Genomic DNA, 57,671 nt, shown 5'->3' on the forward strand with positions numbered 1-57,671 from the left:
AGGCGGATCGTGAGGCCGCCGCTCAGCTACTTGCCGAGCACCGCGCGCAGATCGAGGCCGCACGCAGCGAAGCGCAGAAGCTGATTGCCGACGGGCGCGTGGTCGGCGAGAAGATCCGCGCCGAGATGGTCGAGGAGACGCGTGGGCAGCAGCAGGACATGCTCGCGCGCGCGCGCCACGAGATCGAAAGCCAGAAGGTGCGCGCCATCGCCGAGCTGCGCCGTGAGGCGGTGGACCTGGCGATCGCTAGCGCGGGCAAGGTGATCGAGAGGAACCTCGACGACGAGTCGAATCGCAGCATCGTCGAGAGATTCCTCGCTTCCATTCCGTCGTCGCCGACGAGCCGCTGATGCGCGCCACGACGATCGCGAAGAACTATGCCGAGGCGCTGCTGGAGCTCGCGTGCCGCGCGGAGGATCCGGCGGGGTGGGGCAAGCTGATCCGCGACGTCGCGAACGGAGTGGAGCAGGACCTGACGCTGCGCCATTTCCTGGAGTCGCCGAAAGTCAGCGAAGCGCAGAAGAACGAGATTCTCTTCGAGGCACTTGGCGATCGCGTGCCGCGGCATTTTCTGAGGTTCCTGCAGACGCTGGTGCGGAAGCGCCGCCAGATGCTGATCCCGCAGATTGCGCATGAATACGATGACCTGCTCGACGTTCACGAGGGACGTGTTCACGCCAACATCACGGTCGCGCGTGAGGCGAGCGCGGTGGACGAGGCGCGGATCGCGGAGCAGCTATCGCGCGTGATCGGCAAGAAGGTGGTGCCGCGCATGAACGTGAATCCCGCGATACTCGGCGGCGTCGTCGTGCGCATCGGCGACACGGTGATGGACGGATCGGTGCGGAAGCGGCTCGCGCGGCTCAAGGTACGGATGCTGGCCTAGAGCAGAGCGTCCCGGCTCCGATTGCCTGCGACCGGCGGAGCGGGAGATATTAACGCATGACTGACGAGAAAAAATCCAGGAAGAGGCCGAAGCGGGCCATTCCTTCCGGGAGAGTGGATATCACGATCGTCCAGAAGCCCTGGGGACATGAGACGATCTGGGCCCACACCGACCGCTACGTGGGCAAGGTGCTGCACATCAGGGCGGGACACGCCCTTTCCGTCCAGTACCATGACCGGAAGGACGAGACCGTGCATCTGCTGAGCGGTGAGCTGGTCTATCGCGTGCAGATGGGGACAGAGCTGGAGGACATGCACCTCAGGGCCGGCGAGTCCTTCCGCATCACGCCCGGCACCATTCACCAGATGGAAGCTGTCACCGATTGCGATGTGCTCGAGGTATCCACGCCCGAGCTCGACGACGTCGTGCGGCTTTCCGACAGATACGGCAGAGAGGGAACGAGCGCGCCATGAAGGTGATCATTCCACTCGCGGGAAAGGGCACGCGTCTCCGTCCCCACACGCACGTAACGCCGAAGCCGATGATGCGAGTCGCCGGCAAGCCGGTGATGTCGTATGTACTCGACGAGCTGCGCGAGCTGGGCGGCATCGAAGAGATCATCTACATAACCGGCCATCTCAAGGAGAAAGTCGAGGATTTCGCGCGGAAGAGCCTCGACATTCCGTCGGTCTTCATCGAGCAGAAGGTTCAGGACGGAACTGCTGGCGCGATCGCGCTGGCGAGGGACCGGATCGACCAGCCGGTGTTGATTGTCTTCGTGGACACGATCTTCGACGCGGATCTGTCGGTCGTTAACACAACCGCTGCCGACGGAATAATCTGGACCAAGGAGGTCGAGGACTACCAGCGGTTCGGCGTGGTTGTGACCGACGAGGACGGCAACATGACGAAGATCGTCGAGAAGCCGAAGACGCCGATCTCGAAGCGTGCGAACATCGGCCTCTACTATATAAAGAACTGGAAGCTGCTGTTCGAGGGCATTGACCACGTGCTCGCGTCGCCGACGAACCAGGGTGAGTATTACCTCACCGATGCGTTCCAGTACATGGTAGACAAGGGCGCGAAGATTAAGGTGATTGACGTCGAAGGGTGGTACGACGCGGGCAAGATCGAGACTATGCTCGAGACCAACCGGACGATGCTGCTGAAGGGTCAGGCGCGAAGGCCGGCCAATTGCGGCGACTGCACGATCGTGGAGCCCGTTTACATCGAAGATGGCGTGACGCTCACCGGCTCGACGGTCGGACCGAATGTCTCGATCGGGACGGGAAGCACGATCGAGAATTCCCAGGTGAGCAACTCCATTATCGGCACGGGCGCCCGGATCAAAGGGTCGAAGATCACCCGGTCGCTTGTCGGTGATGAGGCGGTGCTCGATGGCGTGGTGGGCGAAGTCAGCGTTGGCGATCAATCCGAGGTGAGAATATCGCCCCCAGGCTGAGCAAGAACGTCGTCGCGCTCAGTGGGGTCAGCTTCCTCACTGACGTCGCGACGGAGATGATCTATCCGCTGCTGCCCGTATTTCTCAGCACGGTGCTGGGCGCGAACGCGAGCTTCATCGGAGCGATAGAGGGTGCGGCGGAATCAACGGCGGCGCTGCTCAAGCTTGCCAGCGGATGGTGGTCGGACAAGATAAAGAAGCGCAAGTCGCTGGTCGTCTGGGGCTATGGCATCGCGACTGTCGCGCGTCCGTTCACGGCGATGGCGCAGACGGCGACACAGGTGCTCGCGATTCGCCTGACCGACAGGATCGGGAAGGGAATAAGAAGCTCGCCGAGGGACGCGTTGCTGGCCGATTCGGCGGATGCGGACTCGCGCGGGCGGGCGTTCGGCTTTCACGCGGCGATGGACAATGCGGGCGCAGTGCTTGGACCACTCATCGCGTTCGCGCTGCTCCATTACTTCGATCTTTCGTTGCGGAGTGTGTTCTGGCTCGCGGCGATTCCCGGTGCGCTCGCGTTCATCGTTCTCGTGGTGGCCGTGAAGGAAGTCGCGCGCCAGGAGGCACCGGCGCCGGCCGGGTCAGCGCCGCATCTCTCGATATCGGAGAAGCTGGGCAAGCGGTTCTGGGCCTACCTCTTCGTCGTGCTGATCTTCACGCTCGGGAATTCCACCGACGCCTTTCTGCTCTTGCGATCGAATCAGCTCGGAGTCGCCGTGGCGCTGGCACCGATTCTGTGGGCGGTGTTGAATCTGGTGAAGGCGGCGCTCGGTACGTGGGGCGGATCGCTGTCGGATAAACTCGGCAGGAAACCGCTTATCGTTTCGGGATGGCTGCTGTACGCCGCTGTGTATTTCGGATTCGCGCGCGCAAGCCAGCAGTGGCATGCGTGGGCGCTGATCGCGACTTATGGCGTTTTCTACGCGCTGACCGAGGGGACCGAGAAAGCGCTCGTCGCCGACATTGTCCCGGAGGCGAGACGCGGAGCGGCGTTCGGGTGGTTCAATCTCGCTGTTGGGCTTGGCGCGCTGCCGGCATCGCTGATCTTCGGCGCGATCTGGGACAGAGCGGGCGCGCATAACGCATTTCTGTTCGGCGCTTCGCTGGCACTCGTCGCAGCAGTTGGAATGGCGATTGTTGCCCCTGGCCGCCGTCCGCAGAATCGCGTGGCGACCTGATTCATCAGCAGCACCTGCTTCCCGGCCTGGTGTAGCGTGTGTCCATCCGTTCTCGCATGAACTGATCGCGGGACATGATGGGCTCACGGTCCGGATGGCAGTGCGTCACATGGGCGACGTACCGCTCGTAGTCAGGCGCGCCAAGGATCGCGCGCATTACACGCGCGACCTCGGCGAGCCTGACTGCGAGCTGCGTCATCACGGCGCGTCTGGCTTGAGCGGGACACGCGACGGAAGATTCTCCTCGAAGATCCTGAAGATTCTTCCGTACTCGTCGGTCCACGAAGACGGCCTCACGAACGCGTGATCCTCGACGGGATATACCGCCAGCTCCCAGTCCTTCTTGCCCAGCTCTATCAGACGCTGCGTGAGACGGACGACATCCTGGAACAGCACGTTCGTATCCACCATTCCATGCAGGATCAGCAGCGGATCCTTGAGACCCTCGGCGAAATAGATCGGCGATGACCTGTGAAACGCTACCGTATCGGTCTGAGGGAAGTTGAGGATGTTCGAAGTGTAGCCGTGATTGTAATGGGCCCAGTCCGTCACGCTTCGGATCGCCGCCCCCACGCCGAAGTACTGCGGCTGCGTGAACAGCGCGAACAACGTGATGAATCCGCCGTAGCTCCCGCCGTAGATGCCGATCCGCTCCGGATCTATCTGATATTCCTTCGTCAGATACTTCGACGCATCCACCTGGTCGTGGAGATCGCGCCCGCCCATGTAGCGATAGATCGCGGTGCGCCAGTCACGGCCGTAACCAGCCGATCCGCGGTAATCCACGTCGAGTACGGTATATCCCTTCGACGCGAGGAACTGGTTGAACATGTACTCGCGCGGATACTCTGACCAGAAATGCCCGACGTTGTGCAGATAGCCCGCGCCGTGCACGAAGATCACGGCCGCACCGTTGGACTGGGTACCCATGTCCTTCGGCCTGTAGATGTGCGCCGGGACCATCACACCGTCGCTCGCCGGAATCATCACGATCTCCGGCGTGATCCAGTTGAACGACAGCCACTCGGCGCTCGGTGACACGGTAAGCTGCGACATCGCCGCGCCCGCCTTGTTCGACATCAGGAAGAGATCGGGCGGACGGTTCACATACGAGTGAACGTCGGCAAGCAGCGTTCCATCGGGTGATACGGTCACGCGGTGGCGGCCCGACTTCGTCGTGATCTGCTCGCGCGCGCCTCCGTTTACCGACATCCGGTAGAATTGCTCCTCGAAAGGCGATGGCTCGTTCGTCTGCAGATAGAATGTCCTGCCGTCGGGAGAGAGCTCGACGCTGAGGACTTCCCACTTGCCGCTCGTGAGCTGTCGGCGATCCGATCCATCGGCAGCGACAGTGTAGAGGTGCGCGTACCCGCTGGCTTCCGACACATGATAGAAGCGGCGGCCGCCGTCATACCATCCAGTGCAACCAAAGGCGCATGGCCCGTCGACCCACGCCGTGTCGCGCAGAGTCTCGAGCGTGGTGAGTTTTCCCGTCGGATCCACTGACTGCAGCACACGCACCTTGTTGTCCGAGGTGAACGCGTAGAAAGCGCCATGCCTGCCGTCGTGGCTCCAGCCAAGAGGCACAACGAACCCGTTGGCTGTATCGGTGGGATACGGCTTGAGCCATGTAAGACTGTCGGTGGTCAGGTTCAGAAGGCCGATGCGTCCCTTGTCCTGAACGTCTCCCACGTTGTCCCGACCGCGGATCTGCTCCGCGTAGCCGCTCTCGGTAACGAAGCGGGGAATGTCGTTTCCGCGCGCGCCCTGCGGCGGGACTCGCGTCGTGATGAGCAGGGACCCGGCGTCCGGCGCAGAAGAGAAGGAAGCCAGCTCTTCGCCGCGCTGGGTGTAATACGGCTTGATGCCGCGAGACTCGCGCTCCTTTCGCTCGGCTTTCACTATGCTGTCCGCGCGCACACGGTCGCGGATCGCCTCGAAGAGATCGCGCTGTTGCTGCTCGATGCGCCCGCGCTGTCCGGTCGCCTTTGCCGAATCGGCCGGTTCGGGACCCGCGCGCAAGTCGGTGAGCTGGCGGATCAGCCCACCATTCAGATCAATCGAGTACGCGTTGTTGTCGCGGATGAAATACACTTTCGTGCCGTCGGCCGAGAATTCGGGCTGGCGCTCGCGAGCATTGGTCTGGGTGAGGCGGCGCGTAGTGCCCCGCTGCATGTCGGTGATGTACAGGTCGCCGTTGTGCTCGACGGCCTGGTACCGGCCGTTCGACGATCGGTGGCCGCTCGTCGCGAGGGCGCCAGCCGAGTCAAACTGCGCGGGTGACACGCGCTCGGGCTTCGCTCCCGGAACCGCGCGAACGCGGAACCGCTTCGGCGTCTCGCGCCAGTCGGTGCCCGGCTTGAGCCAGGTGAAGTAGATCCACTTGTTGTCAGCGCTCCATCGAACGTCCTGCGGGACCGTGCCGTACAGCTCCGGGCCGCGCATGATGTTCCTTATGGAGAAATCGAAGGGTGCTGAGGTCTGCTGCGCTCCAAGAGGCGCAGCGATGAGAAGTGCTAACAGAATCTTTTGCATCAAATCAGTCTGGTGTCGGTTGTGGAAGGTAATGTGAACTTACTAACCCGCGGTTGCGTCAACAGCGAAGTCCCGCGTGTGGCTGAAGTTTACTTCCGTGCTTGTGGCGGGTACGCGTCCGGTCAGGATCCGAATCCACACTCTGGCGGACTCCACAAGAATCACCACGACCGCGATCATGAAAAACGCTGCGACAGCGGCATCGAGATGATCGTTGAACATCATTCGCCTCGCCGCTTCGAGCGAAGCGACACCCGGCGGCGTCGCTCCCGCCGCAACGAATCCCTCGAGCATGCGGGCATGAGAGAGAAATCCGAGCTTCGGATTGTCCGAGAAAATCTTGAGCCAGCCGCCGCTCAGCGTCACGACAGCGAGCCACGCCAACGGAAGAATCGTCATCCACGCGTAGCGCGCCTTCCCCATCTTGATGATCACCGTCGTGCCGACGCACAAAGCCACCGCTGCGAGGAGTTGATTCGATATCCCGAACAGCGGCCACAACGAGTTGATCCCACCGAGCGGATCCATCACCCCCTGATAGAGGAAATAGCCCCACATCATCACGAAGAGCGCGCTCGTTCCGACGACCGCGGGATACCATGACACGCGACCGATGGGGGCCCATACATGTGAGAGCAGGTCCTGGAGCATGAACCTTCCCACGCGCGTCCCTGCATCGAGCGTCGTGAGAATGAACAGCGCCTCGAACATGATCGCGAAGTGATACCAGAGCGCCATCGCTCCGCTTCCACCGAGCACCCTCGAGAAGAGATGCGCCATTCCCACCGCGAGACTCGGCGCGCCTCCCGTGCGCGAGAGAAGCGAGGTCTCACCAACCTGGCGCGCGAGGGTCTCGATCTCCGCCGGATTCAGCGTGAATCCCCACGCTCTGATCGCCTCAGCCGCGGTTTGCGCCGTTGTGCCGAGTACTCCGGCGGGGGCGTTGATGGCGAAGTAGATGCCCGGTGTGAGAACGCAGGCCGCGATGAGGGCCATCACGGCGACGAGTGACTCGACCAGCATCGCGCCATATCCGATCATCCGCGCGTCGGTCTCGCGGGCTATGAGCTTGGGTGTGGTCCCCGATGCGACGAGGGCGTGGAAGCCGGAGATCGCCCCGCACGCGATGGTTATGAAGACGAAAGGAAAGACTTTCCCCGCGAAGACCGGTCCCGTTCCATCGGTGAACTGTGTCAGCGCCGGCATCTGCAATGGCGGCAGCACGATGAGGATGCCAACCGCGAGCGCCACGACCACTCCGATCTTCACGAACGCCGATAGATAGTCTCGCGGGGCGAGGAGAAGCCAGACCGGGAGCACCGACGCGGCGAATCCATAGATCATGATCAGGATCGCCAGCGTCGGACCGGTGAGCGTGAACATCGGCGCGACCGCCGGATTCTCGGCGACCCATCTCCCCGCGTAGAGCGCGAAGATCAACAGAAACACGCCGATCGCGCTCGCCTCGAGAACGCGATGCGGGCGGATCCATCGCATGTATCCGCCCATGAGAAGCGCGATCGGAATCGTGAGCGCTATGGTCACCACTCCCCACGGGCTCGACTTGAGCGCGTTCACGATCACGAGCGCCAGCACCGATATCAGCACGATCATGATGCCGAGCACCGCCACGAGAGCAGTGTATCCGGCAACGGTCCCGATCTCGTCCTTGGCCATCTGGCCGAGTGTTTTGCCGTCGCGCCGCATCGAAGAGCAGAGGATGACGAAATCCTGCACCGCTCCGCCGAGCGCGACCCCGACGATGATCCAGAGCGCGCCGGGGAGGAATCCGAACTGCGCGGCGAGCGTCGGCCCGACCAGAGGACCGGGTCCCGCAATGGCGGCGAAGTGGTGACCGAAGACGATCCACTTGTTCGTCGGCGTGTAGTCGCGCCCGTCGTTGAGTCGCACGGCGGGAGTCGCCCGCTCGTCGTTCAGCTCAAAGACACGTGTCGCGATGATCCGGCTGTACACCCGGTACGCGATGTAGTAGGTGCAGATCGCGGCGGTGAGGAGCCATGCTGCGTTGACGGGCTCTCCGCGCTCGAGCGCCAGCCGCGCGAAGCTGGCCATGCCGAGGATGCCGATCAGGACCAGTATCAGCGTCTGAGTTATCCTGCGCATTCCGTAGGGCCCCGGAGGTTGGACGGTGAAATTGCGTATCGGTTATGTTTCCCGCAATCAGACCATGACCTCTCTCAAGCCGACCTCGCTCGCGCGCCTTGCGGCACTGGCCGCCATCGCGATTCTCCACGGATGCGCTTCCGCGCCGGCCGCATCGAATCAGGAGCCAGCCGCTCCGTCGAGCCCGCTCGCGGGCATGATCGGGCGACAACTGATCGTCCTGCCCGCGCAGTATCTCTCGACCCCTGGTCCGGGGGGAACATGGGAGATCGTGCGGGGTGGTCCGGTGCTGCTCCCGATACTCGACGAGGAGATCGCCGACGCGTTCAGGAAGCGTGGTGTAAAGAGCAACTGGACGTTCGCCGGCGACATCACCGCTTCGGCCGATCGCAACGGAGGTCTCGTCGCCGATCCGCGCGAGCTCGCATCGCAGGGGATCAGGAAGATCAAGGCCGGTGACACGCCTCTCCCCGAGCCGCTGGCCTCGCAGATCCGCGGGCTGGTCGCTCTCACGAGCGCGCGGTTCGTCGTGCTGCCGATCGAGGTGCACATGGACACGCGCAATGGCGAGCGAAAGGGCTCGCTGCGCGTGCTGTACGTAGATGCCCGCACTGCGCGCGTCCTCTGGGCCGATGACGTCAACAGCCTGGTGCAGCGCGATCCCAGGGTGGTGAGCGAGAGCGCCACGCCCTATGGATTCAGAATGCTGGCGCGCGAGCTGGCGTCGGGGTTTGCCGACATGGTGGTGGCTCAATAGGTGCGGACGGGAGAGCCGTGACCACGGTATTTCACGTGTCGGACCTGCACTTCGGGCGGCCCGCCGTTCCAGCGCAGATCGACGCGATCGAGCAGATCATTCAGGACGAGAAGTTCGACGTGGTCGCGATCTCGGGCGACCTGTCGCAGCGAGCGCGCGCCGGAGAATTCCAGCGCGCGGCGGTGTTCATCCGCGACGCGCAGAAGGTGAGCAGGACAATCACGGTCCCCGGCAACCACGACGTGAAGTGGTGGAAAGCTCCGCTCGGCGTTGGCTACCGTGACCGGATGTACGAGAACTACATGCAGTTCATCTCCAGCGACCTCGAGCCCGTGCTGCATGTTCCCGGCGCGACGTTCGTGGGGTTGAACACGTCGCATGGGGTGACCGCGCGCACGCTTACGTGGAACGTGCGCGATATCTCGATCATCGGAGATCTTCGGGCCGAGCAGTTCGACGTCGCCGAAGAGGCGTTCAGCGGCAGTGATGTGGCCGACGCGCGCGTGATAGTGATGCATCACAATCCGGTGAAAGGCGAGTTGTCGCAGCGTCACGGCCTCAAGCGGACGAAGAAGATACTCGGCAGGTTCGCGCAGATGGGGGTGGACCTCGTGCTTTGCGGTCATGATCATCAGGAGTTGGTCCACTACATCGAGCATACCAGGAAGGGGACCGTGATCTCGACCGCCGGGACAGTATCGAGCCGGTCGCGCGGCGGACGGCCGTCGTCGGTCAACGTGATCGGGATTGGTGACACCACCATAGAAGTGACGACGCACATCTGGTCGGACGAGAGCAAGACATTCGTGGCGGGCCCCCACCGTTGCTTCGAGCGCTCAAGCGCCTGATCGGCATCGGGACGCGCCAGCTCCAGCTTGCGCTCGAGCTGGAGACCCCGAAGCCTGAGCTCCGTGCACTGCCTTCCCCGCGAGGAAGGCGAAGAGCGTCGGACCGCACGCATCCGGCGGATGAGCAGCTCGTGCGCCAGCTGATGCAGCAGCACGCGGCTCTCAACGCGACCAGGTTCGGCGGAGCGCTGAGCACCGTCCCGATCCGCATCTCGCGGCGGATGAAGAGCCGGCTTGGCCGCTACACATGGCGCGGGCAGTCGGGACGCGATGCGGGGATCGTCATCAGCCGCCGCCACATCCGGCGACACGGGTGGGAAGAGGCGATACACACGCTGCTGCACGAGATGGTGCACCAGTGGCAGGACGAGAGCGGTCTCAAGGTGGACCACGGGCGCGAGTTCCGGAGGAAAGCCCGGGCGGTCGGCATCACTCCTCTGGCGAGACGTGGCGTAGCATAGGCCAGCCGGCCCCGGCTATCTTTCCCGGATGCCCACCAAAGACTTCTTCAACATTGACTTCGCGCTCTCCGAAGAGGAGCGCGCGATTCGCGACAGCGTTCGGCAGTTCGTGGAGGAGAAGGTCATTCCCGTCATCGGCAAGGCGTACGTGGAAGGCCGCTTTCCCAGCGAGATCGTTCCGCAGATGGCCGAGCTCGGCGTGTTCGGTGCGAATCTTCCGGAGGAATATGGTTGCGCGGGACTGAGCAATGTCGCTTACGGCCTGATCAACCAGGAGCTCGAGCGCGGCGATTCGGGTGTGCGATCGTTCGCGTCAGTGCAGGGTTCGCTGGTGATGTATCCCATCTACGAGTTCGGCAGTGAGGAGCAGAAGAGGCGCTATCTGCCGAAGATGGCGGCGGGCGAGATCATCGGCTGCTTCGGGCTGACCGAGCCGGACTATGGCTCGAACCCGTCGGGGATGATCACCCGCGCGCGAGAGCAGGCCGACGGAAGCTGGGTGATTAACGGCGCCAAGATGTGGATCACGAACGGATCTACGGCGCAGGTCGCGATCGTGTGGGCGAAGACCGGCGACTCGAAGGAGGACACGTCGATACGCGGATTCATTGTCCCGACTGATACTCCGGGATTCACCGCGAAGGATCAGAAGGGCAAGCTGTCATTGCGCGCATCCGATACGAGCGAGCTCGTACTGGCGGACGTGCGCGTGCCGGCGGACGCGATTCTCCCGAAGTCAGGCGGCATCAAGAGCCCGCTGATGTGTCTCACACAGGCGCGCTATGGAATTTCGTGGGGCGCCATCGGCGCGGCGATCGCGTGCTACGAAGAGGCGCTGTCGTACGCGGGGAACCGGGTGATGTTTGGCAAGCCGATTGCGGGGTTCCAGCTTCAGCAGGAGCGGCTGGCGAACATGGTGACGGAGATAGTGAAGGCGCAGCTTCTGTCGCTGCATCTCGGCCGCCTCAAGGACGCGGGCACATACACGCCGCAGCAGGTGTCGCTCGCCAAGCGGAACAACGTGAACATCGCGACCGACGTCGCGCGGGAAGCGCGCCGGCTTCTCGGTGCGAATGGCATACTCGCCGAGTACGCATCGATGCGGCATATGGCCAACCTCGAGAGCGTGTATACGTACGAGGGAACGCACGACATTCATACGCTGATCATCGGGCAGGCAGTTACAGGCTTGGCGGCGTTCGAATAGGGCGTCCCCCGGGCGAACTGGCAGGATCTGCGCGTCAGCGCGCCTGTCGCGTCGCGAACGTTCTGCGAAGGTAGATGAGCGACGGAATGAGCAGCACGGCGCCGGCAGCCAGCGCCCAGGCCACAATCACGAGCGTGATTCGCGGCGCGACGGTGTTCCGGATGGTCAGGCTCGGCGGCACCACATATGGAAACTGCGCAAGTGCCCACCCCCACAGGATGAGCGACACCTGCGCCGCAGCGGCCAGCCGGGCCACGGCGTAGCGCCGCCGCCACAATGCTCCGATGGCTGTGAGCGCCGCCACGCCCGTGGCGATCTGGAAGGGCAGGGCCCACGCCGAGCCCACGAGCCCGGCCCGCATCATTGGCGCTTCGCGGTGCGCGAAGGCGAGTGCGCCGAACGCGGCCACGAACACCGCCGCCGCCGCTGCGAGCGCGCGCCGCCGGAAGTCTTCGCGCAGCGCGTCGTCGCGCGTCTCGTAGGCGAGATAGACGGCGGCCAGCATCGCGAACAGCGCCAGCGCCAGCACGCCCACGGCAATCGGGAACGGCGACAACCAGGGCGCCACGTACACGTTCCGGAATGGCACCGCGCCAATCTGTGTCTGCGCGACGCCCACCGCGCCGGTGGATACGGCGCCGATCACGACGCCGAGCAGCAGCGGGGTGAGCGTGCTCGCCACGGCGAAGATGCGCCCCCAATTGCGGCGTTGCTCCGGCGTGCGGCTGCCGTAGCTGCGGAACACGAACGCCGAACCGCGCAGAACGATCCCCACCAGCATCAACGCCAGCGGGAGGTGCAGCACGGTGCCGAGCGTGGCGAACGCCGCCGGGAACGCCGTGAAGGTGAGCACGACGACGAGCACGAGCCACACGTGATTGGCTTCCCAGATGGGACCGATGGCGTGGGCGATGAAGTCGCGCTGCCGGTCGCGTCGCGGCCCCGTGACGAGCAGGTCCCACACGCCGCCGCCGAAATCGGCGCCCCCGGTGAGGACATATACGTTGAGCGCCACGACGATGATCCCAGCGAAAAACTCTGGTAGACCAAAGGCCGCGAACATGCCGGTCACGCGCCCGCCTCGAGCGGCTCGCGCGCATCGCCGCCCGCCGGCTCGCCGGCCGTGTCGCGCACCATGGCGGCGATCAACGCGACCACCACCGTGCCCAGCACGAGGTAGAGGAGCGTGAACACTGTGAGGGGCACGATGAGCCCGGGCATCGGCGTCACTGCGTCGGAGGTGCGAAGCAGTCCTTGCACCACCCACGGTTGGCGTCCGATTTCCGTGACCATCCACCCCACTTCGGTGGCGATGAACCCGAACGGCGCGACGACCACGAGCGCGCGCAACAGCCACGGCTGCTCGGCGATCTCGCGCTTGCGCCACCCCACCCACGCCGCCCACAACGCCACCAGCGCCATCGCCGTCCCGAGCGCAACCATGATCTGGAAGCTCACGTGCACCGGCGCCAGCGGCGGCCAGTCGGAGCGGGGGAACGCGGTGAGGCCCTTCACCTCGGCGTCCCACTCGTGGTACGCGAGCAGCGATAGTCCCCGCGGAATCTCAAGCGCAAAGCGCGTGGTCGCTCCCTGCGCGTCGGGCCAGCCGCCGATGCGAAGCGGCGCACCGCGCTCGGTGGCGAACTGCCCCTCGAGGGCGGCCAGCTTCACGGGCTGGGTTTCGGCGACGAGACGGGCGCTAATGTCGCCGGAGAGCGGCTGCAACAGGGCGGCCGGCGCGCCCACCCAGAGCGCCACGATGAGCGCCCTGCGGTGAAAGCCGCGCGCCGCGCCGCGCCGCAGCATCCACGCGTGCACCCCCGCCACGGCGAGGCCCGTGGACGCGTAGGCGGCGAGCACCATGTGCAGCGCCTGCGGGAACGCGGCCGGGCTCAGCATGCCGGCCACCGGATCCACCGCCACGATCGTTCCCCCGGCCATCGTCACGCCGGTGGGGGTGTTCATCCACGCGTTGACCATGAGCACGAACACGGCCGACGCGGCGCCACTCACCGCCACGACGATCCCGGCCAGCAAGTGGGCGCGCCGCGAGAGCCGGTCCCACCCGTAGAGATAGACGCCGAGGAAGATCGCCTCGGTGAAGAAGGCAAACCCTTCGAGCGAGAACGGGACGCCGACGATCGGGCCGGCGAACTTCATGAACCCCGGCCAGAGGAGTCCGAGCTCGAACGAGAGCACCGTGCCCGAGACGGCGCCCACGGCGAACAGAATCGCCACCCCCTTCGCCCACCGCCGCGCCAGCTCCAGGTATTCGCGCTCTCCGGTGCGGAGCCACCGCCATTCGGCCAGCACCATCATCAGGGGCATGGCGACTCCGATCTCGGCGAACACGATGTGGAAGCCGAGGGACATCGCCATCTGCGAGCGGGCCGCGAGCAGATCGGTCATGCTAAACGTTCACCTGTTGGCGGGTGCGGGACAACCTGGGGCGTGGCATCATCCACCACGCCGAAGATCTCGACGGCAGCTGGTGCAACAGGCGCTTCGCGCCGCATTTTGTTGGACCCGCTCGCAGCAGAGCTATTGCGTTATACATCGACGGAGTGAGCATGACCCGTAAGCTCGTGCCCAGTACAAGTCCTTATGCGCCAATTATTGGATTCTCGCGAGCCGTGCGCGTTGGAAACCATATCTCAATTGGTGGCACGGCCCCGATAGATGCGAACGGTAAGACGGTAGGCGTCGGCGATCCCGCGACACAGTTAGCGACGCGCTTCAAGGGTCTCCCAGACGTCCGCTATAGCGACGACCGCCATTGGATCAGTGGAAATATGGTTGTTTCGGAGTGGCTGCTGACGGGCACAAGGCCCGATGGAGTCCGGGTCAAAGTTCGTGGATGCGACCACTACGAGTTTCGAGACGGGAAGGTGGTTCGGAAGGACGCGTACTGGAAGATAGTTGAGAAGCCATGATGAGGTGAACGTTCTCGTTCACAATACCCAATCGCGGAGTACTCGCAGATGCGCATGATCCTCCGATCACTGACTGCTGTCGCCATCCTCGCCGGCCGCAACTAACTCGAGCGCAAACGGAGAAATGAATGAACAGAACGACGGCGCAATTCACGCGCCTGGCAATCCTGTTGCTTGCGACCGCGGTCGCCTGCAAATCCGCTGACAAGACATCCAACGCGTCGACCGATCAGGCAAGGGCTGACAGCGCGCACAAGGCGGCGGGAGTAACGACCGGCAGCGCTCAGCCTCAGCCCGAACTCAGCGCGGAAGCAAAGGTTGCGCTCGACAGCGGAAACGTGCTCTACCGCAGCGGGAGCGACCTCGATCGCAAGAAAGCGAGTGCCGACGCGAAAAGGGCGTACGCGGCCGCGCTCACGCAGTACCGGCTGGCCGCAGAAAGATCGCCGAAGCACGCCGCACCCTTCTTCGGCATTTACATGACCGCGCGCGCCCTCGGCAACATTGTGTTAGCCGATAGCGCGCTCGCGGGCATTCGCGAGCGCGGCGGGGAACTTCCGCCGGGCGCGATGCACTCCGGAGAACCAGCGCCGGCGCCGGCCGCCGCCAACGCCCCAGCGAAGGCCCCCTCGAAAGGCCTGTAAGGCTCGACTGCGGGCGTTGCCCGTGATGCGGTTCCTACCGCATCACGGGGAGGACCAGGTGGGACGCGCGATCCGCCGAGTGGAATACGCGCTGCGTCGTGCGATGAAAATCCGCGTCCTTCGCCTGGAAGATGTTCATGAATCTGCCTGGGTTCCGGTCGATCATCGGGAACCAGGTGCTCTGCACTTGTACCATGATGCGGTGACCTGCGCGGAACGTGTGGAACGCATCGTTCAGCGTGAACCTGACCGGCGTCGCGGCGCGTGGAACGAACGGCTTGAGGGCGGACATGCTCTCACGGAACTTCCCGCGCAGCACGTCGCCGCGCACCAGCATTTCGTAGCCCCCCAACGGCCGCGCCCAGCTCTCCGGGCCCGACGATACGCGCGTGCCCGATGACTTGAGGGTGTCCGGGAAAACATCGATCAGTTTGACGATCCAGTCGCTATCGGTGCCCGACGTGGATACCACGAAGTCCGCAACGATCGGCCCCGCGATGGTCATATCGCGAGTGAGGGGTGTGGTCTCGTACACCAGCACGTCGGGGCGCTCGGACGCAAAGCGCTGGTCTTCGTCCATAAACGCGGGGTTGTACCAGTGGATCGTCTCGGCTGTGTACGGAACCGGCTTCGCGGGATCGCTGACGTACTCGTCGAAGCTTGCGCCGGCAGGGGGCGCGGTGAACGCGAGCCGGCCGCCGGCTTGCAGATAGAGATTCGTGGTGGTCGTATTGGCTGGAGGCCACTTGTCGAGGAAGCGCCACCGATTGGTGCCCGTTTCGAACATCGCGGCTTCATAGGCACGGGGAGCGGGTCCGTTCCTGAGATAGTGATTGAAGAACGGCACTTCGAGGCTGTCGGTGAAGAAGTCATCGGTCTTCGATCCCCAGTCCATCACGCCGAGCGTGTCGCCGCTGCCGCGGTTCCACTGGCCGTGCGACCACGGCCCCATCACCAGCCGGTTGACGAGTCCGGGATTCTGCTTTTCAGCCGCGGCGTACGCGTTGAGCGCGCCCCACTGGTTCTCGGTGTCGAACCAGCCGCCGACCCAGAGCATCGCGGCCTTCAGGTTTTTCAGGTGCGGTCTCGCGCTTCGCGCGGCCCAGAACGAATCCCACTGCGGATGGCTCGACAGTGAATCCCAGAAGGCGACGCGATTGTGGAAGTAGCGCGGATTGACGTTCGAGAGCGCGCCGAGTTTCAGGAAGAACGCGTAACCGTCAGGCGTGCCGTGGTCGAAGCGCTGGTCCGGCGTGCTTTTGGGACTGGGGCGGGGCAAGCCGAATGCGCCGTAGAAGTCGAACGCGTGCGGGAGAAGCAGCGCGCCGTTGTGAAAGAAGTCGTCGCCGCTCATCCACTCGGTCACCGGCGCCTGCGGAGAAACCGCCTTGATCGCGGGGTGCGCTGAGATCGCGGCCATCGAGGAGTAGAACCCCGGGTACGACGTGCCGCGCACGCCGATGTTGCCGTTGTTGAAGGGCACATTGTGGATCAACCACTCGGCGGTGTCGTATGTGTCGGTGGACTCATCGATGTCGCGATTCGACTTGGGCGCGACGATGACGGGACGCACGTCGGCGAATTCGCCTTCGGACATGTAACGTCCGCGCACGTCCTGCCGGACGATGATGTACCCCTGGTGCATGTAGGCACGGACCTGATTGTCGACCGCCTGGGGGACGCTGTCGCGCCCGTACGGCGCCACGCTGTACGGCGTGCGCGTCAGGACGATGGGATGGCGCGTGGACGTGTCACGGGGCGTGAAGATGGATGTGAACAGCCGCACGCCATCGCGCATTGGGATGAGGACTTCGCTCTTGGTGAATGTGGCGCGGATGAAATCGGCGTCCTGAGCGCGCGCCGTGAACGGCAGCGCGAGCACGGCGAAGCCGAGGATGATGCGTTTCACAGGGGCTCCGGAAGTTGCGGGGTTGGCGGAATGTATGGTGCGCACTGCATCGCGAGGGAATATCAATCGCGGCGAGTGTGAGCTCAGCCAATGCGGCACCGAGGAGGGAGTGCGTGATGGTTTCCACGGTGGTAATGTTAATGTCTCGCGCAGCCTCCTGGCCGCATCCGGCACCAACACCTTCTGACTTGCTCCACCTCATGTCGACTCGTTATCACCCTCTCCCTCCGACGCTACGGGCCTCGCTACTCGCGGCAGCGCTCCTCATCACGCCGTCGCTTGTCACGGCTCAGGCCACTCGTCCGAGCGGCCCGATCCAGGAAGCATCGCGGCTCGACTCCCAGGGTGCGACGAAGGAAGCGCGCGTCATCTTCCAGAGCGTCATCGACACCGCGACCGTTCCCGCCACGAAGGCCGCGGCGCAGCGTGCCATGGCGATGTCGTACGCCTTCGACGGCGACTGCGCGAACACGGTGAAGTACGAACAGATGGTCATTGGCTACTGGCGGACGCGGGAAGAGGCCGAGCCGCAGAACGCCTTCTACCAGCAGGGCGAGATGGCGAACGAAGGAGCGCGCGTCTGCATCGACGTCGGCGAGCTTGACGTGGCCGAGAAGCTCTACCGCATGGGCAGCGAGCTGGGTCTCAGGGAGCCCGAACCGAAGACACATCCGAAGAGCCTGTGGGACTACCGTCTCGCGCACGCGCTCGCGCGTCTCGCGGCGCGCCGGGACAACGCCGCCGAGGCGAGCCGCCAGGTCGCGGAGGCGCGGAAGATTCTCGACGGCGACCCGAAGATGGCCGGCGCGCAGGAGCGCTTCTATCCGTATCTCGTCGGTTACGTCGCCCTCTACACCAACGACCTGAAGGGCGCCGAATCGGAGCTGACGAAAGCGCTCGGCATCCAAGGCAACCAGAACGATCCGTTCATGCACGTTCTGCTCGCCATGACGTACGAGAAGATGGGGCAGGCCGACAAGGCGAAGGCCCTCTACCAGAAGGCATACGACATTGCCACGGGGCACAATCCCCCGTCGGCATTCGCTCGGCCGTTCGCGAGGAAGAAGCTGGGGATATAGGGAGCCCACTGGGAGATCCGTCAGTGAATTCGGGACAATCTTCTGCACCGGAGGATCGCGCATGAAAACCATTTCCTTCTCGCTCAACGGAGTCCAGCGCAACCTGACCGTCGACGACACTCGCATGCTGCTCTGGGTGTTGCGCGACGACCTCGGCCTCACCGGTACGAAGTTCGGCTGCGGCGAATCGGTCTGCGGCGCGTGCACAGTGCTGATCAACAATGAAGCGATCCGCGCTTGCACTACGCCGATGAGTGCTGTTGACGGCACGCGCGTCGTCACGATCGAAGGGCTGGCGCACGATGAGCGCTTGCACCCCGTGCAAGAAGCGTTCGTGAAGCACGTTGGCTTCCAGTGCGGCTACTGCACAAGCGGGATGATCATGGGCGCGCACGCATTGCTCCTCAGGAACGCCAAGCCTACTCGCGCGCAGATCGTCAAGGAGATGGAACCGCACCTGTGCCGGTGCGGCGCACACGTTCGCATCGTGCAAGCCATTGAGAGTGCATCGGCCGCGATGGCGGGAGGTGCGCGATGAACCGCGAGAACGACGTGCCCGAAGTCCCCGAAGGCTGGGGATTCGTTCAGACGATGGACCGGCGTGAGTTCCTGAAGCTCACGAGCTACGGCCTGCTCGTGATGTGCGCGATTGACCCGCTCCTCGGCATGGCGGGTCCGATACCAGCGGAGGCTGCTCCGCAAGCGGCCCCCGACATCAACGCCTTCCTGCACATCGGAGCGGACGGCCGTGTCACGTGCCTCGTCGGAAAGGTCGAGCTGGGACAAGGCATAATGACAGCGCTCCCGCAGCTCGCGGCCGAAGAGTTGAGCGTGCCCTTGTCGTCGGTGGACATCGTGATGGGAGACACCGACATCTGCCCGACGGACGGGGGCACGTACGGGTCGCTCAGTGTTCGCATGTTCGGGCCAATACTGCGCGCTGCCGCAGCCGAGGCGCGGGCGGTGCTGGTGCAGATGGCGGCCGAACGACTGCAACTTCCGGTTGCCGACCTCGACGTGCGCGACGGCATCGTAGTGTCGAAGACCGACCGCGCGAAACACGTCAGCTATGGTGAGCTGACCGCGGGCAAGCGCATCGAGCGGCGCCTGGAAGGCCAGGCGGTGCTGAAAAAGGTTGGTGCGTTCACGATCATGGGCACATCAGCGCCGCGCCGCGACGCGCTGGAGAAGGTTACCGGCAAGGCGAAGTACGCCGGCGACATCGCGCCGAGCGGGGCGCTGCACGCGCGCATCCTGCGACCACCGTCGCACGGCGCGACATTCGTGCGCGCCGACACGTCAGCCGCAGAGGCGGCGCCTGGGGTGCGCGTCGTGCGCGACGGCGATTTGATTGCGGTCCTGCACGCGCATCGCGACGAGGCAACGCTGGCTCTCGCGTTGGTCAAAGCCACGTATTCGCCTTCGCCGTCCACTCTCACCCACGAAACGATCTTCGAGCATCTGCAGAAGGTGGCGCCTGAAGGGCGGGAAACAAGCTCGCGAGGGAGCCTCGCCGACGGAGAGAAATCGGCGTCGCAAGTTGTCGAACAGACGTACCTCAAAGGCTACGTAGCGCACGCACCGATGGAGACGCACTCGGCCGTGGCGGCGGTGGAGAACGGCAAGGTCACGGTATGGGCCGGCACGCAAACGCCATTCCCGCTCAAGACGCAAATCGCGCGCGCTCTCAATCTCGCGCCCGAAAAGGTGCGCGTCATCACGCCGTACGTTGGTGGCGGATTCGGCGGCAAGAGCGCGAGCATGCAGGGTGTCGAAGCCGCGCGTCTCGCGATGGCAACGGGAAAACCGGTACGCGTGGTGTGGGGACGCGAGGAAGAGTTCTTCTTCGACACGTTCGACCCTGCCGCGGTCTTCAAGATCCGCGCGGGGCTCGACACCGCGAAGAAAATCGTGTTCTGGGACAATGTGGTGATCGGCGCCGGGGAGCGCGGCTCGGCGCTGTTCTACGACGTCCCGAACCACCGCACTGTGGTCCGCAGCGGCTGGAACAGCAACACCGGCGGCATGCACCCGTTCGGCATCGGGCCGTGGCGGGCGCCGGGCGCCAATGCCAACGTCTTCGCGCGCGAGTCGCACATCGACGTGATGGCGGCGAAGGCCGGATTGGATCCTGTCGAATTCCGAATGCGGAACCTCACCGATGCGCGCATGCGCCGCGTGCTGGAAGCGGCCGCAAAACGATTCGGCTGGTCGCCGAAGCCGGCGCCGAGTGGGCGCGGCTTTGGCGTGGCGTGCGGCAACGACGCAGGCACATACGTGGCGACAATGGCCGAAGTGAAAGTGGACAGGGGCACCGGCAAGGTGCAGGTCGTGCGCGTCGTGTGCGCACAGGACATGGGTATCGTCGTGAATCCCGAGGGCGCCGCGCAACAGATGGAAGGTTGCATCACCATGGGGCTCGGCTACACCCTGGCCGAGGAGGTGCGATTCAAGGACGGCGTCGTGCTCGACACGAATTTCGATACGTATGAGATCCCGCGGTTCTCGGTGGTGCCGCGTATCGAGACGGTGATTCTGGATTCGCCGGACCTCGCGCCTCAGGGAGGGGGCGAGCCCGCGATCATCACGACGGGCGCGGTGGTGGCGAACGCGGTGTTCGATGCGGTCGGCGCGCGCGTGGTGCAGTTGCCGATGACGCCGGCGCGCGTGAAGGGCGCGATGAAGGGATAACAAAAAGCGGCCGGCGGGCTGTCACATCCTGGCTAAGCATGAGGCGCGCGCGCTTTTACGTATCTGACGATGGCGGCCAGCTGTCCATCACCATCGAGACCCGCTTCGGCCATGACGCACGCGCCCGGTCCACTCCCCGGGTAACGACCGTGTGAGAACGGATGCAGCGTCACCGATCTGCCGAGGTCGGAACGAATCCACCGATACATCGTGGGAAGGGTGAACCCGGTCAGTCCCATCGCGTGCATTGCGACGCTTTCCGGATAAATCTCGTCTCGCTCCTCCGGTGACAGCAGGTCGAAGAGCTCAGCGCTTGCCACGTAATAGACGTCCAGATCTATTCCCTTCGTTGCGAGAAGCGGCAGCGTCTGCTCCACGAACGCATATGCGACTCCCGATTCCTGGAGCACAACCGCTCCTTCGCTGCGACCGTTCGCGCTTCGCAGCTTGTACACTCCGCTGGCCGAATCCGACGCGGGGGCGAGGCCGAGCGCCTTCCTGTCGGGCACTGTTTCCGACGGCCGGCTGACGAAGGGGGCGATGATCGCGGGCGAGCTGCGCAGAGCGGCCGCCATGAGAGGCCATATCTCCTGCGAATCCCACGGTGTGAGGGTGATCATCGCTCCCCTAGGGAAATTCTCCTGGAGAAGCTGTAGCGGCTGGGGATCCGCGTGGGTGGGTCCGTCCTCGCCGGTCTTCAGGCCGGCGTGACCACACACGAGAATGAATGGACGATACGGACCGGGATCGAGTGTCTGCCGCGCCTGATTCCCTATCGCGTGCAGACGGGCGGCGATGTGCCCGAGCGGCGCGATGAACGCAGCGTACGACGAGCCGACTCCGATGTGATGCCCGAACGCGGAGATGCCGGAGAGAACGCCGCTCATTGCGTCCTCACAGATTCCGCCGATTGACAGAGTGCGCGAGTCAGGATTCGAGCGCGTGTTGAAGTAACCTGGAGCGAATCCCACTGCCGCCTCGTTGAGGCTCGTCGATCCAAGAAGGTCGGCGGCCGAAATGAAAAGGGCGCCGCCGCTTTCCCTGTTGAGATATCCGAGCACCTTTCCGAGCTGCCCGCGCAATGTCGTGGATGCGGCGGGAGAAAGCTCGAGCGACGGTGGCGTCGCTGTGGACTGCGCGAGCGAGAAGACCCGCTCCACGTCAGGCGACTTTTTCGAGAGGCAACGATTGCGCTTGTATAGGCGCTCGCGGGCCGCCGTCACCCGCTCGACTATCCGCGCGACGAGCTGACGGTTCGATGTCAGGACCATCCCGACGGCGGAGAGCGCTTCCCAGAAACATCTCTCTACAACCTCCGAGCTGCTGCCGCCCCCGCAGCGCGGATTTGCGGGGTCGCATAGCGGGAGGCCCACCGGACTCTCCGCGACGAGCGGCGCCATCACCTGGTAGAAACCCGCCGCGCACAGCTTGTGGCCGGCGCCATGTGATGCGCGACCTTCGATTCCGTAGCGCCATCCTTTGGTAGTTCGGTAGACGATGGCGGTCGGCTGCCCGTTCCCGAGACTGAGCGCGCGCCGCTGCGCGGCCACGATCTGCTGGAAGCTCGTTCCGTCGGGAACGTAGATGACGTTCCAGTCATTGAGATAGAACAGCTCGCATGGCGTCCATTGCACATAGTCGCCCGGGATCACGCCTTCGCGAGTGACGTGCTCCGAGTCTATTGACGCCTGATTCCAGTCGAGATGGACGATGACGTTGCCGAGCGAAGCGGTTCCCGCCGCCGCGAGGGCTTCAGCGACGCGGCCGGGAGTCAGCCCGCCTTCTCCTTCGACGATGTGCACGCGAGGCGTATCATCCGGATAGCAGTCGGCGGCAGCAAATGCGAGGCCGATGGACGACGCGAGCCCCACTCCCGACGCTCCCGTCGCAAGTCGCACGAACGGAGTCGCCGGAGTCGGGTGCCCGTCGAGCGCCTTCGATTTGAGAGAGCTCGCGAGCGGCGCGGGCCCCGCGGGATTTCTCCGGAAGCCGAGCAGATCCTCCAGGCGAAGCTGCAGGCTGATGTCGGCGGGAAGCAACGATGGCGCGCCGATCCGGACTATCTCGTTCCGGAGCGCCCACATCGAGTAGAGACCGAGCGCCTTGTGGCCCGCGGCATACGATATGATGTCGGCCTTTTCGCTGAGTGGATCGGAAAAGTCGTAATCCATCGCGTCGAAGAGCAGCGCGGACACGAATCGGCCCGACGAAATCGATCCACCCGGATGCCCGGACATCGGGACGTAGTTGTACATCATCGCGCAGAGCGATCGGTAGATCATGTCGAGCGTCTCGAACGCCTCGACCTCCTGGGCGCTGAGCGGCAACGGCGTGTCTTCGCCGATCTCGATCCATTGTCCGCGATGCGCTCCGAACGGAGAAGCAGGCGAGGTAACCCCGTCGAGTGTCTGTTCCAGTGCGATCGTCACTGCGGCTCCTGATTGTACCCGTTACCCGTTACCCGTTACCCGTAACTAGTAAAGATGTCGTCCTTCCTTCACGAATGCCCGGAAGCCATCGGCGTCACGGCTCGCCCGCTCCAGGCGCTGCATTCCCAGCTCGAGCTGCTCGAGCGAAGTCGCGATCGAAAGCCGCAGATAGTGCTTGCCCTCGCTGCCGATTCGTCCGAACGATTTGCGGTCCAGCGTAGCCACGTGATATCTGAACAGAAGGAAGAGCTGAAAGAGCGTCGAAGGTGTGGTGAAGTCGCGCACCGGTGCAGGGAGCGATGCATGCGCCTCGATTGCACCGAGGCTCTGGCAGACGCCGGCGATGTTCGGGAAAACGTAGAACGCGCCTTTCGGCTTCTGGCAGCGTAGGCCGTCAATTGAATTCAGCGCATCCACGACGAAGTCGCGCCGCTTCGAGAATGCATCCACCATCGTGGTGATGGCGATGTCGCTCTCCGGTGATTCGAGAGCGACCTTGGCGCCCATCTGGTTGTATCCGGGAACGCAGGAAAAGTAGTTGATGTTCAGATTCTTGAATACCGCCGCCTCCTCCGCCGTCGGGAACACTGCCCAGCCGATCCGCCCGCCCGTCCAGGAGTACGACTTGGAGACTCCCGACACGAGCACTGTCCGCTCTTGCATTCCCGGGACCGATGCGATCGAAGCGTGCTTCTCTCCGTCGAAAACGATTCTCTCGTACACCTCGTCCGAGTACACGCGCACCTCGGGTGCGGACCCGGCGAGAATTACCTGAGCGATCTCGGCGAGCTGATCGGGCGTCGCGACTCCACCGGTGGGATTTGAGGGGAAGTTGATGTAGATGAGCTTCGTGCGGTCGGTCATGAGACGCCTGAGATCACTGCCGCGGAAGCTGAAACCCGAGCTCTCTTCCAGATGGAGCGGAACCGCGGATGCTCCAATGTATCGAACGAAGGATTCGTAAATGGGGAACCCCGGGCTCGGGTAGATGATCTCGTCGCCGAGGTTGCAGTAGGTCTGCTGTGTGAATCCGATGGCCGGCTTTGCGCCGGGAAAGACGACGACACGGTCCGGCGTGATGTGAATCCCCCGGGCTTCGCCCATCGTGTGTGCGACGGCCTCGCGAAGCGGAAGAATTCCCTGCGGATCGTTGTAGTGCGTGAGGTCGTTGTCTATCTGCCGCTTGACCTCTTCGGCGATGTGGCGGGGCAGAGGGAAGTCGGGCTCTCCGAGGTTGCATCGCACCACTTGATGGCCGGCGTCCTCGACCTCCTTTATGTATGGACCGACCTTGAACGCATTCTCGGTGTCGATCATCGCGACGCGATCCGCGAAGAGCGGTCGCGTTTGTCGTGACGGTGCGGCAGCGGTGGCCATCGGTCTCTCCCTGGCAAGACGAAAGCGGGCACTCACGCCCCCGAGCGGCGCGTGCCCGTCGTTCATTCGAGTCTATTGGGTATTCTGCCTTGTCGGTTCCGTTGACGCTATAGGGCGAAGCGAGGAAGTGGAGTGAGGGATGCCCTGACACGAAGAACCCTCCAGGCGGACGGTGCCGGGCGCAGATGTGAAAGACGCCTTGACCGCGCTCACTGGCAACCGTAAAGTGGCGCGCACATGACTCTGCCCACCGGCGCGACTATCGAGATCGAGGGACTCAAGCGCGCTGAGCCGAGTGCTGCGCGCGGCCGCCTCGGAATGTTGCTGGCGCTGCTGGCTTTCGTCTCACTCCTTTTCGCGCCGCTCGGAGGTTTGAGCGCGGAGGCGCACCGCCTCGCGGCGATCATGGCGGCAGTCGTCATCCTCTGGGTGACGGAGGCGCTGCCCATGCCGGTGACGGCGCTCATCGGCGCCGTCGCCTGCGTCGTGCTGCGTGTGGCTTCGGCGCGCGACGTCTTTTCTCCGTTCGCCGACCCGCTGATGTTCCTCTTCATCGGGTCGTTCATGATTGCGCGCGCGATAATGCTCCACGGTCTCGACCGCCGGGTTGCGTATGCAGTGCTCTCGCTCCGCGTGGTGGGCTCGAGTCCAACGCGAATCCTCTTCGCCTTCGGCGCGGTCACCGCCGCGATCTCGGCGTGGATATCGAATACCGCTACGACCGCGATGATGTACGCCATCGGCATGGCCATCCTCGCATTCATGGCCGACTCGGCCAAGCGCGACGGACGAACGCTCGACCCCAACTATGCGACCGCCCTCATGCTGATGACGTCTTTCGCGGCATCGGTGGGGGGACTCGCGACTCCCATTGGAACGCCGCCCAACATCATAGGTCTGGGATTCATTCGGGAGCTTACGGGAACCGAATTCCCGTTCTTCAGGTGGATGATGATCGGCGTTCCCGCGGTCGTCCTCATGCTCATCGCGGTCTTCTTCGTCTTTCGCGGGGCGGGAAAAGGCGTGCACACAGGAATGGCGGAAAGCGCGGGCATGCTCGAGCGTGAGCACGAGCTGCGCGGGAACTGGTCGACAGGTGAAAAATCCACGGTGGTCGCGTTCTCCGTGACCGTCTTTCTCTGGGTTCTACCGGGTGTGCTCGCGCTCGCTTACGGTGACGCCAGCCCGCAGTACAAGGCGCTCACCGCGCGGATTCCCGAGGGAGTCGCGGCGCTTATCGGCGCGTGTCTGCTCTTCGTGCTGCCCGGCAATCAGCAGGGCAGGGCGATCACGTGGCGGGAAGCGGCGAAGATCGACTGGGGAATCGTTCTCCTCTACGGCGGCGGATTCGCTCTCGGCGTCCTCTCCTTCAAGACCGGCCTGGCCGAAGCGATGGGAAGGGGAGTGCTGGGTTATCTCCCCGCGAGCGGTGGGACGGGACTGCTCATCGCGTCAACGATCATGGCCGTGATTCTCTCTGAAGTCACATCGAACACCGCCTCCGCGAACATGATCGTGCCGGTCGTGATCTCGATAGCGCGTGCGGCGGGAGTGGATCCCGTGGAGCCGGCTCTGGGAGCCACATTTGGCGCCAGCCTGGGATTCATGCTCCCCGTTTCGACACCGTGCAACGCGATCGTCTACGGATCGGGATACATCCCGCTCAAGCGGATGATGCGATACGGGGTTGTCGTTGACATCGTGGGAGTGGTCGTCATCGTCACGCTGGTGAAAGTCCTGCTGCCGCTCTTGCGTTGATCCGGTATCAACCGGTGCCGCTAGCGGATCGGAGAGCTTGTGACGTCGACGCGGCTCTTTCCAAGCTTGTCGATGTCGCGCATCCACACCTCGAGCCCTCCTGACGCCAGCGTTCGCGAATATCCCGCCACCAGTTGCTGCTGATATCGGTCGAGATCGAAACGAAACGGGTCAGATGGGTCGAGGTCTGTGATAAACATGTCGGCGTCGAGCATCATCAGCTTGCCAAACTTGAGCGTTCCGCCCTTGTAATACATGTAGTTGCGCGCTGAAGAATCGGGAACCGGAATGAGCGGAGGTGTCGTCGGTGACCCGAATGTCATCACGACCTGGTCGCCTTCGGTACGCACACCGGTCACGCGTCCCTCGATCTCCGGAGGCGGGAGAATGACATTCGGCGAAAGGAAGATGTCGTTGCCGCTGACCGACGCGCCCTTCGCCTTTCTCAGGTCGATCACCTTGTCGAGAGGAAGGCCGAGTCCGCGCATCAGTCCATCCACGTGCAGGCCGAGTATCTCGGTGCGCGTCGGATGTATGCGAATGCGTCCGTCAGGTGTAGCCGAGAGAGTCGCGCGGATCTCGAAAGGCATGCTTGCGACCTTGTGAAGCGTGCCCTTCTGCACGATCTGGCTGCCCGATATCGAGACACGAAGATTGCGCAGTGGCGCGCCCGCGTAATTGAAGACGTACTTGTTAAGCAAGAGACTCAAGTCGGGGCCTGTGAGACCCACCTCCGCGGCATCCACGGCGATCACGAATGACCGCTTGTCGTCGAACATCACCGGTCCGCCGATCCTGCTGCGCATCGTTCCGCTCAGGCGACGAATTCGAAGAGGGATCTGCGGGTCGACGTAGAAGTCCACGTTCCGCATCTGGACGTGCGTCGGGACGTCCTCGGCCGAGTTGGCGACTGGCGTACGGAGGGGGGCTTTCGGCGAGGCATCCGGCGTAGTTGCCCACCCGGCCAGAGCCAGCGCTGCGATCGGAGCTGCGAGAATCGATGATGATCTGCCGAGCGATCTTGTATGCACGTGTTCCCCAGCCGTGTAAGTGATGGAGGTATTGCACCGGCCATGCCAACCCCGGCGTGCCGTGACTCAGGCGGACCGCCTGTGATTCTGGTTCGTCGATGTACTTAAGTCTCCACGCAACATTCCGCAGGTTACGCAGCGGGATGTTCGCCGCATAATTCCCGATCGCACTCGGTGTGGCCGATGAGATCCAACTCACCTTTGTCTATGCTGACCGGGCAGAGGCTGGCGATGTCGTGAGGCGAATCATTTCGGCCTGAGTGAGTAGTCGTCGTGAGCGCCAAGCGTACCACAAAGTCTTCCCGACGTAGCCCGGGTCGGAGTATTACTCCGAGTTTGGGCCGCGCGAATCTTTCCCATCTACGGCGCGTTACCGAGGCCGAAATCGTTAATACTTCGCCGGAAGAGCTTCGGGGGTTGCCCAAAGACTTTTGGGAAGAGGCGATCCCGGTGCTGCCCGCGGCAAAAGTACCTATCTCTCTCCGGGTGGATGCTGATGTGCTTGAATACTTTCGAGAGTCTGGGCCTCGGTACCAGTCGCGCATGAATGCGGTGCTGCGTTCTTACATGGAGCGATCATCAACACTGCCCGCGAAACGGTCTAGGCGACGCGGGAAGGCCCAGAGACGTTGCATCGACGGTGAACGCGGTTATACTAACGGTATGAAAACTGCCATCTCCCTCCCAGACGCCGTCTTTCGTGCGGCCGAGCGCCAGGCGAAGCGATCGCAGAAGTCCCGCAGCCAGCTTTATGCGGACGCGCTGGCCGAGTACCTGAGCCGTCATGCCCCCGATGAGGTCACCGAGGCGATGAACCGTGTCGTCGCCAAGCTTGATGAGCCGCAGGATCCATTCGTGCTCGCTGCAGCGCGCTCGGTGCTCGAGCGTGTCGAATGGTAGAGGTTGCCCAAGGCGAGATCTGGTGGGCGGATTTGTCGGTGCTCGCGGGTTCAGCAGCCGGGTTTCGGCGGCCGGTGGTGGTCGTGCAGGGGAATCCGTTGAACCGCAGCCGACTCGCGACGGTGGTGTGCGTTCCGCTCACGAGCAATCTGACGTGGGAAGCCGCACCGGGAAACACGCTCTTGCCAGCCAAGGTGGCCGGCCTCCCGAAGGACTCGGTGGCCAACGCATCGCAATTGTTCGCGGTCGATCGCACCTATCTCAGCAAACGTATTGGGAGACTGGCGCCGAAGCGCCTTGAGCAGATATTGGCGAGTATCGACGTTGTGCTTGGCCGATAGGCCGGCTAACAGGGTCGCAGCACAAGAATGCGCGACCTGTTCTCGTGGGAGGAGAGTACACGTTCCCGTTGCCCGTCACCCGCCTACTGCATGGCTCGAAGCGACGGGTAGCGGGTAGCTATATCTTTGGTGAAATCTTTCACATGGGAGAACACGGAGTGAAGATCGCCGTGTGCGTAAAGCGCGTTCCGGACATGGACGTGCGGTTCAAGATCGCCGCTGATGGCGTCTCGGTGGACGAGACGGGCGTCAAGTTCGAATTGAATGATTTCGATGCGTGGGCCGTCGAGGCCGCGCTGCAGCTCAAGGAAAAGGCTGGTCAGGGAGAGGTAACGGTGTTGTCCCTGGGCCCGAATGCGGTACAGGAAACCATCCGGAAGGCCCTGAGCATGGGTGCCGACCGCGCCGTGCATCTCCAGGCGGACAGGATTCCATTTGATGGGTTTGCCATCGCCAGTGCGCTCGCCGCCGAATTGAAGGATGGCGGGTACGACCTCATCCTCTTCGGAAGGCTTTCGCCAGATTCGTCGAACGGCGTGACGGGTCCAATGGTCGCCGAGTTCCTCGACATGCCCTGTGTTACCGCGATCTCGAGGCTCGACATCACCGATGGACGCGGCACCGCGAAGCGCGAGATCGAAGGCGCGCAGGAGATTGTCGAGTTCTCGCTGCCGGCAGTGCTTACGGTGGACGAGGGACTCAACACCGCGCGATATCCGTCGCTCAAGGGAATCATGGCCGCGAAGAAAAAGCCGCTCGAGTCGAAGCCGGCGCAACTGGGCGAGCCGAAGGTAAGGATCGAGAAGCTCGATCTTCCTCCCGACCGTGCGGCCGGCAGAATCATCGGCGACGGCGCCGCCGCGGTGCCCGAGCTCGTGCGACTTCTTCAAACCGAAGCGAAGGTTCTCTGATGGCGAACATTCTTGCATTCGCGGAATCGCGGAACGGAGAGCTGCGGAAGGTCGCGCTCGAGGTTGTCACGGCGGCACGCAGGCTTGCCGATGCGACCGGCGGCGAAGTTCATGCCCTGCTCGCGGGCGCTCCCGGCATCGTGGCAAAGTCCGAACAGCTCGCGCAGCACGGCGCTGATGTCGTGATCGTCTGCGAGCACGACGGCTTCACGAAATACAATCCCGAAGCGGTGTCGGCGCTCGCCGCGGAGCGGATCAAGTCCGGCGGCTACCGCGCCGCACTGTTCGCCACATCCGCGCTCGGTCGCGATCTCGCACCGCGCGTTGCGGGAAAGCTCGCCGCCGGAATCGTCACCGACGTCACGAGCGTGGAGCTCACCGGCGATACTCTAACGGTGAAGCATCCGATGAACATCGGGAAAGTGATCGCGACGGTCACTATCGCGGGAACTCCGGCGATCGTGTCACTCAGGCCAAACACGTACGCGCCAGTCTTGAATCCGAAGGCGGGCCGTGTCGAGCGGGTCGCGCCTGTCGGCGATCCGTTGGCGTCTCGCGTTGTCGTGAAGGAGCTGGTCACTGGTTCCGCCGGCAAGCTGGATCTCGCCGAAGCGCCGGTGATCGTCGCCGGTGGCCGCGGCCTCAAGGCAAAGGAGAACTTCAAGCTCGTCGAGGATCTGGCCGACGCTTTCGGGAATGCCGCGGTGGGCGCAACGCGCGCCGTGACCGATGACGGATGGCGTCCGCACGCGGACCAGATCGGACAGACGGGACGGCTGGTGAGTCCGGAACTGTACGTCGCGGTCGGCATCTCCGGCGCCGTGCAGCATCTCGCCGGAATGAAGACGTCGAGGACGATCGTCGCCATCAACAAGGACAGGGAAGCTCCGATCTTCAAGGTTGCGGACTACGGAATCGTCGGCGACGTTTTTGACGTCGTGCCAGCGCTTACCGCTGCCGTGCGAGAAGCGAGGAAGGGCCAATAGCATGAGCAGTGGTCGCCGGCTCCGGGTCGTTCCGGCCGAGTACCAGCCGCCGCTTCCGGCGGAGCTGATTCTTCGCGAGCCACTCGATCCGGAGGCTGTGCCGATGGACGTCGTGTTCGTCGGCGGCGGTCCAGCCGGTCTCGCGGGCGCTATCGAGCTCGCGCGTCTCATCAAGGAAGACACCGAAGCAGGCGGTACGCTCGGCGAAACTCAAATCGCGGTTCTCGAAAAGGCATCGGGTCTCGGCGAGCATTCGCTCTCTGGCGCGGTCGTGAATCCGCGCGCGTTCCAGGAGCTGTTTCCTGATCTCGCGATCTCCGATTTCCCGTTTCGCGCGCCCGTGACGACTGAGCGCGTGTACTTCATGAAGGGCGGTCGCGCGCAGCGCATTCCCACTCCGCCGACAATGCAGAACCACGGGCACTACATCGCGTCGCTGTCGGAGATGGTGCGATGGCTTGGCGAGAAAGCGGAGGGGATGGGTGTCAATATCTTCACCGGCTTTCCTGCCGCGGCGCTGATGATGGATGGAGAGAAGGTCGTCGGTGTGCGAACCACTCCGGCCGGCGTGATGCGCGACGGCACGCCCGGCAGCGGGTACACGCCACCGACGGACATCTCGGCGCGTGTCACTGTCTTGTCGGAAGGTACGCGGGGCTCGCTGACGCAGGCGTGGATGAAGCAGGCCGGCGTCACCTCCGACAATCCACAGATCTTCGCACTCGGCGTCAAGGAGATCTGGGAGACGAAGACGCCGCTCGACGCGATCATCCACACACTGGGTTGGCCGCTACCGAACGATGCATTCGGCGGAAGCTTCATGTATCCGCTCACGCCGAATCTCGTCGCCGTCGGCATCGTCGTCGGAATGGATTACCGGCAGACGACGCTCGACGTGCATCAGCTCCTGCAGAAGCTCAAGACTGCGTCGCCGTTCCGCGAGTATCTGGAAGGCGGCGAGATGGTCGAGTGGGGAGCGAAGACTATCCCGGAAGGCGGCTTTCATGCGCTGCCGAAGAAGCGGTACGGCGACGGTGTTCTCGTCGTCGGCGACTCTGCGGGCCTGGTGGAGGTCGCATCGCTCAAGGGGATTCACTACGCGATGCAGTCGGGGATGTACGCGGCGCGTGCCATTGTCGACGCGCTCAAGAAGGACGACGTGTCCGACAACACCATGGCGCGTTACGACGCTCTGGTGGACGCGAGCTACATCACGTCGGACCTGAAGGAGCGGCGCAATATGCGGCTCGCGTTCCAGAAGGGCGGGCTTTATGTGGGCGGAATCAAGGCGACACTGATGACGCTGACGAAGGGCGCGTTTCCCGCCGGGAAGATCGAATCGCACGCCGATGCCGAGGTGCCGCGCGACGTGACGCCCGATGAGCCGTTCGTTCCCGACGGCAAGCTCACGTTCAGCAAGCTCGACGCGAACTTCAAATCGGGTAACGCGACGAGAGACACCATTCCTTCTCACCTCGTTGTGGGTCAGGATATCCCGCCTGAGGTGGCCGAGCTCTACGTGCACATGTGCCCTGCGGGAGTGTATGAGCTGAACGATGGACGCCTCGTCGTGAATCAGGCGAACTGCGTTGACTGCAAGGCGACGGACGTGATCGGGCCGCGGTGGACGCCGAGGGAAGGAGAGAGCGGGCCGAAGTATCGGTTGATGTAAGGGACTACGGAATGACGGAACTGCGGAAAATAAAACTACCCGGCGACCGGCTGATGGCTCAACACTGCGCAGTCGGCTCCGGGCCAAGCTGACAGCCGAACCCACAGCCCACCGCGCCTCATAAGCCCACCGCCGGTCGCCGGGTAGTTCTATGTTCCGTAGTTGGTTTGTTCAGGAAGAAACTTCCTTTGACGCTCTGTCCTGTTCGCGAGGTAAGACGGACAATGGCACAAACAACACGGGTTTGTCCGGCGCGAATCGCTGATACAAGATGGCATTGCCTCTCCGCCAATCTCTTTGCCGTTTGCTTGTCGGTTCTCAGTTTTGCCTCTTCCCTCGAAGCGCAAGCGACTCGAGCCGAACCAGTTGAACGCGGCGTTGCCGTAAGTGGTTTCGTCGTATCGGATGGAAGATTGATATCGGGCGCCGAGGTCACCGTTGTGGGGACGCCTCTGATAACACATTCCGACGCGAACGGCCTGTTCCGTTTTCCTGATGTCGCGCCCGGTCAACGTGTTATTCAAGTACGTGCTATCGGATTCGTTGCCAAGGATTTTCCTTTGGACCTGCGCGGGAAAGAAGACCGGCGAGTAGTCCTTACACTTCCGAAGGCCCCGCAACAGCTGCCTGACCTGGAGATCGTTCGGTCAGCTGATAAGCCGCAACGATACGCTCATACCAGCAAGTTTGACCTTTTCTTCGCACGTAAGGCGCAGGGCATCGGAACGTTCATCACTCGCGAGGAGATTGACAAGCGATTCAAATCGCGGACTCAGGAGCTGCTCCAGACAATCCCCGGAGTTCTCGTGCGGCAGCACGGCACACAATGGTGGATTCAGTTTCAACGGTGCGGACGCTCAAAGATTCCTGGTAGTGCGACGGCGGGCAAAGAATCCGAGTTGGTAGAGGTTTTCGTTGACGGTCAGTTCTCACCCGACGGTACAGACCGACTCGAGACAATCACTCCTGCTGAAATCGAAGCAATAGAGATATACAAAGGCCCAGCCCAGCTGCCGGCGGACGCGCGGGGTCGCGGATGCGGAGCGATCTATGTGTGGCTTCGCGAGGGGTCGTGAAACGCGGATTGCCGGTCGCCGGGTAGTTCTAAGTTCCGAAGTTGTTCTTTTGTCCCGGCATCAGCTAGCCGCATCGGCGACCTCGTACAGATCTATCCTCTGCCTGATCTTCCCCGCCTCGAAGGCATGCGTCACCTTCGACCTGATCACGAGCCGCTCCTCGGCGCACTGCTCGATGAACTCGGGCACGCCGATGCGGCCCGGGTCAGCGAGTATCACCATCCCGCCCGGCGCGAGACCGCGCTTGAAAATGCCCGGAAGCAGCCGCGCGTACTCCTTTTCGTAGAGGACGTCCGACGCGAGAATCAGGTCGAAGCCCTTCGCTTCGCGTGGAAACGATCGCCAGTCTATCATCCTCGCTTCGGGCGAGCGGCCGGTATTCCGAAACGCATTGGCGCGGGTGAAGGCGAGCGCGTCGGTGTAGTAATCGGTCGCCGTCATCTCGTATCCGGCAATCATCGCCCCGATCGTCACGAGCCCGACACCGCATCCGAGCTCGAGACCCTTGCCACCGGTTCGCCGCCCGCCTCTGTCGGCGAGCGAGACGAGATGCGCCGCGAGGATTGTGGATGAGGGCCAGATATCGGCCCAGTAGGGCAGCCGCTCGTCCATCACGAAGTCCTCTTCGCGGATCAGGTCGTCGGAATTCTTCGGCCGAAGAATCGAGAACGTGCGGCTGCCCACCTCGACGTCACCGGTGACGGTGTCGAAGCGCTTCTCGAGCGCCTCGACGAGCTCTTCGCCCTCGAGGTCGGTGAACTCCGCGACGGCGGGCGTCACGTGAGAGTCAGGTGATCGGTCATGACCATCGTATCCCCGAGAGGAAGCGCGCGATGGATCTCACCGGCCGCGAGCTCGAGGCGGTCGCCCGGCAGAATGAGAAGAGCGTTTGCTCGCGCCATCGCCATCAGCCCGGACGAGCTCTGCGAGCCGGAGAGATCGGCCATGTATTCACCCTCCCCGGTTCGGGTAAGGGCGACGCGAAGGAAGTGCATGAGCAATGCCGCGAGCGTGATCGGACGCGACAGACGCGCCGGAACGGTCTCACGGAAGAGCGCTGTGAAGCCGAGCATCTTCCGGATCACGGGGCGAACGAAGACCTCGAATGTAACCATCGCGGAAACGGGATTGCCCGAGAGGCCGATCCACGGCTTGCCGAGGAGCGTTCCGAACGCAAGAGGCGCTCCGGGTCTCATCCGCACCTTCCAGAAGTCGAGCTCACCACCCAGCTCGGCGAACACGTCGCGCACGTGATCGTGGTCCCCAACGGAAATGCCGGCCGACGTGACGATGAGATCGCACCCGGTCGCGGCAGACAATTTCTCTCGAAGAGACGCCGGATCGTCGCGCGCGATGCCGAGATCCACCGGATCTCCACCGGCATCGCGGATGAGTGCCGCGAGGGTGACGGAGTTGGACGACACGATTCGCGTGCTTGCCTGCTCAGCGGTGAAATCGGCGAGCTCCACGAGCTCGTCTCCCGAGCTGATGAGCGCAATCCGAGGCGCGCGATGCATCTGAACGGTCTTGATGCCGGCCGACGCGATGGCGCCGATATGGGCGACGCGGAGTAGCTCACCCGCATCGAACAGGATGTCCCCGGCGCGGAAATCCTCGCCCGACTTGCGGATGTTTCTGCCCACATCGCGCAGTTTGAGAATCGTCACTATGTCTCGGCCTTCGTCCGTGTCTTCCCGCCGCACGACGGTGTCGGCTCCCGCCGGCACCGGGGCGCCGGTCATGACGCGAGTCGCTTCGCGCGGCCCGATCGCGCGGGAAGGGAAACCGCCCGCGGCAACGGTCTCCACGACACGAAGCTGCGCGGGCGCGGGCCGCGGAGCGACCATATCCGCCTGGCGAACCGCGTACCCGTCCATGGACGAGTTATCCCACGGCGGCGACGTGAGAGGAGAAACGACACGCTCCGCCAGAACCCTGCCGGCTGCGTTGCCAGTCGCTACAGTCTCCGCAGGCAGCGCCTCGATCCGTCGCAGGATCCTCGCGCTCGCCTCGGCGACAGGAATCAACGGGACCGGCTTCGGTAGTTCGCCAGGAGAACGCCGACGGCGTCCTGGGCTCGCGTTATCTCCGACACCCGCGTGGTGAAGTGGTTGGAGAGAAAGCTGAACACGAGCCGGTCGCCATCCGCGGTCGTCACGTATCCGGACAACGAGCGCACGAACTCGATCGTCCCGGTCTTGGCGTGCATGTTGTTGGCAGCCGCAGTACCGGCCATCCGGGTCCTGATCGTTCCATCCACTCCGGCGATTGGCAGCGCCTCGTAGAAAGCGCTGAACGCGGTGTCGCGCTGCATCGCAACGAGAATCTTCACCATCGTCTCCGGCGTCACGAGGTCATGGCGCGACAATCCGCTGCCATCGTTGACCACTGCGCCTGTCGAGTCCACTCCCCACGCCCGGAGCTGACGCGTGATCACCACCGCACCGCTGTCGGGAATGCCGACGCCCGTGCGCTCGAGGCCCAGGGTCTTGATCAGGATCTCGCCGATCTGGTTCTGCGACGGCTTGAGGAAATGCTTCAGGATCTCGCGAAGCGGCGGCGAATCGAACGAGTACAACGTGTCCAGCGGTGCGTCGAGCGCGACGATGCTGTCGGAGACGCCGAGCCCGGCGGCGATTCCGCGGGCGCGGAGGGCGGTGTCGAGCGCGGCCAGGTACGCTCTGGTGGGGTTGTTGGTGCCGACGAACTCGACGGTGTCGCCGCTCGCGCGATGAACGACGGTGCGCACCATTCCTTCGTTGAATAGAAGCTCGTCGGTCGGAGTGCCGCTCGACGTCATGTCGTCGAGCTCCCATCCGTATCCGTAGATGTTGTCCGGGAACGCGTCGTCGCCGGGACGGAGCGACCCGGTGATGCGACGGATGCCGCGTGCCGAAAGGGAGTCGGCGACAGCGTTCATCGCGTTCATCGCGCTGCCGCGCATCCGGTCGCTGAGACTCGGATCGCCCCGGCCGATGACGATGAGATCCCCGTTCAGTGTCCCTTCGCTGAGAGTGCCACGAGTGCCCATTACGGTGCGGAACCGGTAGTCCGGGCCGAGTTGCGCAAGAGCGACCGACGACGTGAGCACTTTCTGGTTGGACGCCGGCATGAAGAGCTTGCCGGCGTTCCGGGAGAAGATCGTGTCGCCTGTACGCGGGTTCACGATGAGCAGGCCGATCTGCGCGTTGGCGAATTTCGGATCGCTCACGAGCGAGTCAATTGACGAACGAAGCACTTCGAGCGGCGCCCGCACGGGAATCGGGCGCCGCGTCGAAGGCCATGGCGCGCATGCCGCAAAGCTCATGGTGAGCGCGGCAGCGGCAACGGCCGTGCGGCGCGATGAAAGCAGGGGCATCATTCTCCGCGATACGACGCGCTGAGCGTCTGGTCTTCGGCGATCGTGACGCTCTCGATCCGCGCCGGCTTCGGAAGCCGCGCGCCGACGCGGTCGAAGATGAATCGAGCCAGGTTCTCCCCGCTCGGCACCAGCTTCCCATCGGCGAACTCGGGGACGTCCACGTTGATGTTGCGGTGATCGAACCGCGTCTTCACTTCATCCGCGAGAATCCGGTCGAGCTCGCCGAGGTCCACGATGAAACCGGTGAGCGGGTCTATCTCGCCGGCAATCGTCACGTGGCAGACGTAGCTGTGGCCATGGTAGCTCTCGCGGGCGCAGAGCCCGAAGGCCGCCTGGTTCTTTTCGTCACTCCATTCGGGGCGACGGTATCGGTGGGCCGCCGCGAAAGTCACGCGGCGCGTCAATTGTGCACGGGGCATGTCGGTAATCTGCCTTGCGCCAGCCGGATGCGCAGCGGGGGTAGTGGGTCAGTTCCCGCGTCCGCCAGCTACTCTACGCGGCAGCGGACAGGGCTGGTCTCACCAGATTTCCCCCTTTCCACCGAAGCGGCGCAAGCGCGAAGCCTCACCGGCCAATATCGTCTTGATCCTGCCCGCTCATGCCTTCCGGTGTTGGACTCTCGGGAGGAATCCACGGCCGCCCGCCCTCGGTGGCTTCGCGCACGTCGTGTGTCCCCTCGGAGTCGTCGCGCGACATGTCTGCGAGGTGCTCCGACTCGGGACTGAACGGGCCAGAGACTTCGCCGAGCAGCAGTCCGCTGTGCTTCTCCTCGTCGGCGATGTGCTCGTCTGCTGCCTCGGGGCTCTCCGCCCTCCGGAGTTCGTCCACGACGAGCTCGTTGTTCACGAGCGACAGCCCGATCACGTCGGTGAGCAGATGGTCCGCGATCCGCACCTCTTCTTCGGTGCCCACGCGCCCGGTCAGAGTCACCGCGCCCTCGCTCACCACCACAGCGATGTCGTTGGCATCTATGGAGTTGTTCGAGGCGAGCTGTTCGCGTACGAGCGTGCGGAGCTCATCGTCGGTCAGGTTCTCGATCTCGTCGGTGTTGTCGAAGTCGTCAACCATCCATCCTCCCGCGCGGGGCAAATGACGCGAGTCGCGCCAAATCAGCGGAAGAGGAGGTACGATGCCCCGAGGGTGAAACCGAGGTTCCTCTTCCAGAAATTCTTCGCCTGCTTGCTGTCCAGGACAGTCGTGTTGTCCGACGTGGTGGAGTAGTAATCCACGGGATACTTGATCTGATAGATGTAAGTCCCCGCATCCGCTCTCACCTGGAAACGTCCGCCCGACACGAATCGCAGACCACCGGCGAGTGAAAAGGCAAATGTAGTGCCGAGATTGAACGGGTCCTTGTCCGCCTGCTTGTCGAGATCGCTGGCGAGGCCGACGCCGGTGTAAATGACGGGAACCACACCGTGCCAGGTCCGCTGTCCCGTGAGATTGAACGACAGCCCCACGTCCACGAGGTAGACGGGCCAGCTCTGCACCCCGAGATCGCGTGACGCCGTGGGCTGGCTCGGGTCTATGACTTTCCGTTCGCTCATCACGTTGGCGAGGCGAAACACGATCTGCGCGGGGCCGCCGACGGCGACCTCATACCGCACGCCCGCCATGGGAGCGCTGCGCGGAGCGGCGCCTGCCGGATCCTTGCCTGCGATGTAGTAACCGCCGAAAAGAGTTGCTTCCTGCTTATACTCGAGATCGCGGAACGGGCTCTTCGGAGGCGGATATCCGACGTCCACCTGCGCCGCCGCGGGAACAGCCGTTACTGCCAGAGCCAACGCGAACAACACCTGCTTCATTTCATCTCTCCGAGATTGTTTCCGGTCATCTCCGGCGGCTGCTCGATGCCCATCATCCTTAATATAGTAGGCCCCACATCGCACAAAGCTCCGCCGCCGCGCAGCGCCTGGAGCGAGTCGTCGTTGAGCGCGACGATCGGCACCGGACTCGTGGTGTGAGCCGTGTGCGGCCCGCCTGTCGCCGGATCTATCATCATCTCCGCGTTGCCATGGTCCGCCGTGATGAGCAGCCGGGTCCCCGAAGATTTCGCCGCCTTCATCACTCGCGCGAGACACGCGTCCACCGTCTCCACCGCCTTTATCGTCGCCTCCATCGAGCCGCTGTGTCCCACCATGTCGGCGTTGGCGTAGTTGCAGAGAATGAAATCGTGCGATCGCGCTTCGATGGACCTGCACAGCACATCGGTAATCCCGGGAGCGCTCATCTCCGGCATCAGGTCGTACGTCGCGACCTTCTGGCTCGGGATCAGGATCCTCTCCTCACCCGCGAACGCCTCCTCGCGCCCGCCGTTGAAGAAGTAAGTCACATGGGGGTACTTCTCGGTTTCCGCGGTCTTCAGCATGGTGCGCCCTTGCCCCGACAGCACTTCGGCGACGATCCGCGCCATGGACTGCGGTGCGAACGCCACCGGAAGGTCAAAGGTCCTGTCGTATGAGGTCAGCGTGGTGACGGAAACGCGCGGCCGATGTGACACGTCGAATCCGGAGAACGCGGGATCGATCAACGTCTGCACGATCTGACGCATCCGGTCGGACCGGTAATTGAAGCAGATGACGGCGTCGCCGTCGCGCATCGGAGCCACCGGAGCGTCGTTCTCCACGATCACGACAGGAAGCATGAACTCGTCGGTGACACCGGCATCGTATGACGCCCGGATGGCACCCGTCGGTCCGCTCGCGCTCGCACTCGCGCTTGGGCCCGCCCCGTCCACGACGGCGCGATACGCGAGCTCGGTGCGCTGCCACCGCCGGTCGCGATCCATCGCGTAGTAGCGCCCCGACACGCTGGCGATACGCACTGTGGTGCCGCATTCGGCGCCATTCCCCGTCGTTGCCGCGATGCGCGCGAGCAGTTCCTCCATGTAGGCAAGGCCGGAGGTCGGCATCGTGTCGCGTCCGTCCATGAATGCGTGTATCGCGACCCGTGGCACCCGCTCGTGCACTGCCAGCTCGATCAGCGCGAAGAGATGCGCGTCTATCGCGTGCACGCCACCAGCGCCGATGAGCCCCATCAGGTGCAGCGTGCCGTCGTTCTCCTTCACTTCCTCGCACGCGGCGACGAGCGCGGGATTGCGGAAGAAGCTCCCGCCCGCGATCGAGCTCGATATCCGCACGAGATCCTGCATCACCACGCGGCCCGCGCCGAGGTTGAGGTGGCCGACCTCGCTGTTTCCCATCTGTCCTTCGGGAAGGCCCACGCGCGTGCCGGACGCCGCGAGCAGCGTGCGCGCGGGATGCTTCCAGATCGCGTCCCAGGTGGGCGTGTCGGCGAGGGCGATTGCATTGCCCTCGGTTTCCTCGCGATAGCCCCAGCCATCGAGAACGATCAAAGCGACTGGTCGCGACGTATCGCTGGCCATATTTGCCCGCTGCGTGTAAGAGTGTAGGTTAGAAACCGGCTCTGCCAAATGTACGCCTCACAAAAAGTCCTATCCAGCCAATGCGAAGCACCGTCGTACTCGCACTGATCGTCGTCGTCCGCGGGCTCGCCGCCCAGGAGAGCGCACCGCACGTCGCAACGAAGACAACGGTCGTCCGGCCCGCACCGACCACCGGCGCTACGCCGAGCCCGGCGATCGGAGAAATCGCAAAAGGCGCAACCGTGGATGTCATAGCCCGCGACCGCGACTGGGTTCGCGTGCGCCTCGAAGGATGGGTGCGCGAGTCCGATCTCATCGTTGCCGACAGCACTCTCCGCCCGCTGAGCGTCGCCGATATCCGCAGCGATCCGACCTCCGCTCGCGGCAAGCTGGTGCGATGGGACGTGGAAGTGGTCTCGGTTCAGACAGCCGACGCCCTGCGGACCGGTCTCCGGCCGGGAGAACATTATCTGCTCGCGCTTGGTCCAGGCGCCGAGAAGACGCTGGTTTACATTGGTGTACCTCCGGGCCTGCTCCAGAGTGCGCGGAGCTTGCCCCCACTGGCCCAGGTGACGGTTACCGCGCGCATCAGGAACGGCAGAAGCGAGCCCGCAGGTGTCCCGATCCTCGACCTTCAAAGTCTCACCCGACGATAATGTCCAATCCTCCCGATATCTCACCAAGCCCATCGGACGACGACACCGGCGACCGCCGGGACGCGGCGGGCGCCCGAGGCGGCGACAGACGACGCGGAGGATGGCGCGATTTCCGCCGCGCTTATCCGGGCTTCGTCTTCACGCTCCTCGTCGGACTCGCGGCAATGGTTGCGATAGACGGCTTCCTGATTCTGAAGGGCCGGACGTACGACGCGGAGGTCGCGCGCCTCCGCGGCAGCATGACGCAGCAGGAGCGTAACAAGACCGACGCGATCGTGGCTGCAGAGAAGAACAAGACGCGGATCGCTCTCGAGCTCGCGCGGCGTCAGGCGAAAATCGAGAAAAGGCTCCACCTCTCGGTCGCCCTGGACAGCGGAAAGATCTACCTCGAGCGCGAAGGCGCCGTGTTGCGCGAGATGGCGGCGGCGTTCGGGCCGGAAGCAAGGGTCGGCCCCGACTCGATCCCCGTAGTGATACCGCGCGGCGAGACGTCGGTCGCGAAAGTGACGGATAGCGCGATCACGCTCGGCGGAGGAACGGTCATCATCCCGTCGGACGCGCCTTCGCTGGCCCAGGACACATCGCCAATTCCGCCCGGCTCGGTGCGCATCAGCCGCACCGACCTCGTGGCGATCATGCCGAATCTCAGTCCCGGCATGCGGGTATACTTCTACTGACGCGCGCGGCGCTTCCACCTGGGGTGAACCGATGGGATTTGTAGACTCGCTGACGCACGGCGGAAAATGGGTATGGGGGACGCTGCTGGCATTCGCATGCGCCGCGACGGCCAGTGCGATGCTCGTCAACCAGACTGCAGTCGCCCGCTACGAGCGCGACGTCAATCGCATGGTTTTCAACGACAATCTTGGCGTGCTCGAGGAGGTGAAGGCCAGGCTCGGCACGACCGCCGACAGTCTCAACAAGCTCGTTTTCGGAGATCCCGTCGTTTCCGCGGACCAGCCGTATATCGTTGTGAGCATTGCCGAGCACCAGCTGTGGTACAAGCGCGGCAACCAGGTGCTGTTCAATACGCAGGTCGCGACGGGAAGCGGCAAGACACTGGTGAGCGGCGCGGGCGGGAGGCAGTACAAGTTCGATACGCCGCGCGGTCGCCTCATGGTCGAGGACAAGGAGATAGATCCGGCCTGGGTTCCGCCCGACTGGCATTTCCAGGAGCAGGCCAGCAAGCGCGGCTTGGGCCTCGCCCGCATGGACCGCTCGTCCCAGATCCCCACGGGCGACGGCGGTGTCGTGAAGGTGAGCGGGACCGAGGTCGTGAAGCGTTACCCTGACGGCCGGGAGATCCCCCTCTCCGCGACCGACGGGCGGGAAATTGTTGTCAACGGCAACATCGTGGTGCCCCCCTTCGGCACGAACCAGCGACGTTACAAAGGGGTACTCGGTACCCGGCGCCTGGTGCTGGGCGACGGGTATGGGATCCATGGCACCAACGTCCCCGAGAGCATCGGGCGTTCGGTGAGCCACGGCTGCATCCGGCTTCGGAACGAAGACATCGAGAAGCTGTACGACATGATCCCTGTCGGTACGCCTGTTTACATCTATTGATCAGGCGTCCTTGGCCGATTCAATCCCAAATGGCATGCCGGGGGCCCGGCTACTAGCTTGTGAGGATGGATTCACCCATTGCCGACCGGCAGCCGGTGCTGCCGGACGAGACCTTGTATCGCCATAGACGTCCCGCTCTGATCGTCACGCTGGGGCTGATCGTTGTGGCAACCGTGGGTGCCATGCAGTTCCGGGAGCCGTTCGCCGGATTCGGCGGAAAGCCGTTCGCCACCTTCCTCTCCCGAGCGCTGCCAGTCGCCTCTCCTTCGGCCTCGGCCTATGGGGAGAGTGGGGGGGTGCTGCTCAAGTTCGCTCTGCCGGGCCAGAGCGTCGAGTACCCGCTCGATGTCCGCGGCGACCCCACTGCTCTCGCCTACAGCTGGGTGCGGCTGGGGGACACGACCATGACGGAGGGGGCGAAGCCACTCCTCGGAGCGCAGGTCCAGGCGCCTTTCAGGGCCGGCTTCTACCGTCTCGCCCTGGTGCGCGGCGACAAGAGCCGGATCGTGGACGGACTTACCGTCGCGGTGCTGGTTCCTTTCAAGGAAAAAGAAGGGGCGATGCTCAACGGCTACCGCATTGGCACGTACCTCGCTGAAAGACTCGTGGGGAATCAGGAGCCCCCCGAAGGGTTCCTCGAGATAACGGAGCGCGACGTGGATCTGCCGATCAGCAAGCATCTTCGGGTCGGCGACTTTCTGAATCACGACAGCCAGGAGACATGGCCGCGCTATGCGGCCGTGAGCCCGCGGCTACTCGACAAGATCGAGCTCGTCATATCGGAGCTGGCGCGCTGGCACGGCGGCACTTCCGACGAGGTGCAGCTCACCCTCGACGTTCATTCCGGATTTCGCGCGCCCGCCCACAACCGGCGTATCAGCCGTGCGGCAAAGGACAGCCAGCACCAGTACGGAGACGCCGCCGACGTCGCGATAGATGCCAACGGCGATGGCCGGTACAGCGCGGTGGACAGCCGGATGGTGGGACTCGCCGTCGAGATCGTGGAACTCAAGCACCCCGGTCTCGTAGGGGGACTGGGGATATACACCAGCGGGCACGCGCGCACGACGTACGTGCACATAGACGCCCGCGGCAAGCGCGCCCGCTGGCGCGGCTGAGGACTATCACGTGAACGACATTCTGCGCGACCGGCTCCTGCGCAAGCTCGACCTGATGCCGGACGACAAGCTGACCCAGGTGCTCGACTACATGGAGTTCCTCGATTCGAAGTATGCTCCGCGAAACGCGCCGCCGCCGAATCCGCTGACGCGCTTCGCCGAGGGAGTGGAGAGCACGTTGAGGGCGGGGAAGATTTCCGCGAGCGCGATCTCCGGAACCATGAACATCATGAACAGGGCGGTGGGCGCGATCTCCGAGGTTGCCGCCGCTGGCAAGTCTGTTGCAACGGGGATCATGGGCGCCGCCTCGGGCAGCGCCGCTGAAGCGCCTCAGCCATCCGCCGCTCCTCCGGACATTCCGCGGGGCGGGCCGCATGAGCTGGGAAGCCAGCTACCACACACTCCCCCCGGAGACGACAGCAAGTGACCACAGCGAAGAAGAGCACCAGATCGGCGGCAGGCAGGCGGCCGCGCAAGCTTCCGCCCGAGGTGGAGGTACCGAGCGTGCCGCGCACCGGAGCGAAGCGCACGGTGATGGGCACGATCAGCGAGGTGCCGAATTTTCTTCGCCTGCTCTACGGCCTCATCACCGACAACCGCGTCAACGCCGTGGACAAGCTGGTCGTTGCCGGAGCGATCGCATATATCCTGCTTCCGGTTGACGTGATTCCGGATTTCATCCCCTTCCTTGGCGAGGTGGATGACGTCTTCCTGCTGGTTCTCGCGCTGCAGCGGCTCATCTCCAACGCGGGGCGCACGGTAGTGCAGGCGTACTGGCCGGGTGATCCCTCCGAGCTTTCCTCGCTCAATCTCGAAAAGATACTGGCTGCCTGCGTGTTCTTTCTTCCGCGCAGAATGCGTCGCCGGCTGAGGACGATCGGGCGCCTCTAGGACGCCCGATTGCCGGCGGTAATGCCGCCTAGGTCGGACAGCGCGCCAGTGCCACCGGACACCGCTCGGGGTCAGGTGCCGGAGCCGATGAATTCCCGCCAGGTCCCCCGAAAGTGTACGAGTCGAGCTGAAGCGTCCCGAGCTCGCGCCCCGGGACCGGCATCTGGGTGAAGGCGGCTTCGGGAAGCATCTGCCACCCGCGCGAGTCGAAGAAGCGGACGAGCGCATCCACGCCCACCATCTCCACGCCTTTCTCGTAGCGGAGCGCGTCCCACAGACTGCCGCACTGTCCGTTCAGCTTGCGCGGAACGCAGCCCGGCTCGTCCGGAGGACCGGCGATGGTGACCGGAGGAAGCTGGCCATTCGCGACGCGCGTCTTGTTGATGAGGGCAACGGCCTCCGCGGCGCGGTTCAGGCGGATGAGCGCTTCCGCCTTCAGCAGATCCATCTCGGCGACCGTCAACGCCGGTTGCGGTCCGGTCTGCCAGCTCGTGCCTGTGCCGAAGCGCAGGTAATAGTAGTGCGAGTAGCGCCACGTGCCGCGGCTGGCAGCGAAGATGTTGAAGGCGCTATAGCCGACATACTTGCCCGGCGTCGTGGGTCCGCCCGCTCCCTGGATGCGCCTGTCCTTCGTGCGGATCTGGAACGCGACGCGGCTTGTGAGCGGTGTGTTGACCCAGTTCACGAATCCGTTCGTCGAGTCGGCGGGTCCGAGAAGCCAGTAGCTTGGCCGGCCGAAATCGCTCGGCGGGCCCGTGCGCACGCGCGCGATGAGCCGCTTCCAGTCATCCCACAGGATGTCCACCTGCGCGACTGGAGCGAAATCCGTAGTGATTCCGGCGTCCACGCGCTTCAGCACCTCCGCCCAATCCACGGCGGTGCGCTCGGTGCGCGTCCGCGGAGAGTAGGCGATGAAGCGGGCGGCGAATGAGTTGGCGAGCTTCACGAACTCGTCGCGGCTCATCGCCTGGAAGAGCCACGAATTCACGGGAAGAGTGAAGTTGCTCGTCTTCGCGATGGTGATCGCCGCGTCGAGTTGCGAGATGGATGCCTTGATCACATCGGGATATGGGTGGAACTGCGGCGTCGTGATCGTGTCGAGCGCGAGCTTCTCGTCAACGATGAACGCCTTGTCGTAATAGAGGCCCAGCTGTCCGTGCGAGATTCCCTGGATGAACTTGCCGACGGCCTGCGTGCGCGCGGTGCGCGATGCATCCACGATGACGAGCCCCGAGTCAATCGAGATGAGCGCGTCGTTGACGGACGAGATGGTGCCGTAGAGCCCGTACCACGGAGTCTGGTTCACGCCATTGCGAGCGTTGACGGGGCTGTTGTTCCACGCCGATCGCGGCTCAGCGGAGACTTCGAGCTGGCCGAAGTCGGCGAAGCCTGACGTGATCTCGCGTGCCGACGTGGAGAACGCCCACGCCGGATAATCGTCGTGACCCGACACGGGCCACCACGTACGGAACGAGGTTGCCACGAACGACTCGGCGGCCGTCGGCTGCTTCGTCGCACGCTCGCGGTCAGGGGCGTTCGGGTTGTTTATCTCGAGGTCCTGGCATCCGACGGAAGCCGCCGCTCCGATGACCAGTATGAATTTCATTTTGCGCATTTGATCTCCGGTTATCAGAACGTGAGCTCGAGGCTACCGGTGAACGTCCGGTATCTCGGGTAGCCGAAGCTGTCGAACCGGACGATCGTCCCGCCCACCTCCGGATCGTATCCCTTGTAGCTGGTCCATGTCTTCAGGTTGCGTCCGATGAGCGATATGGACGCGCCATTCACGCCGAATCGTCCGAGCGAGCCGGCGAGAGCGGGCGAAAGTCTGTACTTCAGCGATACCTCACGCAGCTTCACGAACCCCCCGTTCTCCACGAAGTAATCGGTGGGGTCGTTGGCCGCGTAGAGATTGACGTAGTACTCGATGGGCTTCTTCAGCTCCTGTGTCTTGCCAGTCTGGTCCACGTCTCTGCTGCGCGCCCACTGGTACATGCGCTGGTTGGTCCGGTTGTACACCTGGCCGCCGACGGACGCGTCGAGAAGCGCGAAGACGGTCAGGTCGCGCCAGCTGACGTTGTTCGAGATTCCGTAGTGGAAGTCAGGGTTTCCGTCGCCGATTCTGACCAGGCGGCTGCTGCCGGTGGAATCGCGGAGAACGATCGGCATGCCCCAGCCGAAATTGGTGGTCCCGATCGTCGTGGATGTTCCCCACAGCTTCTTGGTTTCGCCGTCAGTGAACGCGTTACCCGGCCCGACCCAGACCAGCAGTCCTTCATCATTAAGCTGGAACTCGGAGGCTCGGCCCGTCGCGGTGGCGGGCAGCTCGTCGGATCCCTTGATGAAGCGGAAGCCATACATCGCGCCGAGCGTCTCACCAGCGCAGCGGAACGCGATGGTCTGCGTCGAGAAGCAGCTGCGGTTGAACTCGGTGATACGGTTGCGCGAACGGTCGGCGACGACGCCGAGGCGCCACGTGAAGTTGGGCTTCCGGATGAGCTGCGCTTCGAGCGTGCCCTCGAGAGTGTTGCCCTCGACCGTCCCCGCGTTCTGCCACTGCGACGTGTAGCCGAAGAGTCCGGCGAGCGGGATCTGAATGAGCTGATCCACGACCCGATTCTTGGCGTAGGAAACCTGGAGCGAGTACCGCTGGTGGAAGATTGCGTCCACGCCGATCTCCGTTTCTGTTGCATGCTCGGGCTTGAGGAACCTGTTGCCGAGCGTCAGCTTGGCGAGCCCGCCGCCTTCGGTGAAAGCGAAAGTCTCATACTGATCGCTGAAGTCGGGCCGCGTCCCCGCCGTTCCGCGCGAGGCGCGGAGCTTGAACTCGTCGAACATCCTGAGTGGCCACCAGTTTTCCTGCGCCAGCCGGTAGGCGCCGCTGACGCGGTAGTAGACGTTCGTCCGCTCCTCGGGACCGAACAGCGAGCTGCCGTCGCGCCGCACGAGGCCGTCAACGATGTAGCGGCCGCGATAATCGGCGCCGGCCGAAGCCACCAGACTGTTGGACCTGATCTGCTCGAAGTCCGAGGAAACGGAGCGCTGCTGCGCGTTGTCGAGGCTGCGCACACCAGCCGCTGAGAAGAACGATCCGCTGGCGGTCGTCGTCTCATCCGTCTCCCGTTCCAGCAGTCCGCGGAACGTCGTGCGGAGAGTCAGCGGGCCGACGCGGCCGAGCAGGTTGGCGCTGGCGGCGGCGTTGATTGCGTCGGTGGTTCCCGTGAACTGTGAGATCTGACCGGGGCCGCCGGTGCCGAATCCTTCTGTCTTCACACCCTGGTCGAGGAAGAAGTCATTTCTCCGATCCGAGCGGTCGTAGCTGACGTTGGCGTCGAAGTTGAGCCAGCCCAGCGGGGAGTAGCGGCCAGCGAGGCTTCCCTGCGTTCGCGCGCGCTTGCGCTGGCTGTCCTCGGTGGAAAGCACGTACAGCGGGTTTTCTTCGCGACCTTCGAGCGGATCGCCCTGGAAGATGAAGGGGGTGCCGTCGGGGTCGGGAACGCGGAGGTCCACGTCCGGCGCCTGGTTGATGAGATCGAAGAACGTGTCGCCGTAGAGCTCGTGACGAAGTGACCGGCTGTGATAACCGCTGAACGAGAGCTTGAGACTCTCGACAGGGCGATGGTCGAGATTCAGCCGAACGTTGTTCTGCTCGTACTTGCCGCTGTTGAGAACGACTCCGTCTTCGCGCGTATTGTTGACCGAGAGAAGCCAGTTCGTCTTCGCTCCGCTCTGGGCGATGCTCACGGAGTTCTTGGTGAACTGGCCGGGATCGAAGAATCTGTTGACCTGATCGTAAACCGGATCGGCGTACGCGACGTCCTGGAAGCGCGTGTAGGCCGGCTTGGCAATGCGCTGGGCGCGCGACACGACCTTGCCCGTCGCGTCTATATACCGGCCCTCTGCGTTCGTCTGATAGTAATGGTTCTGCGCCCAGTGGATCTTGCCGCCGAGCTCATTGGTTCCGAATTCGGTGCGCGCGGTGACGTGAGTGGCTCCTTCCGCGAACCCGGTGCCGCGCTTGGTGGTGATCTGGATGACGCCGGCGGCTGCCCGTGATCCATAGAGAGACGCGGCGGCGGCGCCCTTCACTATCTCGACACTTTCGATGTCCATGGATTCGAGGTCGGCAGTGGATCCGCCGAACGACTGGCTGAGGATGACACCATCCATGACGATGAGCGGCGAAGTGGATTTGTTGATGCTCGTCGGCGAGCGGAGAAGAATGTTGGTGCCGCTCCCCGGCTGTCCGCTCGGCACGACGGTGACGCCGGCAATCTTGCCCTGAATCGTCTCGATGGCATTGGTTGCGGGAACAGGCGCGTTCTCCGCGTCCACGCGGCCGACCGTGAATGGAACGCGCGTGCCGCTCGTCGGATCAACGACGCCTGTCGTGACGACGGCCTCGAGCGTGAGGCCGACCGGCTCGAGACGGATGTTGAGCGACGATGCTGCGCCGCTTCCGACGTTCACGCCGGGAATGGTGAGAAGCCGATAGCCAAGCCGGCGCGCGATGACGGAATGCCTTCCCGCCGGCACGCCGTTGAGCGTGTATCGTCCGGCGTCATCGGTGACAGCTCTGAGGCGCGTGCCGCTGACCGATACCTGCACCGATGGAAGCGGACGGTTGTCCGACGAGTCGGTGACCACACCGGTGATACGGCCGGTTGACGCGGCTGGCACCTGTGCGTTCGCGCGGGGGATGGCGGCGAAGAGCAGGAATCCGGCGGCAGCGAGAGCGAGGTAATGGGCACGCGGACGTGGCCAGGCTGAACGGCGAGCGGACATCACACCTCCAAGGCGTTGCGGGTTCGCGAGGCCAAAATGCGCCCCGTGTGACGCTGCCGTCAAGGCGACGCGAAAACAACCCGCTTCTTCAGATTGCTGCACTCGACCTTCGGTCCGCCGGAGCTGTTCTTCAAGGTCGCGGGCACGCTGGACTAGCGGGGCGGTTTTTCTTACATTTAGCTATGGCAACCACAACTCGTCCGACTTCGAGGCCCGCTCAACCGGCTGACACCGGGAGCGGGCTTTCGCGTCTGAGGGATACGGAGCTGTCGGTTCGGGGGACCGACCGCGTCCGGCAGGACATGGTCCTCACATTCGACGACGTCCTGCTGACCCCGCGGCACTCGGTGGTGCTCCCGAGAGACGTCAGCACCGCGTCGCGATTCACGCGCAAGATCCCTCTCAATGTCCCGTTCGCTTCGGCGGCGATGGACACCGTCACCGAGTCGGAGATGGCGATGGCGATGGCCCGCGCCGGCGGCATCGGGGTGATCCACAAGAACATGTCCATAGACCGCCAGGCGGCGGAGGTGGACCGGGTGAAGCGGTCGGAGAGCGGAATCATTCTCAATCCGATCACCCTGTCGCCCGACGCGACGCTCCGTGAAGCGGTCGCGCTGATGACGCGGTTCCGCATCTCGGGCGTGCCGATCGTGGATCGCGACGGTCATCTCGTCGGCATCATCACCAATCGCGATCTTCAGTTCGAGCGAAACCTCGATCAGCCACTGCGCGAAGCGATGACGTCCGAAGGCCTGGTGACTGCACCGGTTGGAACGACGCTCGACGAAGCCGAGCGAATACTGGGGAAGCACCGCATCGAGAAGCTGCCGGTTGTTGACGCCGAGGGCGCGCTGTGCGGGCTCATCACCGTTCGCGACATTCACAAGCGGCGCGAGTTTCCCAACGCCAACAAGGACGAGCATGGGCGGCTGCGCGTCGCCGCAGCGATCGGCGCATCCAACTTCCACGATCGCGCGCGCGCGCTGGTGGACGCCGGCGTTGACGTGCTGGTGATAGACACTGCGCACGGGCACAGCGAAGGAGTCCTCAAGGCGACGGCCGAAGCGCGCGAGGCGTTCCCCGACGTGCAGCTCGTGGCCGGCAACATTGGGACCCGCGAAGGTGCCGCAGCGCTTGTCGAGCGCGGCGTGGACGCGGTGAAAGTCGGAGTCGGGCCGGGCTCCATCTGCACGACGCGAGTCGTGACGGGTGTCGGCGTTCCGCAGCTCACGGCGATATTCGACGCGGTCGAAGGCGCTGGCGACGTTCCGGTCATCGCCGACGGCGGGATCAAGTATTCGGGCGATATCGTGAAGGCGATCGCCGCCGGCGCGTCGAGCGTGATGATGGGCTCGATGCTCGCCGGCACCGAGGAAAGCCCGGGCGAATCTCTGCTCATGGAGGGACGCCGTTTCAAGACGATCCGCGGCATGGGGAGCATGTCGGCGATGCAGGACGGAAGCGCCGATCGCTACTTTCAGGAAGGCGAGATGTCGCCGGAGAAACTGGTGCCCGAGGGGATCGAGGGCCGCGTTCCGTACAAGGGACCGGTGGGCGACGTGATCTTCCAGATGGTGGGTGGCTTGCGCGCGGGAATGGGGTACGTCGGCTGCGCTGACATCGAGGAGTTGAAGCGCGACGCGCAGTTCATCCGCATCACGGCCGCGGGCCTGCGCGAATCGCATCCGCACGATGTAGTCATCACGCGCGAGGCGCCGAACTATTCGGTCTAGCGTTCAGCTATTTCTCGGGTAGGCCAAACGGGGACTTGTTCCTTGACAATGCTCGTCGCCGTGCGACAACTTCTCCACGCTTTCCGCTGTGAAATACGAATAGCCGCTGCCTGGCAGGCCAGACATCGAGGCCCGCCGGCTCGTTGTACGTTCACATCCGCCGGATTCCGGAGACTCTCGAATGGGTATTTGGTCGAAGAAAAGCGTGGCCGCGCTGCAGGTAGAAGCGGTCGGAGAGGAGGGCACGCAAACACTCAGGCGTGCGCTCGGCGCGCTCAACCTCACGACATTGGGCATCGGGGCTATCATCGGCGCCGGTATCTTCGTTCTGACGGGGACGGCGGCGGCGCAGTATGCCGGGCCGGCCATCGTGTACTCGTTCATTCTCGCCGGGCTCGGCTGCCTCTTCGCCGGACTCTGCTACGCCGAATTCGCGGCGATGATTCCGATCGCCGGCAGCGCGTACACGTACGGATACGCGACGCTCGGTGAGCTCGTCGCGTGGATCATCGGCTGGGATCTCATCCTCGAATACCTGTTCGGAGCGGCCACGGTCGCGGTGGGCTGGTCGGGATACTTCTCCGCCTTCATGAACGAGCTCGGGTTCCGGATCCCAGTGCAGTTCACGGGCGCTCCGCTCGACGTTGTGGGTACGCACAACCTCGTCGCTTCGTCCATCTGCTACGATCCGTCCACCAACGAAGTCATCAAGCTCGCGGCCGGCTCGGTCTGCGACACGACGAAGTACACCATCACGCACGGCATCATCAACCTCCCTGCGATACTCCTCGTCGGTCTGATGACCATACTGCTCGTCATCGGCATCAAGGAGTCGGCGCGGTTCAACAACTACATCGTGTTCGTGAAGCTGGCTATCGTTCTTCTCGTCATCGGCTTCGGCTTCATGTACGTGAACTCCGATAACTGGCACCCGTTCATTCCCGAGAATACGGGAACCTTCGGGCAGTTCGGCTGGACGGGAATCGTGCGCGGCGCGGCGGTGATTTTCTTCGCCTACATCGGATTCGACGCCGTGTCCACCGCGGCGCAGGAAGCCAAGAATCCTCAGCGCGACATGCCGATCGGTATTCTCGGCTCCCTGGCGATATGTACGGTCCTGTACATCCTGATGGCGCTGGTGATGACGGGGCTCACGAGCTACAAGAACCTGAACGTGCCGCACCCGGTGTTCATCGCCATCGAGGCGGCCGGACCGGCGCTGGCCTGGATGAGGCCGATCGTCAACATCGGAGCAATCGCGGGCCTCGCGTCGGTAGTGCTCGTGATGCTCATGGCGCAGCCGCGCATCTTCTTCTCGATGTCGCGCGATGGCCTGCTCCCGCCGGTGTTCGGGAAGGTCCACCCGAAGTTCCGGACACCGTACATCACCACGATTCTGACCGGCGTGATCTGCGCCGTGGTCGCCGGCCTGTTCCCGATCGGACTGCTCGGCGAGCTCGTTTCCATCGGGACTCTGCTCGCGTTCGTGATCGTCTCGGCCGGCATCATCGTGCTGCGCAGAAAGAGCCCCGATCTGCCGAGACCGTTCAGGACGCCGCTGGTTCCGCTCGTTCCGCTCCTCGCCATCGCCATCTGCGGCTACATGATGTACAGCCTGCCGGGCGATACCTGGATCCGGCTGATCGTGTGGCTGGCGATCGGACTGCTCATCTACTTCATCTACGGAAAGGCGCACTCGCGCATCGGCAATACCGCAACGAGTGGTTGATCTTCTAACAGTATCGAACGACAGACGAGCTGCGATCGAGCGTCTCGCGCGGGAGTTCCGCGCGGGGCGCTCTGTCGTTCTGTCAACGCACATCAACGCCGACGGCGACGGGTGCGGCTCCGAGACGGCGCTGGCGCGAATCCTCATGTCGCTCGGGATGAAGGTCCAGATTGTCAACCCCACTCCCTGGCCCGAGATGTACGACTTTCTCCTCGGCGGTGACGTGACGGATGCCACCGCTCTCGGCGCGGCGGTGATGAAGAAGGCTGAGCTGCTGATCGTGCTCGACATCAGCGACGTGAAGCGGCTCGGCGGGCTCGCGGACACGGTGCGCGGGCTGCGCGTTCCGAAGCTGGTGATAGATCACCACATCCCGAGCGAGGAGCCGCCGGGCACCGAGATCCTCGCCGATACCGCGGCGTGCGCCACTGGCGAGCTGATCTTCGATCTCGCGGTGACGCTGGGAGTCGAGATCACGCCGCAGATGGCCGTGGCTCTGTACGTCGCGATACTCGCCGACACCGGCGGATTCAGGTTCAGCAACACGACTGCGCGCTGTCTCGCCATCGCGTCGCAGCTCCTCGCCGCCGGAGTCGAGCCGGAGGAGATGTACCGCCGCCTGTACGCGTCGCATCCGATCGGCCGGCTGCATCTGCTGCGTGATGCGCTGGCGACGCTCGAGGTTGATCCGGCCTACGGCATCTCGTGGATTTCGGTCGCCGCCGGCGCGGCAGAGGAGTACGGTCTCAAGTCCGATGATCTGGAAGGGTTGGCGGAGCATCCGAGGTCTGTCGGCGGGACACGCATGGCGATCTTTTTCCGCGACCTGGGCCACGGGAAGATCAAGGTGTCGTTCCGCAGCACTGGCGATGTGGACGTGAACGAGTTCGCGAGGAAGTTCGGCGGCGGTGGGCATGCGCGTGCGTCGGGGGCGTTGATTCCTGGCACGCTCGAGGAAGTGAGGCACTCCGTGGTCGCGGCTGCCCGCGAGTTCGTCGGAAGCGTCGAGGGGCACACCGCCGGCTGAAGGTCCCCCGTTGCAAGCCGTCCTGCCGGTCGTCCCTTGAGAGGAATGCCTCGTCGAAAAACTCCCCCCGGGTCACTGTACGGCGGTTATCAGCCCTTCACGGAGCCGGTGGCGCTTTCGGTGGTGCTGCCATGCTACCGCACCGCTGCGCTCGCGCGCCAGTCGGTGACGCGCCTGGTCACGGCGCTCTCCGGGCGAATCGATTCGTTCGAGATCATCGTCGTGGATGACGGCGCGGGCGACTGCGTCGTGGCAGTCGGAAACATTCCGCCTGGTCCCGGTGGAAACATCCGCGTCATCACGCTCCCGGAGAATCGCGGAAAAGGGAAGGCGGTGGCGGAAGGAATGAAAGCGGCCACCGGCGCGGTGCGCGTCTTCACCGACATAGATCTGCCGTACGGCACGACTCCCATCATGCTCGTCGAGACTCTGGTCCGGACGCGCGGCTTTCACATGGTGATAGGCGACCGGACATTCCCGCAGTCGCGATACGAGATAGCGCTGCCACTCGGACGACGGCTGGCATCTGGCGTTTTCTCGAAGATAACGGCGACGCTCATCACCGGCGGATTTTTCGACACGCAGTGCGGACTCAAGGGATTCCGCGGTGACATCGCCGGGGCGCTATTCGGGCTCCAGCGCGTGGACCGGTTCGCATTCGACGTCGAGCTGATCTACATCGCCCTCAAGTACGGGCTCGAGATCAAGCGCATCCCGGTGATACTCGAATCCAACGACACATCTTCCGTTCGCCTGGGCCGGGACGCCATGCGCACGTTCGGAGATGTCGCGCGCATCAAGTACAATCAGCTTCGCGACAACTATGCCAGTCCGCAGCTCGCGGGTCTCGTCGCCGGCGAATGCGCCGCGGCGTCGCAGCCACTCCGCACTCCCGCCTTCTCGCGGCCCGTGCTGAGCATCCAGAGATGAGCACTGCCGAAGTAATTGACTATGAGGAGCACTGGTCGAGCTCCGTCGAGACGTACGAGAGCCATCCGACCAGCCGCCATCGTCGTCGCTTCGTCATGAGCTGCCTGAGCGGGATCCACCCGCGGCCGGGAATGTTTGTGTTCGACTACGGAAGCGGAGCGGGGCTTCTCCTCGGGCAGATCCAGTCACGCTTCGGAATGCCGGAAATGGATTTCGGCGGGTGTGACATTTCTCTCGCGGGGATCGAAGCCGCGCGGAAGCGCCTTCCGGGCGCGACTTTCATCGCCGGTGAGTTTCCGGCGCTCGAGCGGGGAATCGACATCGCGATTACCTCCGAGGTCATCGAGCATACGGCGCAGTACCGCGAGGTCCTCGCGTGGCTGGCGGATCACATGAAATCTGGCGCGGACCTGATAATCACGACGCCGGGCGCCACACTCGACCCGCCGGATCATTACTACGGACACATCCAGCACTTCACGTTGGAACATCTTGGAGAGGTTCTGGGAGAGCTCGGCTTCACCATCTGCACTGCGCGCTACTGGGGCTTTCCTTTTTTCACGCTGCAGAAATGGGTGACGAAGCGAAACTTCGATCGCATTCGCGACCAGTACATGCACGGCGAGCTGAACTTGAAGAAGAAAGCCATTTTCGCACTTACGTACTACACCTATTTCGTGCACGACCTGTTTCCGAAGGGGCCGCAGATATTCATCCACGCGCGGAAGAAGTGATGCCATCGGGCAAATCCGTGCTTCAGATCAACCCCGGGCAGGCGCGTCCTTTCGCGCGCGTCGCCGTCGCCACGCTGAAGAACAACTGGGAGGTGCTGCTCATCCTCTCTCTCGCCGCTGCCGTATTTCGCCCGTGGTCGATGTCCATTCTTCCAACTTTCGACTTCTCGGAATTTCTGCCGCAGGCGGCTGCGCACGATTCCTCCATCGCGCAGTACATCGCGATCGTCGCCGAGCTTGGCACTCAGGGGCGGATGTGCCTGCTCCAGTATGTCCACATGGTGATCGCCTGGCAGGCGTTCGGAATGTGGGCGCCGGGCTGGCACTGGACGTACTTCGCGTTGTTGAGCGCGGTCGTGATCGCAGGGTGGAAGGTGATGCTTCGTGTCGGTGTGAGCCGGCCGGCTGCCACCATTGCGCTCACCGTATGGGCGATGATGGAACCGACCGCGGGAGCGTGGCTCCGTCCGACGGGAGAGCCCATCGCGCTGCTCCTCGCATTGCTAGCATTCCGCGTGGGATTAGGCTATGCCGACGCCAGTGACTGGCGACGGCGCGCGGTGATCGTCGTGTCGTGCGCGGTCGGCGCAATGCTCGCGAAAGACGTACTTGCCGCCATCGTTCCGCTCTGCTGGATCGGCACCCGGTTCCGCGTGCACGATGGGAACTGGGAGTGGACGCCATGGCAGCGGCGAGACACGATCCTCATCCTGGCCCTCGCTGCCGCAGTGCTTGCTGTAATGGTCCCGATCGCTTATGTGGCACTCAATGCCCCAAAGGGGAACTATGCCGGGCAGTTCGGTGAAAAGCTTTTCGACCTTTCAAATGCGGCCGAACGGCTGCAGGTCACCTTCCTCCCGCTCAGGGAACGAGCACCTCCACTTTCGCGGATCCTCAACGATCCGCTCTGGCGGCTCTGGATACTTGCACCCGGCCTGACATGGATGTGTGCGGTTGCCGCTGGTCTCGTGATCGGCGTGCGCCGCGGTCGCATATGGCCGATTGCGCTTGCGGGAGTCTGGAGCATCGTCGGAGTGGTCGTCTACGCTCCGTGGCCCGGCAGGGCGGCGTTCTACATGCTTCCGTTCGCGTTCGGCGCGGCGTTCGGAGCGGCGCATGCGCTGACTTGGCTTCTCCAGACCCGATCCACCGGCCGCATCTGCTTGGCCGGGCTGGCTTTCGTAATGGCAGTCACCACGTTCGAGGCGCGGGGTATCGTGTATGAGCACGAGCTTCGGATCGGCGTCGATCAGCACATCATGACCCGCATCGCCGAGATTGACGGCTCCGATCAGCTCATCGCCGCGGTCCCCAAACCAGCACCACCGGAGATGTGGGGTCTTGGGCGCCGCCTGGCTCAGTTCGGTCACCTGTACACCGGAACCCCGAAGGTACCGGGGTTCGATGTCAGTTGTGCCGAATCACGCCGTCTTCTGGAAAGCAACCCACGGACAATTGCCGTGAGCGAGGATCGCGCGTGTGGCATTCTGACCACTCGCTCCGAGCCGATTTCCATGTCGGTTCCGCGGTATCGGTGGCCACTCCTGACGGGATCATTTCATACCACTCGCACCGCCTATGTAACCCGGGGCGCCGCGGTAGGCGGGACCATCGCCGTCGTTGTCCGGTAGCCCAAAAACCTCCCGGCAGCTCAGCCGTGCGGGCGGTTGACACTCCGCTCGGCACTGAATCCTTCAGGGTAGCGCTTCTTCAGCTTCTCGACGTTCATCCGCGCGATATCACCCAGGCCGACTCCGATCCCGCGCGCGCCCATCGCGCAGTACCATAGAATGTCGCCGATCTCCTTCGCAATCTTATCCTTCGTGGCGTCGTCGAGCGGATGGCCGTGAAACATGACCTTCTTCACGTGGTCGGCGATCTCGCCCGACTCGCCTGACAGGCCAAGCGCGGCGGTGTTGAGCATGGTCGCCTGATTGGCGAGACTCTCCGGCGATGCGGTGCGCAGCGCCAGGGAAGCGTACACATCGAAATCGGAAAAGGACTCCGCCGCGTGAGCGTCCGTCACAGTGCCACCAGCCCGCTGTAAGTCTCCGGTCTCCTGTCGCGATAGAACTGCCACACATTCCTTACCTCGCGCACCTTGTCGAGATCGAGCTCCGCCGTCACGAGCTCCGTCTTGTCGCGGCTGCCCGTCGCGATGAACTGCCCGCGCGGATCGCAGAAGTAGCTCTGCCCGTAGAACTCGCCGATGTCCCACGGCTGCTCGTGCCCGACGCGGTTGATCGCGCCGACAAAGTATGCGTTTGCCACCGCGTGTGCTGGTTGCTCGAGCTTCCACAGGTACTCCGAGAGCCCGGCCACCGTCGCCGAGGGATTGAAGACGATCTCCGCGCCGTTGAGTCCGAGAGCGCGCGCGCCCTCCGGGAAATGCCTGTCGTAGCAGATGTACACGCCGATGTCGGCGTACGCTGTCCTGAATACGGGGTACCCGAGGTTGCCGGGCTTGAAGTAGAACTTCTCCCAGAAGCCCGGCGCGCAATGCGGAATGTGGTTCTTGCGATACTTGCCGAGGTATGTGCCGTCGGCGTCAATCACCG

General features: G+C 63.7%; 52 protein-coding genes (2 of these 52 cut by a window edge). 32 read left to right on the forward strand and 20 right to left on the reverse strand.

The features are described from left to right. The 5 genes in view from atpF to Q7S20_03280 are tightly spaced (at most 56 nt apart) and all read left to right on the forward strand, a layout consistent with a single transcriptional unit that may run on beyond the window. On the forward strand, window positions 1-350 hold the 3' portion of the coding sequence (gene atpF / locus Q7S20_03260; GenBank protein MDO8500839.1) for a F0F1 ATP synthase subunit B. 229 nt of this gene lie to the left of the window's left edge; 350 of the gene's 579 nt are visible here — the last part of the coding sequence; the start codon falls outside the window, past its left edge; its stop codon occupies window positions 348-350. Beyond that, on the forward strand, window positions 350-886 hold the full coding sequence (locus Q7S20_03265; GenBank protein ID MDO8500840.1) for a F0F1 ATP synthase subunit delta: 537 nt from the start codon (window positions 350-352) through the stop codon (window positions 884-886). Before atpF ends, Q7S20_03265 begins: the two co-directional genes overlap by 1 nt. Window positions 887-942: 56 nt before the next feature. Continuing rightward, window positions 943-1,359, forward strand: coding sequence for a cupin domain-containing protein (locus Q7S20_03270; GenBank protein ID MDO8500841.1), 417 nt, complete (start codon window positions 943-945; stop codon window positions 1,357-1,359). Further along, a complete protein-coding gene (locus Q7S20_03275; protein ID MDO8500842.1) occupies window positions 1,356-2,348 on the forward strand; it encodes a sugar phosphate nucleotidyltransferase in 993 nt (330 codons plus the stop codon). Before Q7S20_03270 ends, Q7S20_03275 begins: the two co-directional genes overlap by 4 nt. Then, the gene (locus tag Q7S20_03280; protein ID MDO8500843.1) at window positions 2,345-3,526 is read left to right on the forward strand and encodes an MFS transporter; all 1,182 of its coding nucleotides are present in this window, start codon (window positions 2,345-2,347) and stop codon (window positions 3,524-3,526) included. The genes Q7S20_03275 and Q7S20_03280 overlap by 4 nt, the downstream gene beginning before the upstream one ends. A gap of 4 nt (window positions 3,527-3,530) precedes the next feature. On the opposite strand, the gene Q7S20_03285 is transcribed toward Q7S20_03280, so the two are convergent. From Q7S20_03285 to Q7S20_03295, 3 genes are read right to left on the reverse strand one after another with little or no spacing between them, the layout of a single operon-like run. Then, on the reverse strand, window positions 3,531-3,725 hold the full coding sequence (locus Q7S20_03285; GenBank protein MDO8500844.1) for a YbdD/YjiX family protein: 195 nt from the start codon (window positions 3,723-3,725) through the stop codon (window positions 3,531-3,533). Further along, a complete protein-coding gene (locus tag Q7S20_03290) occupies window positions 3,725-6,061 on the reverse strand; it encodes a prolyl oligopeptidase family serine peptidase (protein ID MDO8500845.1) in 2,337 nt (778 codons plus the stop codon). The genes Q7S20_03285 and Q7S20_03290 overlap by 1 nt, the downstream gene beginning before the upstream one ends. Before the next feature lie 42 nt (window positions 6,062-6,103). After that, window positions 6,104-8,185: a carbon starvation CstA family protein gene (locus tag Q7S20_03295; protein MDO8500846.1), complete on the reverse strand. Its 2,082-nt coding sequence runs from the start codon at window positions 8,183-8,185 to the stop codon at window positions 6,104-6,106. 64 nt (window positions 8,186-8,249) lie between these two features. Here Q7S20_03295 and Q7S20_03300 point away from each other — a divergent pair, with 64 nt between their 5' ends. From Q7S20_03300 to Q7S20_03315, 4 genes are read left to right on the forward strand one after another with little or no spacing between them, the layout of a single operon-like run. Beyond that, window positions 8,250-8,942 carry a hypothetical protein gene (locus tag Q7S20_03300; protein MDO8500847.1) on the forward strand — a complete coding sequence of 231 codons (693 nt, stop codon included), beginning with the start codon at window positions 8,250-8,252 and terminating at the stop codon, window positions 8,940-8,942. Between the two features lie 17 nt (window positions 8,943-8,959). Beyond that, on the forward strand, window positions 8,960-9,790 hold the full coding sequence (locus Q7S20_03305; GenBank protein MDO8500848.1) for a metallophosphoesterase: 831 nt from the start codon (window positions 8,960-8,962) through the stop codon (window positions 9,788-9,790). Continuing rightward, window positions 9,766-10,251: a SprT-like domain-containing protein gene (locus Q7S20_03310; protein ID MDO8500849.1), complete on the forward strand. Its 486-nt coding sequence runs from the start codon at window positions 9,766-9,768 to the stop codon at window positions 10,249-10,251. The genes Q7S20_03305 and Q7S20_03310 overlap by 25 nt, the downstream gene beginning before the upstream one ends. Window positions 10,252-10,279: 28 nt before the next feature. After that, on the forward strand, window positions 10,280-11,458 hold the full coding sequence (locus Q7S20_03315; protein MDO8500850.1) for an acyl-CoA dehydrogenase family protein: 1,179 nt from the start codon (window positions 10,280-10,282) through the stop codon (window positions 11,456-11,458). A 34-nt stretch (window positions 11,459-11,492) separates the two neighbouring features. On the opposite strand, the gene Q7S20_03320 is transcribed toward Q7S20_03315, so the two are convergent. After that, window positions 11,493-12,521 (reverse strand): cytochrome d ubiquinol oxidase subunit II, encoded by a 1,029-nt coding sequence (locus tag Q7S20_03320; protein MDO8500851.1) that lies wholly within the window; start codon window positions 12,519-12,521, stop codon window positions 11,493-11,495. A gap of 5 nt (window positions 12,522-12,526) precedes the next feature. Further along, window positions 12,527-13,867 carry a cytochrome ubiquinol oxidase subunit I gene (locus Q7S20_03325; GenBank protein ID MDO8500852.1) on the reverse strand — a complete coding sequence of 447 codons (1,341 nt, stop codon included), beginning with the start codon at window positions 13,865-13,867 and terminating at the stop codon, window positions 12,527-12,529. 652 nt (window positions 13,868-14,519) lie between these two features. Between Q7S20_03325 and Q7S20_03330 the strand changes: the two genes are divergently transcribed. Further along, complete coding sequence (locus Q7S20_03330; protein ID MDO8500853.1) at window positions 14,520-15,035, forward strand: hypothetical protein; 516 nt, start codon at window positions 14,520-14,522, stop codon at window positions 15,033-15,035. A 34-nt stretch (window positions 15,036-15,069) separates the two neighbouring features. On the opposite strand, the gene Q7S20_03335 is transcribed toward Q7S20_03330, so the two are convergent. After that, entirely contained in the window at window positions 15,070-16,944 is a 1,875-nt protein-coding gene (locus tag Q7S20_03335) for a CocE/NonD family hydrolase (GenBank protein ID MDO8500854.1), read from the reverse strand. A gap of 200 nt (window positions 16,945-17,144) precedes the next feature. On the opposite strand from Q7S20_03335, the gene Q7S20_03340 reads away from it, so the two are divergent. The 3 genes from Q7S20_03340 (at window position 17,145) to Q7S20_03350 (ending at window position 20,714) form a co-directional block, all read left to right on the forward strand. Next, the gene (locus Q7S20_03340; protein MDO8500855.1) at window positions 17,145-18,023 is read left to right on the forward strand and encodes a hypothetical protein; all 879 of its coding nucleotides are present in this window, start codon (window positions 17,145-17,147) and stop codon (window positions 18,021-18,023) included. Between the two features lie 61 nt (window positions 18,024-18,084). After that, a complete protein-coding gene (locus Q7S20_03345) occupies window positions 18,085-18,561 on the forward strand; it encodes a (2Fe-2S)-binding protein (GenBank protein MDO8500856.1) in 477 nt (158 codons plus the stop codon). After that, entirely contained in the window at window positions 18,558-20,714 is a 2,157-nt protein-coding gene (locus Q7S20_03350; GenBank protein ID MDO8500857.1) for a molybdopterin-dependent oxidoreductase, read from the forward strand. The genes Q7S20_03345 and Q7S20_03350 overlap by 4 nt, the downstream gene beginning before the upstream one ends. A 32-nt stretch (window positions 20,715-20,746) precedes the next feature. Here the strand turns inward: Q7S20_03350 and Q7S20_03355 are convergent, their stop codons facing one another. Beyond that, window positions 20,747-23,143 (reverse strand): hypothetical protein, encoded by a 2,397-nt coding sequence (locus tag Q7S20_03355; protein ID MDO8500858.1) that lies wholly within the window; start codon window positions 23,141-23,143, stop codon window positions 20,747-20,749. Between the two features lie 45 nt (window positions 23,144-23,188). After that, window positions 23,189-24,586, reverse strand: a complete 1,398-nt coding sequence (locus Q7S20_03360; protein ID MDO8500859.1) for an aminotransferase class I/II-fold pyridoxal phosphate-dependent enzyme — start codon at window positions 24,584-24,586, stop codon at window positions 23,189-23,191. Between the two features lie 171 nt (window positions 24,587-24,757). On the opposite strand from Q7S20_03360, the gene Q7S20_03365 reads away from it, so the two are divergent. Then, window positions 24,758-26,278, forward strand: a complete 1,521-nt coding sequence (locus Q7S20_03365) for a DASS family sodium-coupled anion symporter (GenBank protein MDO8500860.1) — start codon at window positions 24,758-24,760, stop codon at window positions 26,276-26,278. 20 nt (window positions 26,279-26,298) lie between these two features. Here Q7S20_03365 and Q7S20_03370 read toward each other — a convergent pair whose 3' ends face one another. Continuing rightward, a complete protein-coding gene (locus Q7S20_03370) occupies window positions 26,299-27,309 on the reverse strand; it encodes a hypothetical protein (protein ID MDO8500861.1) in 1,011 nt (336 codons plus the stop codon). Between the two features lie 663 nt (window positions 27,310-27,972). Between Q7S20_03370 and Q7S20_03375 the strand changes: the two genes are divergently transcribed. From Q7S20_03375 to Q7S20_03400, 6 genes are all read left to right on the forward strand, one after another. Next, window positions 27,973-28,209 (forward strand): hypothetical protein, encoded by a 237-nt coding sequence (locus Q7S20_03375; protein MDO8500862.1) that lies wholly within the window; start codon window positions 27,973-27,975, stop codon window positions 28,207-28,209. Next, complete coding sequence (locus Q7S20_03380) at window positions 28,203-28,550, forward strand: type II toxin-antitoxin system PemK/MazF family toxin (protein ID MDO8500863.1); 348 nt, start codon at window positions 28,203-28,205, stop codon at window positions 28,548-28,550. Before Q7S20_03375 ends, Q7S20_03380 begins: the two co-directional genes overlap by 7 nt. A 158-nt stretch (window positions 28,551-28,708) precedes the next feature. Next, window positions 28,709-29,461 carry an electron transfer flavoprotein subunit beta/FixA family protein gene (locus Q7S20_03385; GenBank protein MDO8500864.1) on the forward strand — a complete coding sequence of 251 codons (753 nt, stop codon included), beginning with the start codon at window positions 28,709-28,711 and terminating at the stop codon, window positions 29,459-29,461. Next, window positions 29,461-30,447: an electron transfer flavoprotein subunit alpha/FixB family protein gene (locus tag Q7S20_03390; GenBank protein ID MDO8500865.1), complete on the forward strand. Its 987-nt coding sequence runs from the start codon at window positions 29,461-29,463 to the stop codon at window positions 30,445-30,447. Before Q7S20_03385 ends, Q7S20_03390 begins: the two co-directional genes overlap by 1 nt. Before the next feature lies 1 nt (window position 30,448). Next, on the forward strand, window positions 30,449-32,119 hold the full coding sequence (locus Q7S20_03395; GenBank protein MDO8500866.1) for an electron-transfer flavoprotein:ubiquinone oxidoreductase: 1,671 nt from the start codon (window positions 30,449-30,451) through the stop codon (window positions 32,117-32,119). Between the two features lie 224 nt (window positions 32,120-32,343). Further along, entirely contained in the window at window positions 32,344-33,195 is an 852-nt protein-coding gene (locus Q7S20_03400) for a carboxypeptidase regulatory-like domain-containing protein (protein MDO8500867.1), read from the forward strand. A 60-nt stretch (window positions 33,196-33,255) separates the two neighbouring features. On the opposite strand, the gene Q7S20_03405 is transcribed toward Q7S20_03400, so the two are convergent. The 7 genes from Q7S20_03405 to gpmI all read right to left on the reverse strand — a co-directional run bounded on the left by Q7S20_03405 (window position 33,256) and on the right by gpmI (window position 39,941). Continuing rightward, window positions 33,256-33,975 carry a methyltransferase domain-containing protein gene (locus Q7S20_03405; GenBank protein MDO8500868.1) on the reverse strand — a complete coding sequence of 240 codons (720 nt, stop codon included), beginning with the start codon at window positions 33,973-33,975 and terminating at the stop codon, window positions 33,256-33,258. Next, complete coding sequence (locus tag Q7S20_03410; GenBank protein MDO8500869.1) at window positions 33,972-35,222, reverse strand: molybdopterin molybdotransferase MoeA; 1,251 nt, start codon at window positions 35,220-35,222, stop codon at window positions 33,972-33,974. Before Q7S20_03410 ends, Q7S20_03405 begins: the two co-directional genes overlap by 4 nt. Then, entirely contained in the window at window positions 35,219-36,556 is a 1,338-nt protein-coding gene (dacB, locus tag Q7S20_03415; GenBank protein MDO8500870.1) for a D-alanyl-D-alanine carboxypeptidase/D-alanyl-D-alanine-endopeptidase, read from the reverse strand. Before dacB ends, Q7S20_03410 begins: the two co-directional genes overlap by 4 nt. After that, window positions 36,553-36,975 carry a 6-carboxytetrahydropterin synthase gene (locus tag Q7S20_03420; protein MDO8500871.1) on the reverse strand — a complete coding sequence of 141 codons (423 nt, stop codon included), beginning with the start codon at window positions 36,973-36,975 and terminating at the stop codon, window positions 36,553-36,555. The genes dacB and Q7S20_03420 overlap by 4 nt, the downstream gene beginning before the upstream one ends. A 145-nt stretch (window positions 36,976-37,120) precedes the next feature. After that, window positions 37,121-37,624 carry a BON domain-containing protein gene (locus Q7S20_03425; protein MDO8500872.1) on the reverse strand — a complete coding sequence of 168 codons (504 nt, stop codon included), beginning with the start codon at window positions 37,622-37,624 and terminating at the stop codon, window positions 37,121-37,123. Between the two features lie 41 nt (window positions 37,625-37,665). Next, entirely contained in the window at window positions 37,666-38,361 is a 696-nt protein-coding gene (locus Q7S20_03430) for a hypothetical protein (GenBank protein ID MDO8500873.1), read from the reverse strand. Then, entirely contained in the window at window positions 38,358-39,941 is a 1,584-nt protein-coding gene (gpmI, locus tag Q7S20_03435) for a 2,3-bisphosphoglycerate-independent phosphoglycerate mutase (protein ID MDO8500874.1), read from the reverse strand. The genes Q7S20_03430 and gpmI overlap by 4 nt, the downstream gene beginning before the upstream one ends. Before the next feature lie 80 nt (window positions 39,942-40,021). Between gpmI and Q7S20_03440 the strand changes: the two genes are divergently transcribed. The 6 genes from Q7S20_03440 (at window position 40,022) to Q7S20_03465 (ending at window position 44,172) form a co-directional block, all read left to right on the forward strand. After that, entirely contained in the window at window positions 40,022-40,597 is a 576-nt protein-coding gene (locus Q7S20_03440; protein MDO8500875.1) for a hypothetical protein, read from the forward strand. Further along, window positions 40,597-41,274 carry a hypothetical protein gene (locus Q7S20_03445; protein MDO8500876.1) on the forward strand — a complete coding sequence of 226 codons (678 nt, stop codon included), beginning with the start codon at window positions 40,597-40,599 and terminating at the stop codon, window positions 41,272-41,274. The genes Q7S20_03440 and Q7S20_03445 overlap by 1 nt, the downstream gene beginning before the upstream one ends. A 31-nt stretch (window positions 41,275-41,305) precedes the next feature. Continuing rightward, a complete protein-coding gene (locus Q7S20_03450; protein MDO8500877.1) occupies window positions 41,306-42,163 on the forward strand; it encodes a L,D-transpeptidase in 858 nt (285 codons plus the stop codon). Window positions 42,164-42,228: 65 nt separating this feature from the next. Further along, window positions 42,229-43,281, forward strand: a complete 1,053-nt coding sequence (locus Q7S20_03455) for a D-Ala-D-Ala carboxypeptidase family metallohydrolase (protein ID MDO8500878.1) — start codon at window positions 42,229-42,231, stop codon at window positions 43,279-43,281. Window positions 43,282-43,291: 10 nt separating this feature from the next. Next, window positions 43,292-43,708 (forward strand): hypothetical protein, encoded by a 417-nt coding sequence (locus tag Q7S20_03460; GenBank protein MDO8500879.1) that lies wholly within the window; start codon window positions 43,292-43,294, stop codon window positions 43,706-43,708. After that, window positions 43,705-44,172: a YkvA family protein gene (locus tag Q7S20_03465; GenBank protein MDO8500880.1), complete on the forward strand. Its 468-nt coding sequence runs from the start codon at window positions 43,705-43,707 to the stop codon at window positions 44,170-44,172. Before Q7S20_03460 ends, Q7S20_03465 begins: the two co-directional genes overlap by 4 nt. Window positions 44,173-44,200: 28 nt before the next feature. Here the strand turns inward: Q7S20_03465 and Q7S20_03470 are convergent, their stop codons facing one another. Together Q7S20_03470 and Q7S20_03475 are read right to left on the reverse strand one after the other, a co-directional pair. Further along, window positions 44,201-45,787 (reverse strand): hypothetical protein, encoded by a 1,587-nt coding sequence (locus Q7S20_03470; GenBank protein MDO8500881.1) that lies wholly within the window; start codon window positions 45,785-45,787, stop codon window positions 44,201-44,203. 14 nt (window positions 45,788-45,801) lie between these two features. After that, window positions 45,802-48,957: a SusC/RagA family TonB-linked outer membrane protein gene (locus tag Q7S20_03475; GenBank protein ID MDO8500882.1), complete on the reverse strand. Its 3,156-nt coding sequence runs from the start codon at window positions 48,955-48,957 to the stop codon at window positions 45,802-45,804. 182 nt (window positions 48,958-49,139) lie between these two features. Here Q7S20_03475 and guaB point away from each other — a divergent pair, with 182 nt between their 5' ends. The 6 genes from guaB (at window position 49,140) to Q7S20_03505 (ending at window position 56,744) form a co-directional block, all read left to right on the forward strand. Continuing rightward, entirely contained in the window at window positions 49,140-50,693 is a 1,554-nt protein-coding gene (gene guaB, locus Q7S20_03480; protein MDO8500883.1) for an IMP dehydrogenase, read from the forward strand. A 181-nt stretch (window positions 50,694-50,874) separates the two neighbouring features. Then, window positions 50,875-52,422 carry an amino acid permease gene (locus tag Q7S20_03485; GenBank protein ID MDO8500884.1) on the forward strand — a complete coding sequence of 516 codons (1,548 nt, stop codon included), beginning with the start codon at window positions 50,875-50,877 and terminating at the stop codon, window positions 52,420-52,422. Beyond that, window positions 52,415-53,449: a bifunctional oligoribonuclease/PAP phosphatase NrnA gene (locus tag Q7S20_03490; protein MDO8500885.1), complete on the forward strand. Its 1,035-nt coding sequence runs from the start codon at window positions 52,415-52,417 to the stop codon at window positions 53,447-53,449. The genes Q7S20_03485 and Q7S20_03490 overlap by 8 nt, the downstream gene beginning before the upstream one ends. Window positions 53,450-53,494: 45 nt before the next feature. Next, the gene (locus Q7S20_03495; GenBank protein MDO8500886.1) at window positions 53,495-54,379 is read left to right on the forward strand and encodes a glycosyltransferase; all 885 of its coding nucleotides are present in this window, start codon (window positions 53,495-53,497) and stop codon (window positions 54,377-54,379) included. Then, window positions 54,376-55,113, forward strand: a complete 738-nt coding sequence (locus Q7S20_03500) for a methyltransferase domain-containing protein (protein MDO8500887.1) — start codon at window positions 54,376-54,378, stop codon at window positions 55,111-55,113. Before Q7S20_03495 ends, Q7S20_03500 begins: the two co-directional genes overlap by 4 nt. Further along, window positions 55,113-56,744, forward strand: coding sequence for a hypothetical protein (locus Q7S20_03505; protein MDO8500888.1), 1,632 nt, complete (start codon window positions 55,113-55,115; stop codon window positions 56,742-56,744). The genes Q7S20_03500 and Q7S20_03505 overlap by 1 nt, the downstream gene beginning before the upstream one ends. 20 nt (window positions 56,745-56,764) lie before the next feature. Here Q7S20_03505 and Q7S20_03510 read toward each other — a convergent pair whose 3' ends face one another. Both Q7S20_03510 and Q7S20_03515 read right to left on the reverse strand, forming a co-directional pair. Continuing rightward, on the reverse strand, window positions 56,765-57,139 hold the full coding sequence (locus Q7S20_03510; protein ID MDO8500889.1) for a nucleoside triphosphate pyrophosphohydrolase family protein: 375 nt from the start codon (window positions 57,137-57,139) through the stop codon (window positions 56,765-56,767). Next, window positions 57,136-57,671 carry the 3' portion of a nitrilase-related carbon-nitrogen hydrolase gene (locus Q7S20_03515; protein MDO8500890.1) on the reverse strand. Its footprint extends 334 nt past the window's final position, so 536 of the gene's 870 nt are visible here — the last part of the coding sequence; its start codon lies off the right edge, out of view — the gene reads right to left on this strand; the stop codon is at window positions 57,136-57,138. The genes Q7S20_03510 and Q7S20_03515 overlap by 4 nt, the downstream gene beginning before the upstream one ends.

It is taken from the genome of Gemmatimonadaceae bacterium, from assembly GCA_030647905.1.
Taxonomy (GTDB): domain Bacteria; phylum Gemmatimonadota; class Gemmatimonadetes; order Gemmatimonadales; family Gemmatimonadaceae; genus UBA4720.

Coding starts and splice junctions, on each gene's coding strand:
- Q7S20_03500 (MDO8500887.1), top strand. CDS start 54,376: ATGAGCACTGCCGAAGTAATTGACTATGAGGAGCACTGGTCGAGCTCC.
- Q7S20_03430 (MDO8500873.1), bottom strand. CDS start 38,361: ATGAAGCAGGTGTTGTTCGCGTTGGCTCTGGCAGTAACGGCTGTTCCC.
- Q7S20_03315 (MDO8500850.1), top strand. CDS start 10,280: ATGCCCACCAAAGACTTCTTCAACATTGACTTCGCGCTCTCCGAAGAG.
- Q7S20_03295 (MDO8500846.1), bottom strand. CDS start 8,185: ATGCGCAGGATAACTCAGACGCTGATACTGGTCCTGATCGGCATCCTC.
- Q7S20_03360 (MDO8500859.1), bottom strand. CDS start 24,586: ATGAACGACGGGCACGCGCCGCTCGGGGGCGTGAGTGCCCGCTTTCGT.
- Q7S20_03400 (MDO8500867.1), top strand. CDS start 32,344: ATGGCACAAACAACACGGGTTTGTCCGGCGCGAATCGCTGATACAAGA.
- Q7S20_03395 (MDO8500866.1), top strand. CDS start 30,449: ATGAGCAGTGGTCGCCGGCTCCGGGTCGTTCCGGCCGAGTACCAGCCG.
- Q7S20_03265 (MDO8500840.1), top strand. CDS start 350: ATGCGCGCCACGACGATCGCGAAGAACTATGCCGAGGCGCTGCTGGAG.
- Q7S20_03425 (MDO8500872.1), bottom strand. CDS start 37,624: ATGGTTGACGACTTCGACAACACCGACGAGATCGAGAACCTGACCGAC.
- Q7S20_03380 (MDO8500863.1), top strand. CDS start 28,203: ATGGTAGAGGTTGCCCAAGGCGAGATCTGGTGGGCGGATTTGTCGGTG.
- Q7S20_03320 (MDO8500851.1), bottom strand. CDS start 12,521: ATGTTCGCGGCCTTTGGTCTACCAGAGTTTTTCGCTGGGATCATCGTC.
- Q7S20_03440 (MDO8500875.1), top strand. CDS start 40,022: ATGCGAAGCACCGTCGTACTCGCACTGATCGTCGTCGTCCGCGGGCTC.
- Q7S20_03275 (MDO8500842.1), top strand. CDS start 1,356: ATGAAGGTGATCATTCCACTCGCGGGAAAGGGCACGCGTCTCCGTCCC.
- Q7S20_03325 (MDO8500852.1), bottom strand. CDS start 13,867: ATGACCGATCTGCTCGCGGCCCGCTCGCAGATGGCGATGTCCCTCGGC.
- Q7S20_03270 (MDO8500841.1), top strand. CDS start 943: ATGACTGACGAGAAAAAATCCAGGAAGAGGCCGAAGCGGGCCATTCCT.
- Q7S20_03445 (MDO8500876.1), top strand. CDS start 40,597: ATGTCCAATCCTCCCGATATCTCACCAAGCCCATCGGACGACGACACC.
- guaB (MDO8500883.1), top strand. CDS start 49,140: ATGGCAACCACAACTCGTCCGACTTCGAGGCCCGCTCAACCGGCTGAC.
- Q7S20_03485 (MDO8500884.1), top strand. CDS start 50,875: ATGGGTATTTGGTCGAAGAAAAGCGTGGCCGCGCTGCAGGTAGAAGCG.
- dacB (MDO8500870.1), bottom strand. CDS start 36,556: ATGATGCCCCTGCTTTCATCGCGCCGCACGGCCGTTGCCGCTGCCGCG.
- Q7S20_03505 (MDO8500888.1), top strand. CDS start 55,113: ATGCCATCGGGCAAATCCGTGCTTCAGATCAACCCCGGGCAGGCGCGT.
- gpmI (MDO8500874.1), bottom strand. CDS start 39,941: ATGGCCAGCGATACGTCGCGACCAGTCGCTTTGATCGTTCTCGATGGC.
- Q7S20_03330 (MDO8500853.1), top strand. CDS start 14,520: ATGAACAGAACGACGGCGCAATTCACGCGCCTGGCAATCCTGTTGCTT.
- Q7S20_03470 (MDO8500881.1), bottom strand. CDS start 45,787: ATGCGCAAAATGAAATTCATACTGGTCATCGGAGCGGCGGCTTCCGTC.
- Q7S20_03365 (MDO8500860.1), top strand. CDS start 24,758: ATGACTCTGCCCACCGGCGCGACTATCGAGATCGAGGGACTCAAGCGC.
- Q7S20_03345 (MDO8500856.1), top strand. CDS start 18,085: ATGAAAACCATTTCCTTCTCGCTCAACGGAGTCCAGCGCAACCTGACC.
- Q7S20_03285 (MDO8500844.1), bottom strand. CDS start 3,725: ATGACGCAGCTCGCAGTCAGGCTCGCCGAGGTCGCGCGTGTAATGCGC.
- Q7S20_03420 (MDO8500871.1), bottom strand. CDS start 36,975: ATGCCCCGTGCACAATTGACGCGCCGCGTGACTTTCGCGGCGGCCCAC.
- Q7S20_03475 (MDO8500882.1), bottom strand. CDS start 48,957: ATGTCCGCTCGCCGTTCAGCCTGGCCACGTCCGCGTGCCCATTACCTC.
- Q7S20_03455 (MDO8500878.1), top strand. CDS start 42,229: ATGGATTCACCCATTGCCGACCGGCAGCCGGTGCTGCCGGACGAGACC.
- Q7S20_03450 (MDO8500877.1), top strand. CDS start 41,306: ATGGGATTTGTAGACTCGCTGACGCACGGCGGAAAATGGGTATGGGGG.
- Q7S20_03300 (MDO8500847.1), top strand. CDS start 8,250: ATGACCTCTCTCAAGCCGACCTCGCTCGCGCGCCTTGCGGCACTGGCC.
- Q7S20_03340 (MDO8500855.1), top strand. CDS start 17,145: ATGTCGACTCGTTATCACCCTCTCCCTCCGACGCTACGGGCCTCGCTA.
- Q7S20_03290 (MDO8500845.1), bottom strand. CDS start 6,061: ATGCAAAAGATTCTGTTAGCACTTCTCATCGCTGCGCCTCTTGGAGCG.
- Q7S20_03495 (MDO8500886.1), top strand. CDS start 53,495: ATGCCTCGTCGAAAAACTCCCCCCGGGTCACTGTACGGCGGTTATCAG.
- Q7S20_03350 (MDO8500857.1), top strand. CDS start 18,558: ATGAACCGCGAGAACGACGTGCCCGAAGTCCCCGAAGGCTGGGGATTC.
- Q7S20_03390 (MDO8500865.1), top strand. CDS start 29,461: ATGGCGAACATTCTTGCATTCGCGGAATCGCGGAACGGAGAGCTGCGG.
- Q7S20_03375 (MDO8500862.1), top strand. CDS start 27,973: ATGAAAACTGCCATCTCCCTCCCAGACGCCGTCTTTCGTGCGGCCGAG.